General features: G+C 72.7%; 48 protein-coding genes and 1 pseudogene (2 of these 49 only partly in view). 18 read left to right on the forward strand and 31 right to left on the reverse strand.

Annotated elements, in window-relative coordinates:
* A protein-coding gene (locus Actob_RS27620) for a nucleoside hydrolase (protein WP_284914751.1) crosses the window boundary here: on the reverse strand, window positions 1-620 show its 5' portion. Its footprint begins 256 nt before the window's first position; only the first 620 of its 876 coding nucleotides appear in the window; its start codon is at window positions 618-620; its stop codon lies beyond the left edge, outside the window.
* Window positions 621-771: 151 nt separating this feature from the next.
* Between Actob_RS27620 and Actob_RS27625 the strand changes: the two genes are divergently transcribed.
* Both Actob_RS27625 and Actob_RS27630 read left to right on the forward strand, forming a co-directional pair.
* Window positions 772-1,731 carry a pectate lyase family protein gene (locus Actob_RS27625; protein ID WP_284914752.1) on the forward strand — a complete coding sequence of 320 codons (960 nt, stop codon included), beginning with the start codon at window positions 772-774 and terminating at the stop codon, window positions 1,729-1,731.
* 104 nt (window positions 1,732-1,835) lie between these two features.
* Window positions 1,836-2,855 carry a pectinesterase family protein gene (locus Actob_RS27630; protein WP_284914753.1) on the forward strand — a complete coding sequence of 340 codons (1,020 nt, stop codon included), beginning with the start codon at window positions 1,836-1,838 and terminating at the stop codon, window positions 2,853-2,855.
* A gap of 52 nt (window positions 2,856-2,907) precedes the next feature.
* Here Actob_RS27630 and Actob_RS27635 read toward each other — a convergent pair whose 3' ends face one another.
* The 4 genes from Actob_RS27635 to Actob_RS27650 all read right to left on the reverse strand — a co-directional run bounded on the left by Actob_RS27635 (window position 2,908) and on the right by Actob_RS27650 (window position 6,495).
* On the reverse strand, window positions 2,908-3,057 hold the full coding sequence (locus tag Actob_RS27635; protein WP_284914754.1) for a hypothetical protein: 150 nt from the start codon (window positions 3,055-3,057) through the stop codon (window positions 2,908-2,910).
* A 151-nt stretch (window positions 3,058-3,208) separates the two neighbouring features.
* Window positions 3,209-4,597 carry a glutamate decarboxylase gene (locus Actob_RS27640; RefSeq protein WP_284914755.1) on the reverse strand — a complete coding sequence of 463 codons (1,389 nt, stop codon included), beginning with the start codon at window positions 4,595-4,597 and terminating at the stop codon, window positions 3,209-3,211.
* A gap of 9 nt (window positions 4,598-4,606) precedes the next feature.
* Entirely contained in the window at window positions 4,607-4,846 is a 240-nt protein-coding gene (locus tag Actob_RS27645; protein WP_284914756.1) for a trypsin-like peptidase domain-containing protein, read from the reverse strand.
* Window positions 4,847-5,103: 257 nt separating this feature from the next.
* Window positions 5,104-6,495 (reverse strand): aminotransferase-like domain-containing protein, encoded by a 1,392-nt coding sequence (locus Actob_RS27650; RefSeq protein WP_284914757.1) that lies wholly within the window; start codon window positions 6,493-6,495, stop codon window positions 5,104-5,106.
* Here Actob_RS27650 and Actob_RS27655 point away from each other — a divergent pair.
* A complete protein-coding gene (locus Actob_RS27655) occupies window positions 6,494-7,462 on the forward strand; it encodes a DMT family transporter (protein ID WP_284914758.1) in 969 nt (322 codons plus the stop codon). The genes Actob_RS27650 and Actob_RS27655 overlap by 2 nt on opposite strands.
* Here the strand turns inward: Actob_RS27655 and Actob_RS27660 are convergent.
* On the reverse strand, window positions 7,375-9,225 hold the full coding sequence (locus Actob_RS27660) for a D-alanyl-D-alanine carboxypeptidase (RefSeq protein WP_284914759.1): 1,851 nt from the start codon (window positions 9,223-9,225) through the stop codon (window positions 7,375-7,377). The genes Actob_RS27655 and Actob_RS27660 overlap by 88 nt on opposite strands.
* Before the next feature lie 244 nt (window positions 9,226-9,469).
* On the opposite strand from Actob_RS27660, the gene Actob_RS27665 reads away from it, so the two are divergent.
* Both Actob_RS27665 and Actob_RS27670 read left to right on the forward strand, forming a co-directional pair.
* A complete protein-coding gene (locus Actob_RS27665) occupies window positions 9,470-9,646 on the forward strand; it encodes a YcxB family protein (RefSeq protein WP_284914760.1) in 177 nt (58 codons plus the stop codon).
* A gap of 227 nt (window positions 9,647-9,873) precedes the next feature.
* A complete protein-coding gene (locus Actob_RS27670) occupies window positions 9,874-11,226 on the forward strand; it encodes an FAD/NAD(P)-binding protein (protein ID WP_284914761.1) in 1,353 nt (450 codons plus the stop codon).
* Window positions 11,227-11,229: 3 nt separating this feature from the next.
* On the opposite strand, the pseudogene Actob_RS27675 reads toward Actob_RS27670, so the two are convergent.
* Window positions 11,230-11,604 (reverse strand): annotated as a pseudogene (locus tag Actob_RS27675) (lipid II flippase MurJ); the annotation flags it as partial.
* A 271-nt stretch (window positions 11,605-11,875) separates the two neighbouring features.
* On the opposite strand from Actob_RS27675, the gene Actob_RS27680 reads away from it, so the two are divergent.
* A complete protein-coding gene (locus tag Actob_RS27680) occupies window positions 11,876-12,754 on the forward strand; it encodes a phosphotransferase (protein ID WP_284914762.1) in 879 nt (292 codons plus the stop codon).
* 95 nt (window positions 12,755-12,849) lie between these two features.
* On the opposite strand, the gene Actob_RS27685 is transcribed toward Actob_RS27680, so the two are convergent.
* The 4 genes from Actob_RS27685 to Actob_RS27700 all read right to left on the reverse strand — a co-directional run bounded on the left by Actob_RS27685 (window position 12,850) and on the right by Actob_RS27700 (window position 18,699).
* Window positions 12,850-14,562 carry an ABC transporter family substrate-binding protein gene (locus tag Actob_RS27685; RefSeq protein ID WP_284914763.1) on the reverse strand — a complete coding sequence of 571 codons (1,713 nt, stop codon included), beginning with the start codon at window positions 14,560-14,562 and terminating at the stop codon, window positions 12,850-12,852.
* Between the two features lie 78 nt (window positions 14,563-14,640).
* The gene (locus Actob_RS27690) at window positions 14,641-16,788 is read right to left on the reverse strand and encodes an ABC transporter ATP-binding protein (RefSeq protein ID WP_284914764.1); all 2,148 of its coding nucleotides are present in this window, start codon (window positions 16,786-16,788) and stop codon (window positions 14,641-14,643) included.
* Entirely contained in the window at window positions 16,785-17,714 is a 930-nt protein-coding gene (locus Actob_RS27695; RefSeq protein ID WP_284914765.1) for an ABC transporter permease, read from the reverse strand. Before Actob_RS27695 ends, Actob_RS27690 begins: the two co-directional genes overlap by 4 nt.
* 10 nt (window positions 17,715-17,724) lie before the next feature.
* Window positions 17,725-18,699 (reverse strand): ABC transporter permease, encoded by a 975-nt coding sequence (locus Actob_RS27700; protein ID WP_284914766.1) that lies wholly within the window; start codon window positions 18,697-18,699, stop codon window positions 17,725-17,727.
* A gap of 334 nt (window positions 18,700-19,033) precedes the next feature.
* On the opposite strand from Actob_RS27700, the gene Actob_RS27705 reads away from it, so the two are divergent.
* From Actob_RS27705 to Actob_RS27720, 4 genes are read left to right on the forward strand one after another with little or no spacing between them, the layout of a single operon-like run.
* On the forward strand, window positions 19,034-19,543 hold the full coding sequence (locus Actob_RS27705) for a sigma-70 family RNA polymerase sigma factor (protein WP_284914767.1): 510 nt from the start codon (window positions 19,034-19,036) through the stop codon (window positions 19,541-19,543).
* A complete protein-coding gene (locus Actob_RS27710) occupies window positions 19,527-20,600 on the forward strand; it encodes a hypothetical protein (protein WP_284914768.1) in 1,074 nt (357 codons plus the stop codon). Before Actob_RS27705 ends, Actob_RS27710 begins: the two co-directional genes overlap by 17 nt.
* A complete protein-coding gene (locus Actob_RS27715) occupies window positions 20,597-21,532 on the forward strand; it encodes an ABC transporter ATP-binding protein (protein ID WP_284914769.1) in 936 nt (311 codons plus the stop codon). The genes Actob_RS27710 and Actob_RS27715 overlap by 4 nt, the downstream gene beginning before the upstream one ends.
* Before the next feature lie 17 nt (window positions 21,533-21,549).
* The gene (locus Actob_RS27720) at window positions 21,550-22,374 is read left to right on the forward strand and encodes an ABC transporter permease (RefSeq protein ID WP_284914770.1); all 825 of its coding nucleotides are present in this window, start codon (window positions 21,550-21,552) and stop codon (window positions 22,372-22,374) included.
* Window positions 22,375-22,424: 50 nt separating this feature from the next.
* On the opposite strand, the gene Actob_RS27725 is transcribed toward Actob_RS27720, so the two are convergent.
* On the reverse strand, window positions 22,425-22,826 hold the full coding sequence (locus Actob_RS27725; RefSeq protein WP_284914771.1) for a RidA family protein: 402 nt from the start codon (window positions 22,824-22,826) through the stop codon (window positions 22,425-22,427).
* Between the two features lie 93 nt (window positions 22,827-22,919).
* Here Actob_RS27725 and Actob_RS27730 point away from each other — a divergent pair, with 93 nt between their 5' ends.
* Window positions 22,920-24,326 (forward strand): VOC family protein, encoded by a 1,407-nt coding sequence (locus Actob_RS27730; RefSeq protein ID WP_284914772.1) that lies wholly within the window; start codon window positions 22,920-22,922, stop codon window positions 24,324-24,326.
* 56 nt (window positions 24,327-24,382) lie between these two features.
* Here Actob_RS27730 and Actob_RS27735 read toward each other — a convergent pair whose 3' ends face one another.
* The 4 genes from Actob_RS27735 to Actob_RS27750 are packed head-to-tail and all read right to left on the reverse strand — an operon-like array spanning window position 24,383 to window position 34,219.
* Complete coding sequence (locus tag Actob_RS27735; protein ID WP_284914773.1) at window positions 24,383-30,415, reverse strand: COG1361 S-layer family protein; 6,033 nt, start codon at window positions 30,413-30,415, stop codon at window positions 24,383-24,385.
* A gap of 51 nt (window positions 30,416-30,466) precedes the next feature.
* Window positions 30,467-31,672 (reverse strand): vWA domain-containing protein, encoded by a 1,206-nt coding sequence (locus Actob_RS27740; protein WP_284914774.1) that lies wholly within the window; start codon window positions 31,670-31,672, stop codon window positions 30,467-30,469.
* The gene (locus tag Actob_RS27745) at window positions 31,669-32,832 is read right to left on the reverse strand and encodes an AAA family ATPase (protein WP_284914775.1); all 1,164 of its coding nucleotides are present in this window, start codon (window positions 32,830-32,832) and stop codon (window positions 31,669-31,671) included. Before Actob_RS27745 ends, Actob_RS27740 begins: the two co-directional genes overlap by 4 nt.
* A complete protein-coding gene (locus Actob_RS27750; protein ID WP_284914776.1) occupies window positions 32,810-34,219 on the reverse strand; it encodes a hypothetical protein in 1,410 nt (469 codons plus the stop codon). The genes Actob_RS27745 and Actob_RS27750 overlap by 23 nt, the downstream gene beginning before the upstream one ends.
* A gap of 182 nt (window positions 34,220-34,401) precedes the next feature.
* Between Actob_RS27750 and Actob_RS27755 the strand changes: the two genes are divergently transcribed.
* From Actob_RS27755 to Actob_RS27770, 4 genes are all read left to right on the forward strand, one after another.
* Window positions 34,402-36,207, forward strand: a complete 1,806-nt coding sequence (locus Actob_RS27755; RefSeq protein ID WP_284914777.1) for an FtsK/SpoIIIE domain-containing protein — start codon at window positions 34,402-34,404, stop codon at window positions 36,205-36,207.
* 145 nt (window positions 36,208-36,352) lie between these two features.
* Window positions 36,353-36,832 carry a DUF1203 domain-containing protein gene (locus Actob_RS27760; protein WP_284914778.1) on the forward strand — a complete coding sequence of 160 codons (480 nt, stop codon included), beginning with the start codon at window positions 36,353-36,355 and terminating at the stop codon, window positions 36,830-36,832.
* A gap of 59 nt (window positions 36,833-36,891) precedes the next feature.
* Entirely contained in the window at window positions 36,892-37,197 is a 306-nt protein-coding gene (locus Actob_RS43925; protein ID WP_328518391.1) for a hypothetical protein, read from the forward strand.
* A 334-nt stretch (window positions 37,198-37,531) separates the two neighbouring features.
* Entirely contained in the window at window positions 37,532-37,897 is a 366-nt protein-coding gene (locus tag Actob_RS27770; RefSeq protein ID WP_284914779.1) for a DUF2203 domain-containing protein, read from the forward strand.
* A 362-nt stretch (window positions 37,898-38,259) separates the two neighbouring features.
* Here Actob_RS27770 and Actob_RS27775 read toward each other — a convergent pair whose 3' ends face one another.
* The 10 genes from Actob_RS27775 to Actob_RS27820 form a co-directional block, all read right to left on the reverse strand.
* Window positions 38,260-40,140, reverse strand: a complete 1,881-nt coding sequence (locus Actob_RS27775; RefSeq protein ID WP_284914780.1) for a sensor domain-containing diguanylate cyclase — start codon at window positions 40,138-40,140, stop codon at window positions 38,260-38,262.
* Window positions 40,141-40,262: 122 nt separating this feature from the next.
* Window positions 40,263-43,013, reverse strand: a complete 2,751-nt coding sequence (locus Actob_RS27780; protein ID WP_284914781.1) for a DUF5682 family protein — start codon at window positions 43,011-43,013, stop codon at window positions 40,263-40,265.
* The gene (locus Actob_RS27785; protein WP_284914782.1) at window positions 43,010-44,122 is read right to left on the reverse strand and encodes an ATP-binding protein; all 1,113 of its coding nucleotides are present in this window, start codon (window positions 44,120-44,122) and stop codon (window positions 43,010-43,012) included. The genes Actob_RS27780 and Actob_RS27785 overlap by 4 nt, the downstream gene beginning before the upstream one ends.
* A gap of 21 nt (window positions 44,123-44,143) precedes the next feature.
* Window positions 44,144-45,499, reverse strand: coding sequence for a vWA domain-containing protein (locus Actob_RS27790; protein ID WP_284914783.1), 1,356 nt, complete (start codon window positions 45,497-45,499; stop codon window positions 44,144-44,146).
* Window positions 45,496-46,854: a hypothetical protein gene (locus Actob_RS27795; protein WP_284914784.1), complete on the reverse strand. Its 1,359-nt coding sequence runs from the start codon at window positions 46,852-46,854 to the stop codon at window positions 45,496-45,498. Before Actob_RS27795 ends, Actob_RS27790 begins: the two co-directional genes overlap by 4 nt.
* Window positions 46,854-47,354 (reverse strand): hypothetical protein, encoded by a 501-nt coding sequence (locus Actob_RS27800; RefSeq protein WP_284914785.1) that lies wholly within the window; start codon window positions 47,352-47,354, stop codon window positions 46,854-46,856. Before Actob_RS27800 ends, Actob_RS27795 begins: the two co-directional genes overlap by 1 nt.
* Before the next feature lie 30 nt (window positions 47,355-47,384).
* Entirely contained in the window at window positions 47,385-48,728 is a 1,344-nt protein-coding gene (locus tag Actob_RS27805; protein WP_284914786.1) for a bifunctional 3-(3-hydroxy-phenyl)propionate/3-hydroxycinnamic acid hydroxylase, read from the reverse strand.
* The gene (locus tag Actob_RS27810) at window positions 48,728-49,453 is read right to left on the reverse strand and encodes a hypothetical protein (RefSeq protein WP_284914787.1); all 726 of its coding nucleotides are present in this window, start codon (window positions 49,451-49,453) and stop codon (window positions 48,728-48,730) included. Before Actob_RS27810 ends, Actob_RS27805 begins: the two co-directional genes overlap by 1 nt.
* Window positions 49,454-49,491: 38 nt before the next feature.
* Window positions 49,492-49,818, reverse strand: coding sequence for a transcriptional regulator (locus Actob_RS27815; RefSeq protein WP_284914788.1), 327 nt, complete (start codon window positions 49,816-49,818; stop codon window positions 49,492-49,494).
* Window positions 49,815-50,498 (reverse strand): hypothetical protein, encoded by a 684-nt coding sequence (locus Actob_RS27820; protein ID WP_284914789.1) that lies wholly within the window; start codon window positions 50,496-50,498, stop codon window positions 49,815-49,817. Before Actob_RS27820 ends, Actob_RS27815 begins: the two co-directional genes overlap by 4 nt.
* 104 nt (window positions 50,499-50,602) lie before the next feature.
* On the opposite strand from Actob_RS27820, the gene Actob_RS27825 reads away from it, so the two are divergent.
* A complete protein-coding gene (locus Actob_RS27825) occupies window positions 50,603-51,271 on the forward strand; it encodes a DUF6891 domain-containing protein (protein ID WP_284914790.1) in 669 nt (222 codons plus the stop codon).
* Window positions 51,272-51,684: 413 nt separating this feature from the next.
* Here the strand turns inward: Actob_RS27825 and Actob_RS27830 are convergent, their stop codons facing one another.
* The gene (locus tag Actob_RS27830) at window positions 51,685-52,605 is read right to left on the reverse strand and encodes an NAD(P)-dependent oxidoreductase (RefSeq protein WP_284914791.1); all 921 of its coding nucleotides are present in this window, start codon (window positions 52,603-52,605) and stop codon (window positions 51,685-51,687) included.
* A 59-nt stretch (window positions 52,606-52,664) separates the two neighbouring features.
* Here Actob_RS27830 and Actob_RS27835 point away from each other — a divergent pair, with 59 nt between their 5' ends.
* The gene (locus tag Actob_RS27835) at window positions 52,665-53,021 is read left to right on the forward strand and encodes a MerR family transcriptional regulator (RefSeq protein WP_284914792.1); all 357 of its coding nucleotides are present in this window, start codon (window positions 52,665-52,667) and stop codon (window positions 53,019-53,021) included.
* A 229-nt stretch (window positions 53,022-53,250) separates the two neighbouring features.
* Here Actob_RS27835 and Actob_RS27840 read toward each other — a convergent pair whose 3' ends face one another.
* From Actob_RS27840 to Actob_RS27850, 3 genes are read right to left on the reverse strand one after another with little or no spacing between them, the layout of a single operon-like run.
* A complete protein-coding gene (locus Actob_RS27840; protein WP_284914793.1) occupies window positions 53,251-53,643 on the reverse strand; it encodes a type II toxin-antitoxin system VapB family antitoxin in 393 nt (130 codons plus the stop codon).
* Window positions 53,640-54,467 (reverse strand): heavy metal-binding domain-containing protein, encoded by an 828-nt coding sequence (locus Actob_RS27845; RefSeq protein WP_284914794.1) that lies wholly within the window; start codon window positions 54,465-54,467, stop codon window positions 53,640-53,642. Before Actob_RS27845 ends, Actob_RS27840 begins: the two co-directional genes overlap by 4 nt.
* Complete coding sequence (locus tag Actob_RS27850) at window positions 54,464-55,240, reverse strand: heavy metal-binding domain-containing protein (RefSeq protein WP_284914795.1); 777 nt, start codon at window positions 55,238-55,240, stop codon at window positions 54,464-54,466. The genes Actob_RS27845 and Actob_RS27850 overlap by 4 nt, the downstream gene beginning before the upstream one ends.
* Window positions 55,241-55,319: 79 nt before the next feature.
* On the opposite strand from Actob_RS27850, the gene Actob_RS27855 reads away from it, so the two are divergent.
* Window positions 55,320-56,483 carry a TetR/AcrR family transcriptional regulator gene (locus tag Actob_RS27855; protein ID WP_284914796.1) on the forward strand — a complete coding sequence of 388 codons (1,164 nt, stop codon included), beginning with the start codon at window positions 55,320-55,322 and terminating at the stop codon, window positions 56,481-56,483.
* Between the two features lie 396 nt (window positions 56,484-56,879).
* Here the strand turns inward: Actob_RS27855 and Actob_RS27860 are convergent, their stop codons facing one another.
* Window positions 56,880-57,286: the 3' portion of a cellulose binding domain-containing protein gene (locus Actob_RS27860; protein WP_284914797.1), read on the reverse strand. Its footprint extends 1,633 nt past the window's final position; only the last 407 of its 2,040 coding nucleotides appear in the window; its start codon lies beyond the right edge, outside the window — the gene reads right to left on this strand; it ends in the stop codon at window positions 56,880-56,882.

Consider the following 57,286-nt stretch of genomic DNA (forward strand, 5'->3'; position numbering starts at 1 on the left):
ACCCGCAACGGCGACCCACCGGCCCGCAACGTCTCGCTGTCCGCCACCGTCCACCGGTGCCGCATGGTGACGTCGAGCGGCACCAGGGTGACCGGCCACGGCGCCGACAGCACGGTGGCCGCCGCCGCCGGGTCGTGGATGATGTTGGCCTCGGCGTGCGGGGCGCGGTTGCCGGGAACCCGGACGGCTCCGCCCATCACGGTGACCGAGGCGACCATCTCGGGCAGGCGCGGCTCGGTTCGCAGGGCGGCGGCCAGGTTGCCGCACGGCCCGGTGGCCAGCACATGCAGCTCACCGGGGTGGCGACGGGCCAGCTCGACGAGCAGCTCCACCGCCGTACGCGAATCGGGGTCCTTGCCGGCCGGCAGCCGCACCCCGCCGACGCCGTTGCCGCCGTGCACCGAGGCCGGATAGGGGTGTTCGCCGGAGCCGACGGCGACCGGGATGTCGTCGCGACCAGCGAGCGCGAGCAGGCCGAGGGTGTTCGCGGCGGCCTGGGGCGCCGTGGTGTTGCCGTTGACGGTGCCGATCCCGGCGAGTGTCACGTCCGGGTGGGCGAGCAGGTAGGCGATGGCGAGCGCGTCGTCGATGCCGGTGTCGCAGTCCAGATAGGTGTGCATGTTCCCGTTCTACAGATGTTGCACGGCATCGCGCGATCCCGGCCAAATCATTGACAGACATGGATGGCGCGCCTAGCTTCAGCGATCAGGAAAGCGCTTACCTGCTGCCCGAGACATCTATCTTCACCCGTCCCCCAACGGAGGAATCCCCATGTCTCCATCGCGTCGCACCGTCCTCGCCGCGGCGACCGCCGGTGTCCTGGCCGTCACCGGCACACTGACCGCCACTCAGCTCGCCGCGGTCGCCGCCGAGTCCAGCCCGGTCGGGTTCGCCGGCATGAACGGCGGCACCAGCGGCGGCTCGTCGAGCACCGTCGTCACGGTGACCACGGCGTCCGCGCTGAAGTCGGCACTCGGTTCGAGCACCTCGCAGACCGTCAGGGTGTCCGGGCTGATCCCGATCTCCGGCATGTACAGCGTCGCCTCGAACAAGACGATCCTCGGCGTCGGCTCCGGCTCCGGTGTCACCGGCGGCGGCTTCACCCTCTCCGGCGTGCGGAACGTCGTCATCCGGAACCTGGTGTTCAGGAACGCCAGCGACGACTCGATCAACCTGCAGGAGGGCACCACCAACGTCTGGATCGACCACAACGATCTGTCCAACGGGTACGACGGGCTAATCGACATCAAGCGCGGCTCGGACTACATCACGGTCTCCTGGAACCATCTGCACCACCACGACAAGTCCATGCTGCTCGGGCACAGCGACGACAACGGTGCGCAGGACCGCGGGCACCTGCGGGTCACCTACGTGCACAACTGGTTCGACGGGACCAACCAGCGGCACCCGCGGGTCCGGTTCGCGAACCCGGTGCACGTGCTGAACAACTACTACAGCAACATCGGCTCGTACGGCGTGGCGTCCACCGAGAACGCCGGCGTCCTCGTCGAGCGCAACTACTTCGAGAACGTGGCGAAGCCGACCGTCACGCAGACCGGTGACTCGGACGCCGGCAATCTCAAGGTGCTGAACAACTACAAGGTCAACTCGGGCACGGAGGAGGTCCGCAACGGCGCCGGTGTCGCGGCGATCCCCTACGCGTACACGCCCGAGGCGAACAGCTCGGTGAAGGCGACCGTCACGGCGGGTGCCGGTACCGGCCGGATCTGACGTCCCCCAACCGGCGGCGCCCATCCCCGGGGCGCCGCCGGGCAACCTTTCCGGCCCGCCGGCACACCTTCTGGACGACCCCCATCCCTGGAAGGATCTCTCCGATGCCCCTGTCCCTCACCCGCCGCGGCCGCACCGTCGCCGGCGCCGCCGCGATCGCCGCCGCTGCCGCCCTGGTCGGCACCGCGCTGACCGGAACCGGTCAGGCCGCCACGGCGATCACCGTCGCCGCCGACGGCTCCGGCAACTACACGACGATCCAGGCCGCGGTCGCCGCCGCCTCGGCCGGCACGGTGATCACGATCAAGGCCGGCACGTATCACGGCCAGGTGCAGATCCCGGCCAGCAAGCCGGGGATCACCCTGCAGGGCGCCACCGGCAGCTCAGCCGACGTGATCATCACCGGGAACACTCCGGCGTCCACCGCCGGCACGGCCGGCAGCGCGACCGTCTACAACCTGGCCCCGAACAGCACGATCAAGGGGCTGACCATGCAGAACACGTACGGCAAGGGCAGTCAGGCGCTGGCCCTGTACGCCGCCGGCGATCGGCAGGTCTACCGCAACGTGCAGATGAAGGGTTACCAGGACACCTTCCTGTCCTGGGGCGGCACCGGGACGGCCCAGGTCCGGCAGTACGTCTACAAGTCCTACATCTCCGGGGCTGTCGACTTCATCTACGGCAACGGCGCGGTGGTCGTCGACAGCACCACCATCGAGTCGCTGAACATCGGTTCCACCTCGAACAACGGGTACATCACGGCGGCCGCCACCGACGACAGCAATCCGTACGGCATCCTGATCACCCGCTCCACGCTGAAGAGCTCGGCACCCGCCCAGACGGTGGCGCTCGGCCGCTGCTGGCACGCCGGTAACGCCGCCGACGCGATCGGCCAGGTGGTGATCCGCGACTCGACGCTGGGCAGCCACATCCGGCAGGCGGGCGCCTGGCAGGACATGGGCGGCTTCTCGTGGAAGACGTGCCGTTTCAAGGAATACGGCAACAGCGGCGCGGGCGTCACCAACGGCACGTCGGACCGCCCCCAGCTGACCGCTTCCGCGGCGGCCGGCTACACCGCCCAGAAGTATCTGGCCGGCTCGGACGGCTGGAACCCGGTCCAGTGAGCCGAGGGCTGCCATCCGCGGCGATCGCCGACGCAGCGGGGATCCGCACGACTCAGCAGGCCGGCCGGGGGATCAGCGCGGCGAAGGCGGCGATCTCCGGCACCTGCTCCGGGGACAACAGGTACCGCTGGCCCGCTGGCGCGCCGAGGGCGACGCGGGCCTGCACGATCGGCCCCGCCTTGCGCATCGGCGGGGAAGCCACGCGATCAGGCCGATGGCGAGAACAGCGGCAGCCGGATGCCGGCGGCCCCGCAGGACGGCGTGGCCGGCCTCGCGGATCGGGGTGAGCACCAGCATCGAAGCCCGCCGGACCGAGAGCACAGCCATCGCGTTGTGCTCTCGGTCCGACACTCTTAGTGGTGGAAGCCCGCCGCGGTGGTGCTGTCGTGCTGCGGGGCGTGCTGTTTCTCCAGGCGGGGCAGCTGGCGCCGCAGATCCTCGATCAGCAGGTCGGCGAGGTCGTGGGTGAAGCCGCGGCGGACGACGACGCGCAGCGCCGACAGGTCCTGGCGGTTCTTCGGGAACTGGTAGGCGGGCACCTGCCAGCCGCGTTCGCGCAGGGCGCCGGAGACGTCGAAGACGGTGAAGTTACGGATCTCGTCGCGCACCTTGAAGGCGAAGACCGGCAGCTGGTCGCCGTGGGTGAGCAGCTCGAACGGGCCCAGCTCGGCGATCCGGGCGGACAGCCGGGTGGCGACCTCCCGGGAGTACGCGTGCACCCGCCGATAGCCGGCGAACCCCAGCCGCAGGAAGTTGTAGTACTGGGCGACCACCTGCGCGCCCGGCCGGGAGAAGTTCAGTGCGAAGGTCGGCATGTTGTCGCCGAGGTAGTTGACCCAGAAGATCAGCTCCTCGGGCAGGGCCTCGGCGTCGCGCCACACCACCCAGCCGACTCCGGGGTAGACCAGGCCGTACTTGTGGCCGGAGGCGTTGATCGAGGCGACCCGGGGCAGCCGGAAGTCCCAGATCAGCTCCGGGTCGACGAACGGGGCCAGCAACGCGCCGGACGCGCCGTCCACGTGCACCGGCACGTCGATGCCGGTCCGCTGCTGGTACTCGTCGAGCGCCCGGCAGATCTCCGCCACCGGTTCGTACGAGCCGTCGTAGGTGGAGCCGAGGATCGCCACCACCCCGATGGTGTTCTCGTCGCAGTGCCGGACCGCCTCCTCGGCGGAGAGGGTCAGCCGGTCACCCTCCATCGGGACCAGCCGCATCTCCACGTCCCAGTACGCGGCGAACTTCTCCCAGCACACCTGCACGTTGATGCCCATCACCAGGTTCGGCCGGTCCACCGGCGCGCCGGCCGCCCGGCGCCGGTGCTGCCAGCGGCGTTTGAGCGCGAGCCCGGCCAGCATGGCGGCCTCACTGGAGCCGGTCGTCGAGCAGCCGGTCGCCTGCACCGCGTCCGGCGCGTGCCACAGCCGGCCGAGGATGCTCACGCACCGCTTCTCCAGCTCGGCGGTCTGCGGGTACTCGTCCTTGTCGATCATGTTCTTGTCGGCGCACTCGGCCATCAACCGCTCCGCCTGCGGCTCCATCCAGGTGGTGACGAAGGTCGCCACGTTGAGCCGGGCGTTGCCGTCGAGCATCAGCTCGTCGTGGATGATCTGGTACGCGGCGTCCGGCGGCAGCTCGTCAGGTGCCAGCTCGTTCCGGGGGATGACCAGGTTCTCGATGCCGAACCGGGGGTCCAGCGTCATGGTCGCACGCCCGGGCTGCTCGTTGCTCGGATGCTTCAGCATGTCCGCTCCTCACTTCTCCGCGCCGAGGGTCGCGGCGTCGGTCTGCACGGCGGAGACGAGCAGTGCCGTTTCCCCGTTGTCGCCGGGCACCTGGATGGTGCGGTCCAGCGCGCTGACGATGCCCGAGGTGACGGTGCCGGACAGGTCCAGCGGCGCGCCGAGCGCGACGACCGGCTGTCCCACCCGCACGTCCGAGGACTTGCCGAGCGGAATGACCGGCAGGTCCTGCTGCCCGTCGACCTTGATCACCGCGAGGTCCGCCCCTCCGCCCCTTCTGCTGTGCTGACTCGCGCTGTCCGTCATCAGTCCAGCAAAGGACATGGGCCATCAGTCCAGCAAAGGACATGGGCGCTGACGTTGGCATCATCCTCAATGAACGAGGTGTGCCCGGCCGGGCGGGCGATGTCGCGGTATGGCGGTCGCGGCGACGGCGACCAGGACCCCGCCGACCACATGGGACCGTGCGGCCGGCTGTTCCCTCGGCCTCGCCTCGGCTGGCGGACCGCTCAGCGGCGGAAGGCTCGGGCCAGGCGCCGCACCGCCTCGTCCATCAGGTCCGGTGGGGCGGCGGCGTAGGTGAGCCGCAGGTGCGCGGCGGGCGGCTCGGCCGCGAACCACGGGCCGCCCGGGAAGACGATGACGCCCTCGGCCGCCGCCGCGGTGGCCAGAGCGGCCTCGTCGGTGCCGTCCGGCAGGCGCACCCACAGGTGCAGGCCGCCACGCGGGATCACCGGCGGGACCAGGCCGGGCAGGTGCCGGTGCAGGGCGGTGAGCAGCGCCTCGCGACGCTGCCGCAGGTCACGCCGCAGGCCGCGCAGGTGCCGTCCCCACGCCGGGCCGGTGACGAACTCCAGCGCGGCCTGCTGCAGCGGCCCGGCCACGAAGAAGTCGTCGAGGAGCCGGGCGGCCCGCAGCCGGGCGCCGGCCGGTCCACGCGCCCCGATCGCGGCGATCCGCAGGCCGGGCGCCGCCGACTTGGTCAGCGACCGCAGGTAGACGACGTGCCCGTCCGGGTCGTCGGCGGCCAGCGGCGGCGGGGCCTCGCCCTCGATCACCAGGTCGCGGGCGTAGTCGTCCTCGATCAGGAACGCACCGTTGTCCCGGAGCGCTGCCATCACCGCGGCCCGCCGGTGCTCGGCGAGGCTCGCGCCGGTCGGGTTGGCGAACAGCGGCTGGCAGTAGAACAGTCGCGCCCCGGTCCGGGCGAACGCGGCGGCCAACTGGTCGGGCAGCACCCCGTCCCGGTCGGCCGGCACCGGGACCACGTGCAGGCCGCTGGCCCGGGCCGCGGCGAGCGCGCCCAGGTAGGTCGGCGACTCGACGAGCAGGGTGTCACCGGGTCCGGCGAGCGCGCGCAGCGCGGACCCGAGTGCGGCCTGTCCGCCCGGGCAGATCACCAGGTCACGGGCGCGCAGCCCGGCACCGGCCCGACGGGCGAACCAGTCCCGCAGGTCCTCCCGGCCCTCGGCCGGGCCGCGCTGCCAGGCGGCCGGCTGCCGGGCGACCCGGGCCAGCGCGGTGCCGAGGGCGGCGGCCGGCTGCAGCTCGGCGTCGAGGTAGCCGCCGGAGAGCGGGATGGCCCCGGCCGGCGGTAACGCCAGTAACGCCTGCATCTCCTCCTCGCCGAACCGGCGCGGGCCCAGCGCGACCGTCTGCCAGGACAGGTCGGGCGGCTGCGCCGGCTCGGCCCGCTCGGCCACGAACGTGCCCCGTCCCGGACGCGCCTCGACCAGGCCCTGTGCCACCAGGACGCGGATCGCCTCGCTGACCGTGACCGGTGAGGCCTGGTGCGCGACGGTCAGCTCACGGATCGAGGGCAGCCGGGCGCCGGGCGCCGATCCGCGCACCCGAGTGCGCAGATCTTGGATAACGCGCTGCGCTGCGTTACTGTCATTCATGAGAGAACAGAGTAGCGCTACTGCCCGCAGCACGGTAACGGCGGGCCTCACCCTCGGGGCACTGGGCGTGCTGGCGTTCAGCATGACGTTGCCGATGACCCGGGTGGCCGTGCGCGATCTCGATCCGTGGTTCGTGGCGTTCGGCCGGGCGGCCGGCGCGGCACTGCTCGCCGTGGTCTATCTGCGCGCCACCGGAGCCCGGCGGCCCTCGCCGGCGCAATGGCGGCGGCTCGCGGTGGTCGCGCTCGGCGTGGTGGTGGGCTTTCCGCTGTTCACGTCGCTGGCGCTGACCAGCCAGACCTCCTCGCACGGCGCGGTGGTGGTCGCGGTGCTGCCGGCGATGACGGCGGCGTTCGCGGCGCTGCGCGCCCACGAACGGCCACCGCTGACGTTCTGGCTGGCCAGTGGCGGCGGCCTGGTCGCGGTGCTGGGCTTCCTGGTGACCAGCGGTGCGGTGCACGGCGGGCCGGGCCGGGCCGATCTGTACCTGCTGGCCGCGGTGGCGCTGTGCGCGCTGGGCTACGCCGAGGGCGGGATGCTCGCCCGGGAGCTGGGCGGGGCCCGGACGATCTGCTGGGCGCTGGTGCTCGCGCTGCCGGTCACCCTGCCGGCCGCCCTGCTGGCCGGTCCGTCCCCGGCCCCCGCGACCGGCTGGGCCGCGTTCGGCTACCTGACCGCGGTGTCGATGTTCCTCGGCTTCTTCGCCTGGTACGCGGGACTCGCCAAGGGCGGGATCGCCCGGGTCGGACAGATCCAGCTCGCCCAGCCGGTGCTGACCCTGCTCTGGTCAGCCCTGCTGCTGAGCGAGCCGGTGACGCCCGCGTCGCTCGGGGCCGCGGTCGTGGTGCTGGGCTGCGTGGTGCTGACCCAGCGGGCACGTCAGGATCGGCGGGTGAGTTTCCACCACAACGACGGCTCGCTGGTGGCGGTGTCGGCGCGCAGCGGTACGCGTACGCCGGCCGCCTGAACCTCGCCCACCTGCTGCCCGGCGGTGATCAGCGGTCCGGGCTGCGTGGTGGTGGTCTTGACCGGGACCGCGAGGCCGGGCCAGCCGACCACCTTCAGCGCGGACGCCGGGGTGACCGACGCCGAGGCGCCCCAGGCGGTCCGCACCGTTCCGACCGGCTTCGCGGCCACCAGCGTGTACTCCTTGACCGTCTTGCGCACCGCGGCCAACAGCTTGCGGACCACCCGGTTGGCGGCGGCGAGTTGCTCCGGCGTGTGCGCGCCGGGCTGGTTGAAGACCGCGCCGACGATCACCAGGTCCCGGGAGGCGACCTTGAGCCGCGCGGCGAACAGCAGGTTGCCGCCGGCCTGGGTGGTCGAGCCGGTCTTGATCCCGAAGACACCGTCCACGCCGAGCAGGTCGTTGTAGTTCTTCACGGTGCCCTCGACCGGAATCTCGGCGCTGGGCAGCTCGACGATCTCGGCGAACACGTCGATCTTCAGCGCCGCCCGGGCCAGCTTCACCTGGTCCGCGGCGGTACTGGTGGTGGTGGGCAGGAAGCCGCTCGGGTCGGTGTACTCGGTTGCGGTCATCCCGAGCTCGTCGGCGGTCTGGTTCATTTTCGCCAGGAAGCCGTCGACGTCCCCCGCGTCCCACTCGGCGAGCATGTGCGCGACGTTGTTCGCCGACGGCAGCATCAGCGCCTCGAGCGCGTCCCGCTCCGTCAGCTCCTCCCCCACGGCCACCCTGACCTGCGACTGCCCGGTCAGCGTCCGCTGGTTGTAGTCGGCGACGTCGGCAGCGTCCACTGTCATCGACGGGCCTTCCTCGTCACCCGTCAGCGGATGGCTCTTGAGGATGACATAAGCGGTCATCACCTTGGCGACGCTGCCGATCGGCTCGGCCGCCTTGCCGCCCGAGCCGCCGATCCGCCCCATCCCCTCGATCATTAGCTCGGCGGACCCGGTGCTCGGCCACGGGATCTTCGGGGTGCCACCGGGGATCTTGATGGTGGCGGCGATGTCGGTGGCCAGCGTGGCGTCCGGCAGGTCGCGGGTGAGCTGCGCCGCGGCGCCCGCGCCGACCAGCGCGATCAGGAAGAACACCACGACCAGGAGGACCGCCGCGCGGCGTTTGCCGGCTGCTCGCGGTCCGCCGCTTCTTTCCGGTACGGCGGGCGCGCTCTGGTACGTCTTCGGCGTCGGAGCGCCCTGGTACGCCTGTGCACCGGGAGCGCTCTGATACCTCTGTGGACCGGGAGCACTCTGGTACGCCTGCGGGTGGCGATCGTCCTGATGCGGCTGCGGGCCCGGCGCGCTCTGGTACGTCGAGCCGCCGGGTGGCGCGGGCACCGCGGCACGGCCCGGCTGCGATGCGGCGGGCGGCTGCTGGCTGGGGCGCTGGGGCTGCTCGGGCACGGTGAAGGGCACTGTCTGCGGGTGGCGTGCCGATGCATCGTATGGCGGCGCGGGCGGCTGGGGTGCCGGAACGGACGCCCTGCCCGGAGCGGCCGAGGCCGGCGGGACCGGAACCGACGCCCGGCCGGGTGCCGCCGCGGACGGCTGCGTCTGCGGCTGGTGGTGTTGCTGCGGTTGCCGTTGCGGTTGCGGTTGCGGCTCCGGCTGGTCCGGTGCCGCCTGCTGGCCGGGACTGAAGTTGACGGTGATGCCGGCCGGTCGCGGCGCCGGAACCCGCGCCGAACCGGCTGCCGGGCGGTCGCCGCCCTCCGGCGGCACCGGCGTCTCCTGCCCGGCACCGTCGTTCGGCTCTGCCGCCTGCGTCATCAGCCCGCTCCCCCTCCGGCCCGGCCCACCCGAGCGCCGGGCCAAGTATTCCCGGCGGACACAAATGCCCCGGCACCCGCACCCTGGCCTGTCGTCGGCACCCTGCTGATGGTCGCCGGCGCGGCCTGGATGGTGCTCACCCACCGCGCCACCACGCAGCCGCACCCGTTCCGGCACCAGCCCGGGATGTCCAACCCCCGCCGTTGGCTGATCACCGACGAGGGGGCTGGCGTCCGACACCGCGGTGTCCTCGGCGCGCTTCCGCTGGGCCGACTTCCACCGGCTGACCGTCTGGCCCCAGGCGTACCTGCTGCACCTCGGGAACGGCGTGCTGATCGACATCCCGCGCGAGCCGCTCTCCGACGAGGACGCCTCGGCCCTCCGCGACCACCTCACCGGCCTGGGCCTGCTCACCGCGTGAACGCGGCGGTCGTCACCTCGACCCGTCCGGGCGCGCCGCGGCCACCTCGGTGATCTCGTCGACCGCGTGGTCGAGCACCGCCGCGAACATCGCCCTCGCGCCTCGTCCGGTCACGCCGGACACGGTAGCGATCGGCGACACGGTGGCCGGGAACTCCTCGACTAAACCTATAAAACCGGTGGGGTATATGGTTTGATTGGCGGGCTGTCGAACTGCGGGAGAGCCACATGTCGAGCGTCGTCGAAGTTCTGGAGCCCGCCAGTCGGGACGCCGCCGCCGATCGCACGGTGGCGGTCGTCGGTGGGGGCGCCACCGGGGCGTTGCTCGCCCGGGCGCTGATCCGGCGTACCGAAAAGAATGTCGTCCTGGTGGCACCGGACCGCGAACCCGGGCGCGGGATCGCCTACGGCGCGGCGCAGCCGTGGCACATCCTGAACGCCCGCGCCGGAGCGATGAGCATCTGCCCGGACGATCCGATGCACCTGGTCCGCTGGTGCCGTGACCGGGGCGACGCGGTCGAGGGCACCGACTTCCTGCCGCGCGCGCTCTACGGCGACTATCTCGCGGCGCAGTTCACCGACACGGTCGCGATCTCCGCCGGACGGCTGCGGCACCACGTCGCGACGGCGACCGGCCTGTACGCCGGCGACGACGGTTACCTGGTCCGCACCGACGCCGGATCGGTACGCGCCGGTCAGGTGATCCTCGCGGTCGGCAATCCGCGGGCGGCCCGGCTGCCCGGGATCAGCGACGCGGCCTACGCGAGCCCGCACCTGACCACCGACCCGTGGGCCGGTTACCCGCGGCCGGAGGCGGATCAGCCGGTGCTGCTGCTCGGGACCGGGCTGACCGCTGTCGACGTCGCGCTGAGCCTGACCGCGGCCGGGCATCGCGGGCCGATCGAGGCGCTCTCCCGGCGCGGGCTGCCGCCACTGGCCCACCCGGAGCTGCCGCCGTCGAGCGCCCACCCCGACCTGATCCTGAACAGCGACCTCACGCTGCGGCAGCTGCTGCGCCGGGTCCGCGCCGCGATCGACGGCGGCGCCGACTGGGTCGCCGTGGTCGACACGCTGCGGCACCAGGCCGACCGGCTCTGGGCCGGCTTCGCGGACGGCGACCGGGAGCGTTTCCTGCGGCACGTGGTGCGGTTCTGGGACGTGCACCGGCACCGGATGGCGCCGCCGGTCGCGGCCCGGATCGCCGGCCTGCGCGAGCAAGGCACGCTGCGGTTCTCGGCGGGCCGGCTGCGCTCGGTCGAGCCGGACCCCCGCGGCGGCCTGCTGGTGGCGATCGACGGGCGGCCGGTACGCCGGTACGCCGCGGTCATCTGCTGCACCGGGCCGGGCACCCTGCCCGGCTCCGCCGACCCGTTCCTGAGCAGCCTGTTCCGTGACGGGCTGGTCCGCCCCGGCCCGTACGGCCTGGGCGTCGACACCGATCGGGACGGCCGCATCCGTCCCGGCCTGTGGCTGGCCGGCCCGCTGCGCCGCGGCCACCTGTGGGAGGCCACCGCCGTCCCGGAGATCCGCGCCCAGGTGGACCGTCTGGTGAACGCTCTGGCCCGGCAGTATCACAGGTGACCGCAAGAAGTAGCGGCTGAACGCGACGGCGAGCTCGCGCCGCCCGGCGCTGAACCCGGGCGCGTAGAGATCGACCAGCCACGGCGCGATCAGCAACGCGAGCGGGGTGCTCACGGTCAGGCCGTGGACCAGCAGTGACAGCAGCCGCTGGGTGCAGCGCACTCCCTGATCAGAATCGGTCAAGCCCGCCCGGGGCAGCAGCGGCACGACGACGCTCGCCATTGCCCCGCCGACGAGCAGCTCGTAGACCGCGTTGGGCAGCGTGTTGGCCACGTTGTAGGCGTCCAGCAGCCGGGTGCCGAGCCCGAGCGCCGCGGTAAGCACCAGCACCCGGACGAAACCCGCCAGCCGCCGCCCCGCCGGTCCGATCGTCGTCATGTCGCCTTCTCAGCTCAGCGGCGCCACCGTGGAAACCCACCGGCCCACACCCGTCATACCGCCCCGGAGGCCTGCCGGAAACGCCTTAGCGAACGTTTACCTTTGTTTCTCAAAAGACGTCGCGGGAAGATTCCCGGCGGGAGAATCGCCCGAAATGAGATGGCTATTCACGAACCGCCGGGGCCACCATCAGGTCCCCGACGGGCCGTCCTTTCACGAACCGCGTCAGGCGTAAGGTTGCGGGTTCGCGGTCAGCGGGAGGAGTTCGCCGGTGAGGGACGACACAGCGGTACGGGCCGAGGTGCCCGAGGACCTGCTGGAGATGGTCGAGGCGCTCCTGCCCGGCGTTTCCCTCGACTCGGCGCGGCTCGCCGGGCACGGCAACGTCCACCACGTCGTTCTGCTTCCCGGCGTGGCCGCGGTGCGGATCAGCCGGCGACGGTTGGCGGCCGAGGATCTGCCGCGCCGGATGGACGTGCTCCGGGCGATAGCGGGCGCCGGGTTGCCGTTCGCGGTGCCGGAGCCGTTGACCCCGGTCATGCGGTTCGGGGATCGGGCGGCCGCGGCCGTCTCCTGGATCGGTGGCGCCGGCTGGCCACCGGGCACGGGGGATCCGAAGCGAATCGGCGAGTTGCTCGGCGCCCTGCGCGAGCTGCCGCTCACCCCGGAGCTCACGTCGGTGCTCACGGTCCCGGACCGGCTCGGCTGGGCCGAGATCCTGGAGCACGAGGTCCTGCCGCGCCTGCCGCGCGGCTGGCGCGATGACGGCCGGCGGCGGCTGGACCGGGCGCTGGCTCTCGAACCGGTCCCGGCCACACTGGTGCACGCCGACCTCGGCGCCGAGAACGTCCACTGGCACGAGGACGGCACGCTGGCCGGTGTCCTGGACTGGGATCTCGCCACCACGTTCGACCCGGCGATCGATGCCGCCTGCATGGCCTGGCACGGCTGGGAGAACGTCCGCCGGGCGGTGGACGGCACCACCTACCGGCGGGCCCGGGTCTGGGACGGCCTGTTCGGGGTGGAGCACCTGGTCGCGGTGCTCGCCGGCAAGCCCCTGGCCCACCACGTCGACAGCTATGTGAAGCACGTGGTCGGGTGGCTGGAGCGCAACGGCGCCGGCACCCGGGGCGGGTCCGGGGAGGGCTGAGGCCGGCGGCGCGGTCCTCGATCGGCTCCTCTACGCGACGCGCCGCGCGGAGAGGACCTCCGCGCGGCGCGAGTGGTGGTGCGTGGAACAGCGACTTACTTGACGAAACCGATGTTCTCGTAGATGACGTTGGCGAAGCCCTTGGCGCCGAAGTTCGCCAGCTCCTTCTTGGTGGCGATCAGCTCCGGACGCTGGTAGAGGGTCAGCGAGTGGACCTCCTGCCAGATCAGGGTGTCGGCCTGGTTGGCCAGCGCGGTCGCCTTGGTCTTGTCGAGCTCGGCGGCCCCGTCGACCAGCGCCTTGTCCAGCTCGGGCGAGCCGATCCGGGCGTAGTTCTGCTGGACGTCCAGTTCACCCTTGGCGTTCTTGGTCGGGTTGGCGTAGATCGACTTGACCGAGCTGATCGGGAACTGGGTGCCGATCCAGGCGAAGACCGTCATGTCGAAGTTGCCCGGGGTGACGTACTTGTCGAAGAAGTCGTCCACCGGGACCGCGTTGATCTTCACCTTCGCGCCGACCTGGGCCAGCATGTTCTGCACCAGCTGGGACTCCTGCTCGGAGGACTTGACGCCGGTCGGGATCACGAAGTTGATCTCGAGCTTCTTGCCGTCCTTCTCCCGGACGTCACCGTTGAGCTTCCAGCCGGCCGCGTCCAGGCCCGCCTTCGCCTTCTCCAGGTCGTACTTGCCGACGTCGCCGGAGTTGTCCTGGTAACCCGCCTGGTTGGACATGTAGATGTGGTTGTTGAGCGCGTCCGGCGTGATGCCGAGCGGGCCCAGCAGCGCCTTGGCGATGGCCTTACGGTCGATCGCCTCGGCGAGCGCGGTGCGCACCTTGACGTCCGAGAGGTTGGCACTGGTGCCGTTGATGGTCAGGTGCCGGAAGTTCGGGCCGGCCGCCTGCCGGATCTCGGCCGTCGCGATCTTCTGCGCCCGCTGGTAGGCGTCGACGTTGGAGCCGATGTCGACGAAGTCGATCTCGCCGTTGGCCAGCGCGTCGACCTGCGCGTCCGGCTCGATCGCCCGGTAGACGATCTTGTCGAGCTTGGCCGGGTCGCCCCACCACTTCTCGTTACGGACCAGCGTGATGGTCTTCGCCGTCGCGTCCAGGGACTCGAACTTGAACGGGCCGGCCGTGGTCTTCAGCGGCTGCTTCGCCCAGCCCTCGTTGAAGGTCTTCGGGTTCTTGTTCGTCGACGCCGGGTAGAACGGCGTGAACAGCGACTGCCAGTCGGCGAACTTGGTCTTGAAGGTGACGATCGCCTCCTGGTCGTTCTTGCCCTTCGCGACGCTCTCGATGTTCTCGTAGCCGTTGGACGCCGAGATGTTGTACGCCTTGTCGGCGCCGCTGGTCGCCTTCCACTGCCAGTAGAGGTCCTCCCAGGTGATGGGAGTGCCGTCGTCCCACTTCGCCTTCGGGTTCAGCTCGAAGGTGACGACCTGCTTCGGGTCGGTCTTGAGCACCGGCTCGGAGGCGAGGTAGTTCTTGTTCCACACCGGGCTGGCGTCAGCCTCGAAGTTGTACAGCTGCGGCAACAGGGCCAAGTCGACGTTGGAGCCGTCGACGTCGGTGCCGTCCAGCTCGTAGTAGTTGAAGTTCGCCGGGACGCCACCCAGCGCCCAGGTGAGGGTGCCGCCGTCCTTGACCTGATCACGCGGCTTCGTGTTGATCTGGTTCTCGGTCGCCTTGGGGGGCGGCGCGGCCTGCTTGGTACCACTGTCGCTCGCCCCACTGCACGCGGCGGTCCCGATCAGGGTCGCCGCGACGATCGGCGCGAGGATTGCCCGCGCACCCCAGTGTGTCCTCATCAAATCCTCCACATTGAGCGCCTGGAACAGGCGCTGATCTTTCTTTCGGTCGATCCGCGTGGACGGCCACGCGGACCGTTAGATCGCCTTGATGGGTGCCGCGTAGTGGCAGGCCACCTCGTGATCCGTGGCCGGGGCGTCCCGGACGGTCAGCGCCGGTGACTCGTCGAGACAGCGCTGCCGCTGGTCGTCGCCGAGCTCGTTGGCGAACTTGGGGCACCGGGTGCGGAACCGGCAACCGGAGGGCGGGTTCGCCGGGCTCGGCAGGTCGCCGGTGAGCAGGATCCGCCGGCGCTGCCGCTCCTTGACCGGGTCCGGCAGCGGGATCGCGGACAGCAGCGCCTGGGTGTAGGGATGCTCCGGCGCCTCGAAGACCTGATCGGAAGTGCCGATCTCGACGATCCGCCCGAGGTACATCACCGCCACCCGGTCGGCGATGTGCCGGACCACCGACAGGTCGTGCGCCACGAACAGGTAGGAGAGCCCCAGCTCGGACTTGAGCTTCTCGAGCAGGTTGATCACGCCGGCCTGGATGGAGACGTCGAGCGCCGAGACCGGCTCGTCGAGCACCAGCAACTTCGGCTCCAACGCCAGCGCCCGGGCGATGCCGATGCGCTGCCGCTGCCCGCCGGAGAACTTGGCGGGGTACCGGTCGGCGTGCTCGGGGCGCAGCCCCACCAGCTGCAGCAGCTCCCGTACCCGCCGCTCGCGCTCCGCGGCGGGCACGCCGTGAGCCGCCATCGGCTCGGCGAGGATGTCGCTGATCGGCAGCCGGGGGTCCAGCGAGGCCATCGGGTCCTGGAACACCACCTGCAGGTCGCGCCGGATCGCGAACCGCTCCTTGTTCGTCATCCCGGCGGTCTCCTTGCCGAGCACCGCGATGGTGCCCGACGTCGGCTTGGCCAGCTCGAGAATCTCCATGATGGTGGTGGTCTTGCCGCAGCCGGACTCGCCGACCAGGCCCAGCGTCTCACCCTCGCGGATGTCGAAGCTGATCCCGGCGACGGCCTGCAGCGTGCCCACCTTGCGCCGCAGCACGCTGCCCTTGGTCAGCGGGTACTCCTTGACCAGGTCGCGTACCTCCAGCACGACGGGACGCTCCGCGCGGGGCAGCCGCGCCGCCTCGGTCGCCGCCGGCGGCGCGGTGGTGACGAAGACATCGGTGCCGGCCAGCCCCTTGCGGGCGATCTCCTCGCTGCGGTGGCAGGCGGCCAGGTGCCCGGCGCCGTCGGTGACCACGCCGAGCAGGTCCGGCTCGGCCTGCTCGCAGATGTCGATGCGCATCGGACAGCGGGGAGCGAACGGGCAGCCCACCGGAAGGCTCACCATCGACGGCGGGGTGCCCTCGATCGGCGTCAGCCGCTGCCGCTCGCCCATGTCGAGACGGGGGATCGACCCGAGCAGGCCCATCGTGTACGGCATGCGCGGGCGCTGGTAGATGGTCTCGACGACGCCGGTCTCGACGACCTTGCCGGCGTACATCACCATCATCCGGTCGGCGAAGCCGGCGATCACCCCCAGGTCGTGGGTGATCATGACGATGGCCGCGCCGGTCGCCTCCCGGGCGGTCTGCAGCACCTCCAGGATCTGCGCCTGGATGGTCACGTCGAGCGCGGTCGTCGGCTCGTCCGCGATGATCAGCGCCGGATCGTTGGCGATGGCCATCGCGATCATGACGCGCTGCCGCATGCCGCCGGAGAACTCGTGCGGGAACCCCTTCGCCCGCTGCCGCGGGTTCGGGATGCCGACCAGGTCGAGCAGCTCGACAGCCCGCTCGCGGGCGGCCTCGCGCCCGAGGTTCTGGTGGATGCGGATCGTCTCGGCGATCTGGTCGCCGACGGTGTAGACCGGGGTCAGCGCGGAGAGCGGGTCCTGGAACACCATGGCCAGCCGGCTGCCGCGGATCCGGGAGATCTGCTTGTCGCCGAGGCCGAGCAGCTGCTGGCCCTGGAAGGACGCCGAGCCGGTGATCGTGGCGGTGTCCGGCAGCAGGCCCATCACGGCCAGTGACGAGACCGACTTGCCGGAACCGGACTCACCGACGATGCCGAGCACCTCACCCGGGCGCACGTCGTAGCTGATCCCCCGGACGGCGGTCACCGGCCCGGCCGGGCTGCGGAACGTCACCGACAGGTTCTCCACCCGCAGCAACGGCTCGGCACCGCCCGATCCGCTGCCGCCGGCGGATCCCGCCCCGGCAGCCGGGGTCACCCTCACGTCGGTCACTTCGCCCCCTCGATCTCGGAGTTCGGGTCCAGGGCGTCACGCAGGCCGTCGCCGACCAGGTTGACAGCGAGCACGAGCAACACCAGGACTCCCGAGACGAAGTAGAACTGCCACCAGTTGGTCAGCGCCGCACCGGCGCCCTCGGCGATCAGGGTGCCGAGCGAGACGTCCGGCGGCTGCACGCCGAAGCCGAAGAAGGAGAGCCCGACCTCGGCCAGGATGATGCTGCTGACGCCGACCGTCGCGTCGATGATCAGCAGCGACGCCATGTTCGGCAGGATGTGCCGCACGATGATCTTCCAGCCGGGCACCCCCATGAACCGGGCCGCCTGGACGAACTCCCGCTCCCGCAGCGACTGCGTCATCCCGCGGACCACCCGTGCGGTGATCATCCACTGGAAGCCGGCCAGCAGCACGATGAACAGCAGCCAGCTCCCGTCCCGCAGGGCGGTCGAGAAGATCGCGATGATCAGGAAGCTGGGCAGCACCAGCATCAGGTCGGTGACCAGCCGGACGACGATGTCGGTGGCGCCGCGGAAGTAGCCGGCGAACGCGCCGGCCACGGCGGCCAGCGCGGTCGACAGCAGCGCGCCGAGCAGGCCGATGACCAGCGACTTCTGCAGGCCACGCAGGGTACGGGCGAAGACGTCGCCACCGGTCTGGTAGGTGCCGAACCAGTGCTCGGGGCTCGGCGGCGCCTGGAACGACTGGAAGTCCAGCTGGTCGTACTTCCAGGGGTAGAACAGCGGGCCGAGATAGGCCACCGCGATCAGCAGGACGACCACCACGAGGCCCAGGACGGCCAGCCGCTGGCGCAGGAAGCGCCGCAGCACCATGCGGTTGCGGGAAGCGGAGCGGCCCGGGCCACTGTCCGCGGGATCGGTGCTTACCGATCCGACGACGACGGAGTCGGTGTTGACAGTCATATCGGTCTCCTCAGCTCGCCCGGACCCGCGGGTCCAGCGCCGCGTAGACCACATCGGAGAGCAACCCTGCGATCAGGACCAGCACCGCGACGAAGAGCGTCACGCCGGCCGTCGAGTTGATGTCGTTCTTGGTGATGGAGTCGACGAAGTACTCACCCATCCCGTGCCAGCCGAAGATCTTCTCCGTGAAGGTGGCGCCCACGAAGAGCAGCGCGAACTGGTACGAGAAGAACGTCGCCATCGGGATCAGCGCGGTCCGCAGCCCGTGTTTGGTCAGCGCCGACCAGCGCCGCATGCCCTTCGCCTGAGCGGTACGCAAGAAGTCGCTGCCCAGCACGTCGAGCATCGAGTTGCGCTGGTACCGGCTGTAGAAGGCGAACCCGTTGACGCCGATCGCCAGCACGATGGTCGGCAGGATCAGGTGCCCGACGCGGTCGCCGATGCCGGCCCAGGACCAGGTGTCCAGCCCGGGAGTGATCTCACCGGTGGTGAACAGGAGCGGGGTCGCCTCGTTGCCCGTCGCCTGGTTGAACCAGATGCCGGTGCTCTTCACCAGGACGGCCAGCACCACAGTGGGCACCGACAGCAGGACGAACGAGATGACCGTCAGCGTCTGATCGGACCATCGATGCTGCTTGATCGCGCCGTACGCCCCGGCCACCACGCCGAGCAGCGTGCCGAGGATCGAGCCGATCAGCATCAGCCGCAGGCTGACCCACATCCGCCGGCTCATCTCCGAGTTGACCGATTCGCCGTCGACGGTCTTGCCCAGATCGCCGTGCGCGACGCCCTCCGCCCAGGTGGTGAATCGCTCGATCACCGGGGTCTTGTCGTTCATGTTGAGCTCGGTGAGCCGCTGATCGACGACAGCCTCCGCCGGGGCCGGGTTGCGCCCCTCGTACCTGCTCCGCGGGTGGAGCTGCGTAGCGGCCAGAAGGTACGCGACGACGGTCGCGACCATCGCGAGCAGTACTAAGTAGCCCACCCTACGCAGGAGGAATGTTCCCATTACGCAATTGCCTCCGTGCCGGGCGCCAATATCTCGGGCCGGACGCTAGCAGAGGCTTCAAGGGCCGCCAAGATCGCAACCTAATTTCGTTGCCACAGTGATGCACTTCGTAGCCTGGCGGCCCCGGCCGAGCCGAATTTTCGTATGCGCCACGACCATTAAGTATTCAGACGCGAGCGCGCCGGCGATCTTTTACCCCGCGGAGACCCGCCGGCCGGTGTCACATTCGCCGCCCCGGCGGTGCTATCCGGATGTGAACCTGAGCGGAAGAGCGCCGGCCGTCAGCCTGCCGGTCGGACGGAAGGTAGCGGTGGCGAACAGACAGCCGGCGGTGCGGGCCGACCTCGAGGAGATCTTCCGCGCCGCCTACCCCCGGGTGGTCGCGGTCGCCGCCCGCGTCCTGGGCGGCAGGAACGAGGCCGACGACGTGGCGCAGGAGGTGTTCCTCGCCTTCGGCCGTTCCGATGTGCCGGCAGCGGAGGCGATCGGCTGGCTGTCGGTGGCGGCCGCGCACACCGCGCTGAACCAGCTTCGCTCCGGCCGCCGGCGCGTCTCCCGCGAGGAGGCAGCGCGATCAGAATCGGTCAGTCCCGATGTCGCGGACGCCGTGGTCGTCAACGACGAACGCCGCCGGGTCCGGGCCGCCCTCGCCCGGCTTCCCCGCAAACAGGCGATCGCCCTGGTCCTGCGGCACAGCGGCCTGAGCTACGCCGAAGTCGCCGCCGCTCTCGATCTCTCCCCGGCCAGCGTCGGCACCACGGTGCGACGCGCCGAATCCGCCCTCCGGAAGGAGTTGAACCGCCATGCGTCACCCGAGTGACGGCACGCTGCGCCGGCTCCTGGACGAGCCCGCCGGCGTCCCGGACACCGCTCGCGACCACGTCGCGACCTGCGCGACCTGCCGGTCCGCCCTGCTCACCGCCCGGCACGACGCCGAGTTCGCGGCCGCCGCGCTCGCCTTCGACACCGATCCCGACACCGAGGCCGCGTGGCGCGAGCTGTCCGCCGCGCTCCCGGTCACCCCGTCACCGCCAGTCAAACCCTCCTTCCGTACGACGATCAGCCGCCCGCTCGTCGCCGCGCTGGCCGCCGTCGCCCTCCTGGCCGGCGCCAGCGCGGCCGCCGCCACCGACTGGTTCCAGGTGTTCCGCGCCGACCGGGTCGCCCCGATCACCGTCAACCCGGCCGAGCTGGTCCAGCTCCCCGACCTGTCCTCCTACGGCACCCTGGTCATCGAGCGCGAACCGCACGTCCGCGAGGTCACCGGCGCCGCGGCGGCCCGGCTGGTCACCGGACTGGACGCGCCGGTGGTGGCCGAGCTGCCGCACGGCGTCACCGGCACACCCACGTACTACGCCGGCGATCAGGCCGCCGCGGTCTTCACCTTCTCCGCCGCCAAGGCGGGGCAGACCGCCGCGGCCGCCGGCAAGCCGCTGCCCGCACCGCCGGCCGGGCTGGACGGCGCGAGGTTCCGGCTGACCGCCGGACCCGGCGTCGCCGAGGTGTGGCGCGAGTCCCGCGGCGCCCCCGCGATGATCGTCGGCCGGGCGGCCGCGCCGAAGGCCTACTCGGCGGGCATCCCGTTCGCGACCGCCCGCGACTATCTGCTCACCCTGCCCGGCATCCCGCGGGCCGTCGCGGACCAGCTGCGCCGGTTCTCCGCCGACGGCGCCACGCTGCCGCTGATCGTCAGGTCCGCCGAGCAGACCAGTTCGACAGCCGACGTCAACGGCGTCCCGGCGCTGGTGCTCAGCTCCCGCGACGGCGCGTTCACCGGGGTCTTCTGGGTCCGCGACGGCATGGTCGACGCGGTCGCCGGCTCGCTCGGGTCCGACGAGGTCCTCCGGGTCGCCCGCGAGCTCAGGTGGGGCCGGTGACCGGCCGGCCGTCCGCCGCCGTCTGGGCCTCCGGACTGCGCAAACGGTACCGGCGACAGGTGGCTGTCGCGGACGTGTCGCTCACCGTGGCCCGCGGCGAGGTGCTCGCCCTGCTCGGCCCGAACGGCGCCGGCAAGACCACTGTCATCAAGATGCTGCTCGGGCTGGTCCGCCCGGACGCCGGCGAGGTCATGCTGCTCGGCCGGCCCGGGCGCGACCGGCGATCCCGGGCCCGGGTCGGCTACCTGCCCGAGCTCTTCCGGTACCAGCCGTGGCTGACCGCCACCGAGGTGCTGGCCCTGCACGTCCGGCTGGCCGGGCTCGCCGTCCCGGCCGCCGATCGGCACGACTGCCTGGCACTCGTCGGGCTCGCCGACCGGGCCGGCGACCGGGTGGGCGGGTTCTCCAAGGGCATGCAGCAGCGGCTCGGCCTGGCCGTCGCCCTGGTCGCCCGCCCCGAGCTGGTGATCCTCGACGAGCCGACCAGCGCGCTCGACCCGCTCGGCCGGGCCGACGTGCGCGACCTGGTCCTGTCGCTGAAGGACCGCGGGGTGGCGGTGCTGCTCAACTCGCACCTGATCGGCGAGGTGGAACGGGTCTGCGACCGGGTGGTGATCCTCGACCGGGGGCGGGTCGCGGCCGCCGGCACCCTCGCCGAACTGCTCGGGCAGAGCGAGCTGCGGTTGCGTCTGGAGGACGTGGGCCCGCTCGCCCGCGACCGCCTGGCGGCCGCCGGGCCGGTGACCCACGAGGGCGATCGGTACGTCCTGGCACTACCCACCGACCCCAAGCCGGAGACCGTCCCCGACCTGGTGCGCGACCTGGTCGAGCTGGGCGTGCGGGTGCACGCCGTGGAACCCGGCCGGATCACCCTGGAGGAACGGTTGCTCGGCATCCTGCGTACCGGAAATGAGGACGGTGACCACCGGTGACCCGCACCGTTCTCGCGATGGCGGCCTTGACCCTGCGGGAAGCCGCGAGGCGGCGGGTCCTGCGGTCGCTCGCCCTGCTGACGCTGGTCCTGCTGGCGCTCAGCGCCTGGGGCTTCTCCCGGATCGAGGCCGAGTTCGGCGACCTGACCAGCGGCGAGTCGAAGGTCATCGCCTCGATCATCCTGAACCTGGTGATGTTCGGGCTGAGCCTGATCGCCGCGCTGGGCACCGCGTTCCTGGCCGGTCCGACGCTGGCCGGCGAGACCGAGTCCGGGATCGCGCTGGCGATGCTGGCCCGGCCGGTGCACCGGTTCGCGGTGCTGCTCGGCAAGTGGCTGGGCCTGGCCGTCTTCGGCAGCGGCTTCGTCGCGATCGCCGGCCTGGCGCAACTGCTGATCGTGTACGCCACCGTCGGCTACTGGCCACCCGACCCGGTCACCGGCCTGCTGTTCCTCGCCGCGCAGGCGATCACCCTGCTCACCCTGGGTCTGCTGCTGTCCACGGCGATCTCCCCGATGGCGTCCGGGATCACCGCCGTCGGCCTGTTCGGCGCCACCTGGATCGCCGGGGTGGTCGGCATGGTCGGGCACGCGCTCGGCAACGCGAGCGTGGCCCGGGTCGGCACCGTCTCCCGGGTGCTGCTGCCCACCGACGGCCTGTGGCACGGCGCCATGTACGCGTTGCAGGACGCCACCGTCCCGGCGCAGCTGGGACCGCGGTTCGACGCACCGCCGTTCCTCAGCCAGACCGGCCTCACCACGCTCTACGTCGTCTGGGCAGCGCTCTGGGTGGCGGTGGTGCTGGGGCTCGCGGCCGTCGTCTTCCAGCGCCGCGACCTGTGAGACCCGGTCCGGCGGTGCCGTTCGGCGCCGCCGGACCGGGTCACCCCGGGCTAGCCGACAGCGGTCCCCTCCAGCTCGACCAGCTGGCCCGGGATCGCCAGCCGGGTCACCCCGAGCATCGTCGTCGCCGGCGCCACCCCGGCCGCGCCCAGCCGCGCCGCCAGCAGACCGTAGTGCGGGAACAGCTGGTCGACGTCGGTGGTGTAGACGGTCAGCCGGACCAGGTTGGCCAGCGTCATGCCGGCCCCGGCGAGGACCGCCTCCAGGTTGTCGAGGCTCAGGGTCAGCTGGGCGGCCGGGTCGCCGTCGTGCCGCGGCTTGCCGTCGGCGTCCATCGCGGTCTGTCCGGAGCAGTACAGGGTCCGGTTCTGGCCGGTGACCAGCTCACCCTGGTTGAAGCCCAGCTCCGCCGACCATGCCCACGGGTTGATCGCCGTACGTTCCAATGCCATGTGCGCGCTCCACCTTCTCGTCTCGCAATGCCTGCCGGGGAGCCTGCCGCCGAATCACGACATCCTGTGTCGGGTATTCGGTAGGGTTCGCGGATGCGCGCCGATCGGCTGGTCTCGCTGGTGTTGCTGCTCCGGCAGCGCGGCCGGTTGACGGCGGACACCCTGGCCCGCGAGCTGGAGGTGTCCACCCGGACCGTGCTGCGTGACATCGAGGCGCTGTCCGCGGCCGGCGTCCCGGTCTACGCCGAGCGCGGCCGGCACGGCGGGTTCGCGCTGCTACCCGGCTTCCGGACCGAGCTGACCGGGCTGAACCACGACGAGGCCCTGGCGTTGCTGACCGCCGGATCGGGGTTCGGCCTCGGTGCCGCGCTCGCGTCGGCCCGGCGCAAGGTGGCCGACGCGCTGCCGGCGAGCCATCGGGCCACCGATCGCCTGCTGGTCGAGCCGGAGACGGACCTGCTCTCCCGCCGGCAGGTCACCGAGGAGGTGCCGGCCGCGCCGATGGCCGAGGTGCGGCGGGCGGTGCTCGCCGGGCGGCGGCTGCGCGTCCACTACGCGGCCGCCGGCCAGGAGCCGCGGTGGCGCACCGTCGACCCGATCGGCCTGGTCACCGTGCGCGGCCGGGGATATCTGCTGGCCACCCGGGGCGGCGAGGACCGCACCTACCGGCTGTCGCGGGTGCTGGCGGCCGAGGCGCTCGCCGTGCCCGCGCAACGCCCCGACCGGGTCGACCTGGACCGGATCTGGGCGGAGCGCCGCGCCCGGTTCCTCGCCGACGGCCACCTCACCGTGCTGGTCCGGGTGCACCCGGACCGGCGGGAGGATCTGCTGGCCAGCGCGGTGGCGGTCCGCGCCGAGGAGCCGGACCCGGACGGCTGGCTGCGGCTGGAGGTGACCTTCCAGGACTCCTGGCATGCGGAGTGGGCACTGTGGCAGCTCGCCACGCAGGCGGAGGCGCTGTCCCCGCCGTCGTTGCGTACCGCCCTGGCCGGTCGGGCGGCGGTGCTCGCCGCCCGCTACGCGGGGTTTTCTGTCGGACCCTCGGAGCAGGATGACGGGGTCGGCGAGAGGCGGGAGGTCGGTGCCGTGGCGTTGCGGGTGGATCTGACGTTCGACTGCGTACGAGCGGCCGAGCTGGCGGCGTTCTGGAAGGTCGCGCTGGGCTACGTGGACGAGCCGCCCCCGGCGCCGTTCCGGACCCGGGACGAGTGGGTGGCGTCGTTCGGGGAGCCGGCGGACGACGAGGGCGGGGGCGCCTGGTTGCACGATCCGGACGGCGCCGGGCCGCGGCTGGTGTTCCTCGAGGTCCCGGAGCCCAAGGTGGCAAAAAATCGGCTGCACATCGACGTCCGGGTGGGCAGGCACGGGGAGCCGTGGCCGCGCATCCTCGCCAAGGTCGCGGAGCTGCGGGCGATCGGCGGGCGGGTGGTGGCCACCTTCGACGGGCATCACGTGGTGATGGCCGACCCGGAGGGCAACGAGTTCTGCGTGGCGGCGTGAGCGGTCGGCGGCATGCGGCGGCGGTGGCTCCGGCGGCGACGGCGTGGTGCCCGACGTCAGTGGCGCCGCCGGGTGCCGGGCGCGGGTGCCGGGCGGCGACTCAGGTAGAGCAGCCCACCGCCGGCCACCACCAACCCCAGGCCGATCAGCACGGCGAGCGCCGCCGACCGCCCGGTGACCGGTGCCGTCCCGCCCGGCGCGGCGCCGGGCCGGCCCGGTTCGGCGGGCTCGGCCGGCTTCCCGGGCTTGTGCGACGTGGACGGCGTCGGCGTCGATGTCGGCGTCGGCGTCGGACCGGGAGCCGGCTTCTTGGCCGGCACCGCCACCGTCGACGGCGCCTCCGCCGTCACATCACCGGCGTCCGGATCGACCAGGTCCCCCGCGATTCTCGCCTCGAACGTCTGCTTCCCCGCCGCGATCTGCTTGGTGGTCAGGTGGTACGGCGCGGACTCGCAGGTCACCGACGCGCCCGGGGCGATCCGGACGGCTTCGCAGGTGACCGCCGCCGGCAGCCCGGTCACCCGGACGTTGAGCAGGGTGACGTTGCCGGCGTTCGTGACCCGGACCGTGGAGATCACGGTGTCCTCGGGTCCGAGCTGCCCGTCGCGGTCGCTGTCGGTCCAGACCGCGGTCTGCGTCCCGGTCAGCTTCGGGGCGGCCGCCACCAGCGGCACCGTCGTGTTGGACACCGCGGAGGCCACCGCCAGCTTCGAGCCCGGCACCGTCCCGCGCGCGACCGCCTCGTCCACCAGCGGCGTGCCGGCGTCCATGTCCGCCTGGGTGACCCGGTACCCGGTGCTCGCCGCGCAGGTCGTCCCCTCGCCGGGCGCCAGCCGGGTGCTCTGGCAGGTCACCGTGCCGCCCCGGGCATGCTCGACGCTGAGGTCGCCGACCGTCACGTTGCCCCGGTTGTACACCGCGTACGCGTACCGCAGCAGCGCCCCGGTGGTGATCCCCGGGCCCTCGGCCGCCACCGACGCCCGCGCCGCCGACGCCACCCGGGTGGTCAGCTTGATCTCCAGCGCCGGATCGCCCGCCGCCACCGCGACGCTGCCGCGGAACGGCCCGAAGCTCCGCACCCCGCCCGGCGACCGGGCGGTCACCGACATCTCGGTGGTGATCGGCCGCCCGCTGTCCACCTCCTCCTGGGTGACCGGGTGCGCCGGCCCCGCCGTACAGGTCATCGCCTCCCGCACGGCCAGCCCGGCCTTCGGGCAGTCGACACCGCCGGGCCCGCCGGCGTCCACCCCGGTCATCGTCTGGTTGCCGTTGTTGACCACCCGGTACGTCCAGCTGACCGTGTCCCCGGCGATCGGCCCGTCCTGCCGCTGGACCGGGGACACCTTGCCGACCGCCAGCACGTCGATCGACGGCGCGCCGGCCACGACCGGTATCCAGGTGGTGGCCGCCCCGAAGCTCCGCAGCGGCCCGCTGCCGACCTGCCCGGTGATGGTGGCCGTGCTGGTCAGCGCGTCACCGGCGTCGATGTCCGCCTGGGTCACCGGGTATCCGGCCGAGACACAGGTCATGCTCGCGCCCGGGCGCAGGCTGACCGCCGGGCAGCTGCCCGTGCCGGTCCGGCTGTCGGTCAGGGTCAGGCCGCGCATGCTGAGCGTTCCGGTGTTGGCGACGGCGAACTCGAACGCGACGACGTCGCCGGCCGCGACCGCGCTGCCGTGCTCGGCCGGGGTCACCCGGGTGGCGCCGGTGGTGACGGTCAGCCCGGCGGCGCCGCTGCCGACCGGAACGCTCGCGGTGGTGGTGGCGTAGGTGACGGGGGCCGGCTGGCCGGGGGCGCGGGCGGTGACCCGGGTGGTGGCGGTGAGCGGCACCGCGGCGTCGTAGTCGTCCTGGGTGACCTGGTACGACGGCCCGCCGATGCAGTTGGCCGTCCCGCCGGGCGGCAGCGCGAGCAGATCGCAGGTGGCGGTCCCGGTGAGCGAGTCACTGACCGTGTCCAACAGCATGCTGACGTTGCCGCCGTTGTCGATCCGGTGGGTGACCGAGATCCGGTCCCCGGGCTGCACCGCCGTGGTATGCCCGGCCGGCGAGACGTTCGGGAGGCTGGTCACCGTCAGCAGCGGCGCGGCCGCCACCACCGGGACCGGCACCGAGCCCTCCGCGCCGACCGGCACGGCGCCGGGCGCGACGCTCCGGGCATCCACGATCACGTCGTTGCGGACCGGCGCGCCGGCGTCGATGTCGCTCTGCAGGACCGTGTACGGCGCGGCCGACGTGCAGGTGAGCGTGCCACCCTTCGGGATCACGGCGGCCGGGCAGGTGACCGACGCGACGTTCGAGTCGGTCACGCTGACCGTGTCGAGCCCGACGTTGCCGGAGTTGCTGATCGCGTACGCGTAATCGATCGTGTCGCCGACCCGCACCGGTGCCGTCGGGCCGGTCCGGGTGACGGTGATGTCCAGCGCGGGCGCGGCCGCGGCCACCTGCACCTCGTTGACCGTCGACGGGAAGCTGGCGCTCGGGGTGGTCGAGGTGGCGGTGGCGGTGTTGGTGACCGGGCCGCCGCTGTCGATGTCCGACTGCCGTACCTGATAGCCCGGGCCGGGCAGGTGGTCGCAGGTCATCGTCGCGCCGATGGCCAGGTCGGCCTGCGGGCAGGTGATGGTGTTGCCCCTGGTGTCGGTGACCGTGATGCCGTTCATCTGCACGTTGCCGTTGTTGGTCACCGCGTAGGTGTACGCGATCCGGTCGTTCACGGCGGCCCCGTGCTGCCGGCTGGGCTCGTCGACCGTCGACGTGATCACCGTGGACAGCGACGCGTGCGCGACGGCGACCGGCACCCCCGAGCTGAGCTGGCCGTACGTCGTGGGCAGCACGGTGTCCGTGTTGAGCGCCTGCACGGTCACCGTGTCGGTGACCGGGGTGTTGCGCAGGACGTCGTTCGAGTCCACGGTGTAGGTGGCGCCGGTGCAGGTGGCGGTGCCGCCGACCGCCACGCTGGTCGGCGCGCAGGTGGTGGTCCCGCTCAGGCTTCCGGTCAGGGTCAGCGAGGTCATCGGCAGGTTCCCGGTGTTGCGCACCTCGTAGCTGTAGGCGATCGTGGCGTTCACCCCGGCCGGCGTGGCCGAGGCGACGCTGGTGGAGCGGATGCTGAGGGCGGGCGCGGCCGGCGCGGCGGTGACCCCGGCAGTGGCAGTGTTGTTGCCGGCCACCGGGTCGGTGCCGTCGGCCGCGACGATCCCGGTGCCGTCGTTGAGCGTGCCGCTGCCCACGGCGGTGCCGTGCAGGGTGAGCACCCCGGCCGGCCCGGGGCCCGGCGTCATCCGCTGGATCGTCCAGCTCCGGGTGCCCGCGTCGTAGGAGCCGTTGGTGGCCGTCCCGGAGGAGATGCTGAGGCCGGGGTCTGGGCTCTCGCGCAGCACCACGTTGGTGGCGTCGGACGGGCCGTGGTTGATCACCCGGACCTCGAACTCCACCTCCTCGGACTGCACGATCGCCGGGCTGCTGGTGGTGACCTTGACGACCTCCAGGTCGGCGTGCTGCTCGACGCTCCTGGTGGAGGTGACGCTGTCGTTGCCGCTGTCCGGGTCCGGGGTACTCGACGACACGGTCGCGGTACGGCTGTAGACCGGACTGCCGTACCCGGTGGAGAGCAGCACCCCGGCGAAGGTGATCTGCCAACTCGCCGACGCGGCGAGCGTCGCCAGGTTGCAGACGTATGTCCCGCCGTCCGGGGTGAAGCCGTTGACCACGGTGCCCTGGAAGGTGCAACTGCCGCCGCTGGTGGTGACCGTCGGGACCGGCCGGCTCGCCGGGACGGCCTGGCGCAGCACGACACCCTCGGCCCGGGTCTGCCCGTTGTTGGTCACCTGCACCACGCCGGTCACGGTCTCCCCGGCGACCAGCGCGGACGGGTCCCCCGGGTTGCTCAGGGTTTGACTGACCGCCAGGTCGGCGCGGAGCAGCACGGTGAAGTTGATCGTGTCGGTGTCGTTCGCCGCGTTGGTGTCGGTGGTCGGCGAGATCACGGTGGTGCTGGCGAACCCGGGCCCGGCGTGCGCGTTCGCGCCGAGCGTGGCGGTGCCGCGGAGCGGGACGCTGGCGCCGGCCGGCAGGGTGCCGACCGTGCAGGCGTTGGCGGTGCAGTACGGGCTGTTCCGGACGATCGTGACACCGGGCGGGGTGACGGTGTTGAAGGTGACGTTGGTGGCGTCCGACGGCCCGTAGTTGGTGACCGTCAGCGTGTATTCGACGGTGTCCCCGGCGTACGCGCTGAGCTGGCTCAAGCCGAGCCGCACGCCGACGTCGGCGACCTCGGTGCCGGCCGACTGGACGGAGAAGTTGTTGTTCGCCGCCGACGGGTCCGGGGTGCTGGAGGTGACCGAGACCGCGTTGTTCACCGCCCCGCCGCCGGACGACTTGAGCGTCATGTTGACGGTGACAGTGGTGCTGGTCGACGGCATCATGTCGGCCAGCTGGCATTCCAGCGTGCCGATCGCGGTGACCGCGCAGGTGCCGCCGCCGGCGCTGGTGTATGTCGCGGTGGCCAGCGGGATGACGTCGGAGAGCACCAGGCCGCGGGCCACCGACGGGCCGGCGTTGGTGATCGTGGCGGTGTAGGTGATCGGTGAACCGGCCACGCCCGGTGTGTTGGTCATGGTCACGCCCACGTCGGCGAGGGTGGCCACCGCCGCGCTCACCGACGCCGCGTTGTCCGCCTGGCTCACCTCGTACGTCGCACTCGTCACCGACGCGGTCAGCGTGGCCTGCGCCCCGGGTGTCGCCTGCGGTATGACGTCGCCGCTGACCGTCATGATCCCGGTCGCCCCGGGCGCGAGACCCGCCAGGTCGCAGCGGGCGTTCTGCCCACTGATCACGCAGCCGGCCCCGGCCATGCTCGCCGCGATGTTCCCGATGCCGAACGGCACGTCCGCGCTGACCTGCACACCCGTGGCGGTGCTCGGCCCGTTGTTGGTGACCGTCAGGTTGGTGGTGGCGTTACGCCCGGCCACCACCCCGCCGGCCCCGACCACCGCGCTGATCCGCAGGTCCGCCGCGGCGCTGACGCCGGTGCCGACGGTGTTGCCGGTCGAGGTGAGCCGGTTCCCGGAGATCGGCTCGGTGTAGGCGGCGGCGCCCTCGGTGCTGAGCGTGGTCTCCGCCGCCGAGGTGTTCACCCGCACCTGGTAGCTGAACGATCGCGCCTCGCCCACCGGGATCGTGCCGCCCGCGCCGCTCGTGGCGCCCGTCCCGGCCCGCACCCGGACCGTCCGGGTGGACGCGTCGTACTCGCCGGTGTCGGTGTCCGCGGCGTCGCTGACCGAGCTGCTGCTGGAGCCGGTGATCGTCCGGATCGAGCCGGGCACGAACGTGGTGCCGGCCGGCAGGGCGTCGCTGAGCACGGTGAGCTTGGCCGGGTTGCCGCCCCGGTTCTCCGCGTTGACCGTGTAGGTGAGCACGTCCCCGGCGTTCGCCGACGCCGCGCTCACCGCCGTGGTGGTGAACAGGCAGGCCGCCGTACCGAAGGCGATGCCGTCCAGGAAGTTGCCGTACGTCGGCTTGTTCTGCGCCGACGAGATCGACTCGAACGCGAACCGGGTGGTGGTCTGTCCGGGCGGCACCGTGTAGGTGTTGGCCCAGGTGCCCCAGCTGGTGGGCTGGTCGGCGATCGGGCCGCCGCTCTGCACCAGCGTGCCGCCGGCCGGGCCGATCTTGACGGCCATGGTGTCCAGCCCGAGCCGGCCGCGGTGCTTGAGTTCCCAGCGCAGCGTCTGCCCCGGGGTGGTCGGCAGGTCCTGGTAGAGCGTGGAGACGAAGTTCGCGTTCAGCTCGACGAACTGCACCCCGGAGCCGGCGTTGAAGGTCTGCCGGACCTCGTGCCACAGCTCGAACACGCGGTCCGGCGCCGTCGTCTTCCAGCCCGGCATGTCTGGGCCCTCGTTGATCAGCGACATCGAGTTCGCCGCGATCGCCGGTGACTCGAAGTCACCGTTGCTGAGGTTGACCGGGGCCGCGCAGACGCTCTGGGCGGCCGTCGCCGTCTTCACCGGCGCGACGGGTACCAGCAGGCAGCAGAGGACCAGCAGAAACAGGACCAGCAACCGGTGCGCGCAGTGACGGAGGACCACGAAAAGTCAAACTAATGCCGGAAAGCGGGTGGTTTTCGTGTTTCGCGGAGATCATCCGATCCGAACCACGCGCGCCCAATCCGGCGGCACCGCCACCCGGTGATCGTGGTCCTCGTCGGTCGGCCGGCGGAACAGGCCGACCACGGTCCGGCACGGCGGCGGCGAGCCGGGCCACGGCGTCCAGCCGTCGGTGAGCACGACGATCACGTCCGGCCGGGTCCGCAGCGCGCTGGCGAACCCCTCGCGCAGGTCGGTGCCGCCCCCGCCGATCAGCGGGATCCCCTCACCCCGGCAGATCGGCAGCGCCACCCCGGCCGCCGCGTCACACGAGACCACCCCGAGCAGCTCACGACTGCCACCCACGGCCCGCCCGATCGCCGCCACCTCCAGCAGCGCCATGCCCAGTTCCTCGTCGCTGACCGACCCCGAGGTGTCGATCACGACGCAGACGCGAGGCGGGTTGCGGCGCAGGGCCGGCAGCACGACGCGCGGCAGCGCCGCGGCCCTCCGGGCCGGTCTACCGTACGTGTAGTCGTCGCCCGCCCCGGCCGAAGCCGTCGCCGCCCGCACCGCCGCACCGAGCAACTCCTGCCACGGCTGCGGTGGGTGGAACGCCTCCTCGGCCCACCGCCGCCAGCCGCGCGACGCCCGGCCGGGTTGTCCGTTGATCGCCTCGGCCACCCGGAACCGGACCGCGTCGCGTTCCTGCTCGGTCAGCCCGTGCGCGCCGTCCGGCCCCCGATCCCACGGCCGGTCGCCGCCGTCGGCGCCGCTGCCGCAGTCCAGCCAGGCGTACCCGTCGGTGAACGGCCCGAGCCGGAACATCGGCAGGTAGTCCTCCATCAGCCCGGCCTCGGGCAGCCGCAGATCCGCCGGATGCACCGCGCCGGCCGGGCACGGCAGCCCGTCGCCGTACACGTCGTCGTTGATCTCGCAGTCCGCCGCGATGTTGAGCCGCAGCCGCACCCCAGGGCCGGTCAGCTCATGCGCCTTGACGTAGCGGTCGCCGCGCCCGTGGTGGTCGCGCAGCAGGTGCGACACCTCATGCACCCAGACCGCGGCCAGGTCCGCCAGCGGCATCCGGGCCACGAAGGCCGGGGACACGTAGCACCGCCAGTACCGGTCCACCGCCATCGTCGGGACCTCCGGCGACTCGACCACGTGCAGCGCGAACAGCGCCGAGGCCAGGTAGGGCCGGGCCCGGACGGCGAAGAGCCGGGCCGCGTACAGCTTCTCGGTGTCCAGCGGCGCGCTCATGCCGCCCGCCGCGCCACGTTCATCGCCCCGGCCAGCCGTTCGATGCCGGCCGGCAGCGGCCAGTCGTCGCGGCGCAGCCCGGCCAGGTTCCCGGCGGGCACCACCAGCAGGTCCGGCGCGCCGTCCGCGAGCGCCCGGACCAGGATCGCCCAGGCCGCCTCCCACCGGTCACGGTCCGCGTGGCGCCGGACCGCTTCGACGACCCCTTCCAGTACGACCTGGCGCAGGTCCCCGCGCTCGGGCAGCACCGCCGCCGACGGGTCGGCGAGCAGTTCCTCCGGATCGGGCAGGTCCAGCCGGTCCAGCCCGGCCAGCAGCTCCAGCCCCGGACCGTCCCCCACCACGCCCCGGACCAGCATCGACAACACCTCGCGCGAGGTGCCGGCAGCGGTACCGAACGCGATCAGCCGGACCGCCATGTCCCAGGTCCGCGGCGACGGCCAGGCCCCGCCCCGCTTGGTCTCCGACGACGGCAGCTGGTGCACCAGCTTGGGCCGGGCGGTCAGCAGCTCACACACCGCCCGCCGGGCGTACGCCACCGAGGCCGCGAGCCGCTCCGGGTCGAGCCGGGGCAGCGTGGTCCGCGGCCAGGTCCCGCCCAGCCCGCGCACCACCACCTCGTGGTCGTAGGTCCACTGCAGGTGCACGAACCGGTTGGCCAGCGGCGCGCTGAGCTCCCAGCCGTTGGCCGCCGAGCCGCGCGGATTGGCGGCCGCGACGATCCGCACGCCGGGCGGCAGGGTCAGCGCGCCGACCCGGCGCTCCAGCACCAGCCGCAGCAGGGCGGCCTGCACGGCCGGCGGGGCGGTCGACAGCTCGTCCAGGAAGAGCAGGCCACGGCCGCTGGCGGCGAGGCGTACCGCCCAGTCCGGCGGGGCCATCGGGACGCCCTGCACTGCCGGGTCGGCACCGAGCACCGGCAGGCCGGAGAAGTCGGTCGGCTCGTGCACGCTGGCGATCACCGTGGTGAGCGGCAGGTCGAGGGAGTCGGCGAGCTGGTTGAGGGCGGCGGTCTTGCCGATCCCCGGGTCACCCCAGAGCAGCACCGGGAGGTCGGCCGCGACGGCCAGGGTGAGCGCCTCCAGCTGCGTGCTGGGGCGCGGCTCGGTGGTCGTGTCGGCGAGCAGGCCGAGCAGGTCAGCGGCGATGTCCAGAGTCATTCTTCACCTTTGTGATACGGCGGCGGGGCAGCGGGACGTTCTTGGGCGGGCAGTGGCCGGCCAGGCCGGCGCGGTACAACCCGTAGGTGAGGTGGCGCTCGGCGGTCCGGGCGAGTTCGTCGCGCAGCGGCCCGTCGCGCAGCGTCGCCCCCGGTCCGAGCAGGGCTTCGACGGCGGCGAGCGCGCCCGGAAGGTCACCGTGGTCGAGCCGGGCGCGGATGTCGGCGAGGGTGTCCGGGCGGCGGATCGCCCGGTCGATCACCCGGAGGCAGGGCAGCGGAGTGCCGCCGAAGGCCACCAGGATCTCCTCCCGCAGCAGCTCGTCCGGCTCGTGGTCGAGGGCGGACAGCACGCCGTCGACCAGGCCGACGCGATGCCGCTCCCCGCGGCAGTCGACGAGCCGCATGCCGCTTCCGGCTCCGGCCGGCTCACGGCTTGCCGGAGCGTGGCCGGGCGCCGCCGCCGCACCGGCAGCGGGAGCAGGACCGGACACCGCCGCCGCACCTGCAGCGGGAGCAGGACCGGGCGCCGCCGCGCCGGCAGCGGGGGCGAGGGCGGGTATCAGGGACTCGGCGACCAGGGGGTGCAGCTGTCCGGCTTCGATCAGGCCGGCGCGCAGCAGCTCCAGGTCCGGCAGCAGCCAGGTGGCCGCGTCCGGCAGGACCAGCGCGGACGGCTCCAGGGCGCGGCGCGGGCCGCCTCCGGGTTCCTTGCCAGCGGGCAGCTCACGATGATCACGAGCGGTCAGGCGTACGAAAACCGGGTCGTCCTCCCGGCCCTCAGCGGACCGCAAGATCTCCGCCTCGGCCGCCCACCGGTGCACGGCGCAGCCGTCGAGGCCGGCCGGCGACACCGCCGCGTCGCCGGGCCAGGTGGCCGCACCGGCCCGATCGGGCAGCTCGGCGGTGTGCCTGTCGTCCCAGAGGTGGCGGTGCAGGTCGAGGCGGAACCGGCGGTGCGGGCGCGCGTGCGGGTGCCGCCCGTCGGCGGCCCCGTCCCAGAGCGCGAGCGCGATCCGCTGATCGGCGTCGGCCCAGGCGGGCGGGGTACGCGCGACCAGGTGCAGCCGCGGCGCATAGCGGGCCAGCGACACGGTGACGCCGGGTCGCAACAGGCCGGACTCCACCCGCGGGAAGTGCCAGCGCAGCAGGTCGGGAACGAGATGCCGGAGGTCGGAGCGGACCTCGGCGGCCAGTTCCGGGCCGTGCCGACGACCGATGGCCCGCGGATCCAGCTCGGGATCGACCCGGGAGGCGGCACACGCGCCGGCCCAGTCACCGGCCAGTCGCCGGGCGGCAGTCGACTCGATCATGGTGGGCGGCACGGCGAACTCGCGCACGCGCTGCCAGGCGAGGAGACGGGGATGACCGTCCAGGAGGGAGCGCATCAGCACTCACTTCTGGTGGGCATGTCCCCCTTCCAGAAACTCGAGGTAAGCATCGCGGGGCAGCATAGCCGACCTCCGTGATGCCGTCACCCCGATATTCCGCGCCGCCAGCCCCTCGGCGCGGTCGCCGGTCCAGGCGCTGCCGGCTCCCGGCGCCGCCGCTGGTGCACTACCGTGCCCGTGTGTCACCCGATGACCGCGCCCCGGCCGACCTTCCCCGCCCGCCCCGCGACCGGACGGACACCGCGCCGCCCGCTGACCGCGTCCCGGCCGGCCCGCCCCGCGACCGGACGGACACCGCGCCGCCGCCCGGTGACCGGCTTCGGGTCGCCATCGGTCAGGCGGCGGACGGCACACCCGTCCGTCTCGACCTCAAGGAATCCGCGGACGGCGGGATGGGCCCGCACGGGCTGGTCGCCGGTGCCGGCACGCCGGAGCTGCTGCGGGCCGTCGTACTCGGCCTGGCCGCCACGCACGTCCCGGACGAGGTCACGTTCGTGCTGCTGGACGCGGCGACCGGCGCGTTCGACGGCCTGGACCGCCTGCCGCACACAGCGGTACTCCTCGACGCGTCCCGGCCCGATCTCGTGCCGCGTCTGATCGAGGCCCTCGAGGGCGAATCGGCCCGCCGCAAGCGCCTGCTGGTCGCGGCCGGTTGCGCCAGCCACGGTGCCTACCTGCGGAAGACCGCCAACCACCCGCCGATGCCCGCGCTGGTCCTGGTCGGCCAGCAGGTCTCGGCGTTGCTGGGCGCCCACCCCGAACTCGCGGACGTCCTCCGCCGGCTCGGCTGGCTGGGCCGGGCCCGGGGCATCCACCTGTTGCTGTCCGCCGCCACCGATCCGGAGGTCCACGGGCTGGCCGGTTACCTCTCCTACCGGATCGCCCTGCCCGGCGCGCCCGCGTTCATCCTGGACTCCCCCGCCGCCGGGCCTGTCCTGCCGGGCCACGCCGTCCTGCGCACCGGCACCAACCGGACCGTTCCTTTCACCCCGGTCGGCCCTACTCCCCCGGGCGCTACTCCCGTCGGTGCCACCCCGGTCCGCCCTACCCGGTCCGGCAGCGCCCCCGCCGGCCCCGCTCCGGTCGGCACCACTCCGGCCGGCGCCACTCCGGTCAGCGCCACTCCGGTGGGCAGCGCCCTCGACCGGCTTTTCACCGGGCCGCCGCCCACGCACCGGATCTGGCTGCCGCCGCTCGACATCTCGCCCACCCTGGACGAACTCGCCGGCCCGGCAGTGTCCGATCCCGATCACGGCCTCGCCTTCGCCGACCGCTCCCTGCACGGCGCGTTGCAGGTCCCGCTCGCGGCGCTGGACAAACCCCGCGACCACCGCCGCGACACCATCTGGCTCCCGGTAGCCGGCAACGTCGCGGTGGTCGGCGCCGCCGGCAGCGGCAAAACCACCATCTTGCGTACGATCATCGCCGCGCTCTCGCTGTCACCCGGCACACCCGCCGCCCGCATCGTCGCACCCGACTCCGTCGCGGCCGGCTACCAGCGACTTCCGCTCGTGCACGGAGTCCTCGGCACCTCCTCGGCGACCGACGATCTGAAGCGCGACCTCTACACCCGCCTCGACGACCCGCACGGCGACACCATCGTCATGATCGACGGCTGGGCCGAGTTCCGGGCCGCACACCCGCACTGGCACGAACTCCTCCTGGAGATCGCCCAACGCGGCACCGCCCGCGGTGTGCACCTGATCGCCACCGCCACCCACTGGTCAGATTTCGATCAGGGTTTCACAGACTACTTCGGATCCCGTCTGGAACTTCGCCTCGCCGACCCGGCCGAGTCCGCGATCAACCCCGCGACCGCCGCCACGATCCCACCCGGCCGCCCGGGCCGCGGCATCGTCGCCGCGCCCAAGGGCGCCCTGCACTTCCTGGCCGCCCGCCCCGAACTCACCGCGACCCCGGAAGCCGACCTGCTCCGCGTCCTCACCACCACCCCGAGCCCGGCGCGCCCGGACAGGCAGCCCTGATCGCCTCTCCACCACGGCCGCACCCCACCACGCCGTCTCGCCACCCCACGTCAGTACCACCGGCAGCCGCATCCCGCGCCGGGACAGCAGCCACGGGTCTGATTTCCGCCAGACCCGGTGTGGGCGGCAGACGCACGATGGCGGCATGACCTTCGAGATACATGCCATTTCGCCGGCGGTGCTGGAGAGAGCGCGGGCGGACGCCGCGCGCTCCGGCGGGCCGGGCTTCGCACGGATGGTGGCGACCGGCGGGGAACCGCTGCGCTGTTGCCTGCGGGACGCCGAGGCCGGTGAGGAGCTGCTGCTCTTCACCTACGAGCCGCCGCTGCCGGCCAGCCCGTACCGGGAAGTCGGCGCCGTCTTCGCGCACGCCGCGACGTGCGCCGGGCCTGATCCTTCCGGCGCCGCGAGCGGCGAGCATCCGGCCGGGTGGCGCGGACGGCCGCAGGTGCTGCGCGCCTACGACGAGCGCGGCTGGATCCATCCGAACACCCGGGTGCACGACGGGTCCGACCCGGACGGAGCGCTCGCCGCGGTCTTCGACGATCCGGCCGTCGTCCAGGTGCACAGCCGGAATGTCGCCTACGGCTGCTTCATGTTCGTGGCAACGCGTAGCTCACGATGAGGTATCAAACGAACGACTAGTTATTATCCGACTAGATGACGCATGACTATAGTTCGAGTGTGTCCCGATATCTCATGGGAGCCGGCGAGATCGCCAGACGACTCGGGCTCAGCCGCCAACGTGTCCAGCAGCTCTCCGAGCGCGACGACTGGCCGGACCCCTACGACGAGCTGGCCATGGGACGCGTCTGGCTGATCGCCGACATCGAGGCGTGGATCACCCGGCAGCGCTCCGAGATCGCCGCCCCGGACGCCGACTTCATCCGCGATCCGCCGGCGGGACCACCCGCCTCGCGCACCGATGGCTCCGCCCCGCCGGCCGCTGTCCCCCCTCGACCGGCCAACGTCCGCAAGCCGCCGACCTGACGATCCGTCCGGGCAACGGCCTCCCGCCAGCCGGCAGGGCTCGCCACCCGTCGCGCACGCCCACCGCCTACGCCTGCCGCCCACCGCCAGCCGCGAGCCGCCAACGCCTGTCGCCCACCGCCAACGCCCGCCGCCCCACCGCCAACGCCCACCGCCAGCCGCCTACGCCCGCCGCCCCACCGCCACCGCCTGCCGCCCACCGCCCGCCGCCCACCGCCAGCCGCTCGCCGCCGTCATGACAGCCGGACATCCTTCGGGTCGCGCTGTCAGCCGGCATGACGTGCTCCGTGGGCGTGGCAGCCGGCTCGGGAAGGTGCTCTGGTTAACTGTGGCCATGGGGCTGTTCACGCTGCGGGAGGCACGGTCGGAGCTGGAGCGGCTGCGCCCCGTCCTGGAGGAGATTGTCACGGTGCGGGCCGACATGGTGGAGTTGTCGGCCGCGCTGGTTCCGGGTGGGGAGCCGACGCCGCTGGGTGGCCTGCCGGAGCGCAAGGCCGCGGAGGCCCGGCTCAACGAACTGATGACGGTGATCCAGGAGTCCGGGGCCGAGCTGAAGGGCGTGGCGCCGCTGCTCATCGACTTCCCGGCCGACCTGGACGGGATACCGGTGCTGCTCTGCTGGCTCGAGGGCGAAGCCGAGCTGGGCTGGTACCACCGCCCTGACCTGGGCATCGCCGGCCGTCGCCGCCTCCCCGGCTGACCACCCTGCACCGGCTTCCTCAGCCGGCCACCCACCGCCCTGACCGGTCCTGGTCAGCCGCTCTCTCCCGGACGTGTCCTGGCCGCTTTCACCCTGACCTGTCCTGGCCGCTCTCACCCTGACCTGCCCTGGCCGCTCTCACCCTGACCTGCCCTGGCCGCTCTCACCCTGACCTGCCCTGGCCGCTCTCACCCTGACCTGCCCTGGCCGCTCTCACCCTGACCTGCCCTGGCCGGTCGAGGCGGATTCACACGCGCCTCGGGGTGTGCCCGCTGCGGCAGGGCACCTGGCCGGAGGACGGCGAGCACGGCCGGTGGGTGGCACGGAGCGACTCGCGGTGTGGCGGGTGACCCCCGTCGCGATCAGGAAGCGACGGCGACCGGAACCGCGCCGCGGACCATGTCGCGACCGGCGGACTTCGCGGCATAGAGGGCGTTGTCGGCGCGCTCCAGCAACCGCTCGCTCGGCTCGGCCCCGTCCCACACCGCATACCCCACGCTGCACGTTTCCGCAGCCGGGGTAGCGGCCCGCAACCGGTCCAGGATCTCGGCCGCCGCCGCGTCACCGCAGCCGGGCAGGGCGATCACGAACTCCTCGCCGCCCCACCGCGCGATCAGGTCGCCGTCGCGCAACTGGGAGCGGAACGCCGCCGCGGCGGTGATCAGCAGGTCGTCGCCGGCCGGGTGGCCGTACGTGTCGTTGTACCGCTTGAAGTGATCCAGGTCGGCGATCGCCACGGCCAGCGGCTGCCCGTCCGCCCGGGCCGCGGCGAGCAGCTCGGCGAACCGGGACTGCCAGGCCCGCCGGTTCGACAGTCCGGTCAGCGTGTCGGTGTACGCCATCTGCTCCAGCCGCGACAGCAACCGCTCGTGCTCCAGGGCGAGCGCCGTCTCGTCGGCGAGCAGCGCGACCGCCCGGGCGCGCAGGTCGCTGACCGAGGTGACCCGGGTCCGCCAGCTCACCACCAGGATGGCGACCACCCGGCCGTCGGCGATCACCGGCTGCCACATCATCGAGCGGGCGCTGACCAGCCGCAGCAGGGCCGCCGACACTCGCGGGTCGTGGTCCGGGTCGGCGAGGAAGACCGGCTGCCCGTCGCGGTACACGCTCGCGATCATCGAGGTGCCGTTCATCGGGACCCGGGTGCCGGCCACCTCGACGCCGACGTCGCCGGTGACCACGAGGTCGGTGCCGTCCGGTTCGAGCAGGCTGACCGAATCGGCCTCGGCCAGCTCGCGGACCGCCTCGATGATGGTGCCACGGGCGTCCTCGCCGGTGCGGATCCGCCGGGCGGCGGCGGAGACCGCGGCCAGCAGCCGGTCCGACTCGCGGACGGTGCGTTCGGCGACGTGCCGGTCGGTGACGTCGTGCAGGTGGATCAGCATCCAGTGCCGGGTGTCCGTGCGGTCCAGCACGCCGGTCCGGCCCACTGTCAGCCACGCCCAGCGCACCGATCCGTCCGGGCGCACGTACCGCATCTCCCGCCCGGCCGGGTCGATCGGCACGCCCGGCTCGACGTAGGCGTGACTGCTCGCCCCGACCAGTTCGTCGGCAGGCATCCCGACCAGGTCGCAGAAGGCCGGGTTGACAGCGACGAAGACACCGTGCTCGTCGGCGATCCCGACCCCGGCCGGGGACGCCTGGAACAGGTTCTCGAAGCGTTCCAGCACCACCGCCAGTTCGTCCCGGGCCGCGCGCAGGTCACGCTGCCGGCGCCGCAGCGCCTCGTGCAGGATGACGCCGAGCATCGCGGCCATGCCCAGCTGCGCGGCGTAGTAGCCGAGTTCCGGGGTGCGCAACCGCTGCTCGGTGGCGACCGCGGCCGCCCAGCCGGCGCAGCCGAGCAGGCCGGCGAGGACCGCGGTACGCCGGGCCGGGACCGCCCCGCCGACACCGACCAGGGTCAGCAGCAACGTGGTGGTGTAGTGCAGCTGCGCGGTGATCGCGACCTGGGCCACGGCGACCAGCACCGGGAGGTAGACCAGGTTTTGCCAGGCCCGGCGGAAACCGGCTCCGCGAGTGGCCGCCACCAGCAGGACCGCCGCGGTGACGGCGGCCAGCGAAGTGAGCACGATTCGGGCTGCCCCGGTGAGCATGAGGCAGTCGGCCAGCATCAACGCGACGTAGTACGCGGCCAGCGCCGCACGCCGCCACCGCGCCGCCGGCCCGTCGTCCGGGCACCGCGCGCCTGCGGCCGTGCGGACGGTACCGCCCGGGCCGTCGTGCCGGTCAGCGCTCAACATTCCTCCCCCTGCCGACCAGGCCAGTCGACCGCCGCCGCCGCGAACTGAGGAAATAGGGACGACGGCAGTCGCCCTCGACCACCGCCGCCCCGAGCTGAGGGAACAGGGCGGCGGCGATCGCCTCAGGCGCCGATCAGCGCGGCGACGGCCGCCGCGGTGTCCGGGAAGCCGGTCAGCAGGACCGCCGGCCCGGCGCTCCCCGCCGCGTCGGCGGCCACGGTCCACTCCCCCGGGCAGCCCAGCAGCCCGGCCACCGCGTCGGTGGTCGCCGGCTGCGCCGCGAGAAACGCGCCGACCGGCCCCGCCGACGCCGTGCGCGCGGGGACCGCGGGCGCGGACTGGCGGGCGACCCACGGCGCGGTCCACGAGTCGATCGCCGGCAGCGCCCCCGGAAACGTCCGCCCGGCCTCCCGGGTGAGCACCGGCACCAACTCCGCGGCCTGCTGTTTCAACGTGGTGATCAGGTTGGGCAGCCAGGGCAGCAGCACCGGGTCGGGCAGCTGTCCGAACGCCTTCGACAGCGTCTCCACCACGAACGGCGCCAGCCGCGGCACCGGGTCGAGCGCCTGCACGAACCCGCTCACATACTGCGGGAACGCCGGCACCACCAGCGGGTTGCCGAGCAGTCCGTCGACCCGCTCCCGCAGCTCCGCCAGGGACAGGTCGCCGAGCTGGTTGCGCGCCGCCCAGAGCAGGGCGATCTTGGCCGGCACCTCCGGGTGCGACTGCCGGACGGCGATCTCCAGCTGGGTCCGGTCGCAGCCCAGGGACAGCGCCAGGCTCTCCATGCTGAACAGGAAGCCGAGCATCGCGCCGACCTGCCGCACCCCGGTCTCCTCGTCGACGAAGGCGGTCGGCAGCAGGGTGCAGTAGTGCGCGTACCCCTCCCGCACGAACCGCTCGCACCAGGACGGCAGCACCGGCGTGGTGGAACGGTAGTGCCCGAGCAGCCGCCGGATGCGCCGCAGCACGTGCGGTGCGTCGTCGACGGTCCGCTCGGCGGAGAGCAGCTCGACGGCGCGGACCCCCAGCTCGTCGGTGAGCCGTGGGCTCCGCAGGAACAGCATCGAGTTCTCCACCGCCTTGAGCGCGGTGGCAGCCGTCGCCTTCGGATCCCAGGCGTCACGGCGCAGCCGCTGCTCCAGGACCTGTTCGACGGTGACACCCTCGTAGCCGAGCTCGATGAGGGTCCGCTGGTGGCGGCCCAGGTCGAGGTCCCAGCTCTCCTGGATGTGTTTCTCACCGAGCCGGCGGCTGCCCATGATCGGCCGGACCGCCTGGTCGGGCAGCAGGTAGCGGAGCATCCAGAGCAGCTGCGAGCAGGCGGCCAGCTCGGGCCGGGCGGCCAGGTCGAGCAGCGCGCGCTGGATGCTGCGCTGCTGCAGGTTCAGCTCGAGCGGGGCGAGCCGGTCGTAGACGTCGCGGGCCAGCGGCGGCATCGCGGCGTAGCCGACCTGGCCGATCCGGTCGCCGCCGAGCAGGATCTCGCAGAGCCGCTGGACGTCCCGGCGGCCCGGCACGCTGTCCTTCTCGATGCAGGTGACAGCGGCGTCCTGGAAGTCGTACGGCGTCGGCCGCGCCCGCCCCCGCATCCCGGCCAGCAGGATCGACGTCTCGAACACCGCGATGGCGTCGGCGGTGCTGGCGAGGTACCCGTTGGAGCGGGCGAGCCGGACGATGTCGACGCACCAGCCGCGCAGCTCCTCCTCGTCCAGCCCGTCGAGCGCGGGCGGCCCGGCGAGGTAGCCGGTGAGGTGGTCGGTGATCGGCCCGGTCCCGGCGACCGGCGCCGGCAGGCGGCCGCCTTTCTGCCCGTCGAGCCGGAACGGTTTCAGCCGGAACCGCGTCAGCTGTTTGCGCCAGGTGGCGGCGGCTATCGACACCGAGCCGGGCGCCAGCCCGAACTGCGCCTCGATCGCCGAGTGGCTGGACGGGATCAGCCCGTAGAGCCAGGTCGTCGCGGTCCGCGGGGTGATCGCGAAGTCCGGCGTGCCGGGCGCCGAGCCCACCTCGGGCAGGCGGCTGGCGGCGTGGAAGGCGCCGCAGACGTAGAGGCAGTCGGCCGGGTCGGCGCCGGTGGCGGCGAGGTGCTCGCGGATCCGGGTCCACATGTAGCGTTCCCGGTCCTCGTCGCTCGCGTAGCGCCTGGTGTCGTGCGGGGCCAGCCGCCGGAACAGGCTGCCGACCAGCGTCATCACCTGCCGGTACGTCTCGTGGTCCGCCCCGGCGAGGGGCTGCTCCACGTACTGGTCCCACCACTCGGACCAGTGCCGCACCCGGCCGTGGTGCAGCAGGTGCTCCTCCAGCTCGGCGAAGCGTGGCCGCAGGTCGCCGATCTCCACGCCGACCGCGTCGCCGTGCAGGTCCTCCTCCGGCTCGGTGGCCTCGGCGTGTCCCCCGAGGTCGGGCTGCCACTGGAAGACGTGGTCGGTGGACCGGTCCACCAGCACCAGCTCGACGCCCGGTGTGTCCAGCGCGTACGCGATCGCCTGGTACTCCGCGGACGCCTCGGTGATCGGCGCGATCACCGACAGCGGTGCCGACTCCGCCGGAAAGCCGTCCAGCTCGGCGGCGAAGGCCTGCAGGGCCACCGGCAGCCGGCAGTTGCGCAACTCGGTCAGCAGCGGCTGCAGGTCCTCGCAGAGCTCCAGGTAGATCACCCGGGGCTGTTTCTCGCGCAGCCGCCGCAGCATGGCCAGCGCGGAGGACGGCGAATGGTGACAGACCGGGAAGATCTCCAACGGTTCCCGCAACGCGTGGTCGACATCGTCGACGATTCCGGCGAGGATCTCGGGCAGCGCCGCCGGGCCGTCCGCCAGCGACTCGGCGGCGCCTAACAGTTGCGCGCGCAGCGGATCGAAGGGGTTGCTCACGACAGGGTCGCGATCGCCTTGCGGCCGCCGTCGAGGAAGCCGTCCCACTCGCCGCTCTGCTCCTTGGCCCGCGGCTCGATCACGCCGTGCCAGTACTTGTTGAGGATCGCCAGGTCCTCGGGGCTGCGCCGGGCCAGCGAGCCGACCAGCGACCCGGCCAGGGTCGCCGAGGTGAGTGTGCTGGCGCCGAAGAAGTTGCTGTGCAGGATGGCGTCCTCCAGGACACCGATCTGCTCGGCTGTCGACAGCGCCGACTCCAGGCGCTCGTCGTCGCTGCTCGCCGACGCGGACGCGGCGCGCAGGTCGGCGAAGCTCTGCAGCAGCACGTCGAGCAGGGTGGGCGGCACCTCCAGCTCGATGTTGTGCCGGCGCAGCAGTTCCTCGGTGCGGAACCGGACGATCTCCGCCTCGCTCTTCTTGTTCGTCACCACCGGGATGCGGACGAAGTTGAAGCGCCGTTTCAGCGCCGAGGACAGGTCGTTGACGCCCCGGTCGCGGCTGTTCGCGGTGGCGATGATGCTGAAGCCGGGCTTGGCGAAGACGATGTTGTCGTCGTCGAGCTCGGGGATCGACACGTATTTCTCGGAGAGGATCGAGATCAGTGCGTCCTGCACGTCGCTGGTGGACCGGGTCAGCTCCTCGAAGCGGCCGATCACGCCGCCCTCCATCGCCGTCATGATCGGCGACGGGATCATCGAGGCACGGGACTGGCCCTTGGCGATCACCATCGACACGTTCCACGAGTACTTGATGTGGTCCTCGGTGGTGCCGGCGGTGCCCTGCACGACCAGCGTCGAGTTACGGCTGATCGCGGCGGCGAGCAACTCGGCGAGCCAGCTCTTGCCGGTGCCCGGATCGCCGATCAGCAGCAGGCCGCGGTCGGAGGCGAGGGTGACGATCGAACGCTCGACGAAGCTCCGGTCGCCGTACCACTTCTGCCCGATCTCGCGGTCCAGGCCGTCGGCGCGCTCGGAGCCGAGGATGAACAGCCGCACCATCTTGGGGCTCAGCCGCCAGGAGAACGGTTTCGGGCCGTCGTCGATCGACTCCAGCCAGTCCAGCTCCTCGGCGTACTTGATCTCGGCGGGGGCGCGCAGCATGTCGGACATGGGGGAAGCTCCTAACAGGGTTCAGACGAGGAAGTTCTTGAGCTCGGTGACGAGCTTCTTGATGTGGCCGGACAGGACCGGGGTGCCCTGGTCCTTGAAGCGCTGCCGGAACCACGGGTTGACGCTCTGGTGGCCGCCGCTGCTGACCGAGCCGACCGGGATGAACTTGACGCCGGCCCGGTGGATGGCCTGCATGCCGGTGAAGACGGCCTGCTCCTGCCACTCGTAGAAGTCGGAGATCCAGACGACAACGGTGTTGCGCGGGTCGGTGATCTTCGGCCGGGCCAGGTCGAGCGCGACGGTGCCGTCGGTGCCGCCGCCGAGGTGGGTGTGCAGCAGCACCTCGAACGGGTCGTGCACCCACGGGGTCAGGTCGAGCGCCCGGGTGTCGTAGGCGATCAGGTGCACGTCGACCTTGGGCAGGCCGGCGAAGATCGAGGCGAGGATGGTGCAGTTGACCATCGCGTCGACCATCGACCCGGACTGGTCGACGACGACGATCAGCCGGGCCGGCTCGATCCGTTTCGCGGTCTGCTTGTAGTAGAGCCGGTCCACGTAGAGCCGCTCGTCCTCCGGGCTCCAGTTCGGCAGGTTCTTCCAGATGGTGCGGTCCAGGTCGAGGTTCCGGAAGATCCGTTTCGGGGGCACGGACCGGTCGACGGTGCCGGTGCTGGCCTGGGCGACCTGGGTTCGCAGTACCTCGGCGACCTCGTCGACGAACTTGCGGATCAGCGCCTTCGCGTTGGCCAGGGCCACCCCGTCGAGGTTGTCCTTGTCGCGCAGCAGCTGCTCGATCAGCGACATGCTGGGGGTGAGCTGCCTGGCCAGCCGGTTGTCGGCCAGCACCTCGCGCAGCCGCATCCGGCTGACCAGGTCGCCCTCGATCCCGGCCAGCACGCCGCCGAGCCCGGAGGCGTCCGCGGGGCTCAGCCCGGCCCCGCCCGCACCACCGATCCCGGCCGAGCCGTTGCCGGCCCCCCGGCCGCGCAGCTGCCCGGGCTGGCAGCCCATCGCCCGCTCGAACCAGCCGGCGTCCGCCTGCCAGCGCTGCAACTGCTCGGCGGTGACGTTCCCCGAGCCGGTGGCGAAGACGTTGAGCAGCAGTTTCGACACCAGGGCGGCGCGCCGGACCTCGCCGTCGCGGTCGTCGCCGGGCGCGGCCACCAGGCTGTCGAACTCGGCCTCCAGGCCGGGGAACCGCTGCACCACCGTGTCGACCGAGACCGACGGGTCGAGCAGCGCCGCGGGCAGCCCGAGGTCGCCGACGATCGCCATGCTGCCGGACTCGAGCGCCGCCTGCTCCTCCGGGTCGAAGAGCCGGGCGATCAGCCGCCAGTAGAGGACCTGCCTGCGGGTCTGGTCCGAGGAGGTGGTCATTTGCGCAGCAACCTTCCCGCGCGCTCGCGCAGCACGTCGACCGCCGTGCCCGCGGCCGCCTCGGCTTTCGCCGCCTTGGCGTCGGTCGGGCCCAGCGCCCAGTCACCGACGTGCACGGCGACCGGCTTCTTTTTGACCAGCGCCTGCACGGCGAGCGGCTGCAGCAGCCACCGCCCGTCCCACCGCAGCAGCCCGAGGCAGGCCGTCGAGGCCGCCACCAGCGCCGGCGTGAGCGGCCCGGCGGCCGGCAGCCGGTCCAGGTCGAGCGCCACGCTCACCCCGCCACCGAGGTCGAACGCCTCGCCGGCATGCCGGTAGCCCTCCAGCAGCACCGGCTCGGCGAGCACGCCGGGGTGCCTGTCGAGCGGCGCGACCGGCGGCGCGCAGGCCGCCCCGAGGCGCACCCGGGCCGCCGCGAACGGGTCGACCGGCTCCCCGGCCGCCGCCCGCGACTCGTCCCAGATCAGATCGCCGCCCGGCGTGAGCGCCATCCCGGACACCTCGACGGCCCGGTGCTCGGCGAGCACCGCCCGGAAGATCGGGAACGCGGTCAGCATCCGCCACGCCGACGGCCCGCTGATGGTGTCCACCTTGGCCGCCGCGACGCTGGTGCGGACCAGCCGGACCGCGCCGTCGGCGGTCTCCAGCAGGCCGTGCGCCTGGGCCCGGAAGACGGTCGGATGCTCGTGCAGGTCGACCCCGAGGATGACCAGCCGCCCGTCGGCCGGGGTGGTCGCGAAGGCCGGGTAGTCGTCCTGGGACAGCAGCAGGGCCCGGGACCACAGGTCGGCCCACCGGCGCACCGGCACCCGCGGCAGCGTGGCCACCGGGGCGGCCGCGCGCAGCTCGGCCGAGAACCCGTCGAGCAGCACCGCGAGGCGGCGGCCGCCGGGCGCGGCGAGCAGCGACTGCACCGCCGTCGCGGCGCCGCCGGCCAGCTCGTGGTCGACGCCGTGCCAGCCGGCGATGGCCAGCTCGCGCAGCCAGGACCGGCTCCCGGCCAGCAGCTGCTCGGGACCCGGCACCGGAACCGCGGACAGCGGAGAGCGGGTCCGCCCGAGCGCGGTGTCCAGGACCGCCCGCAGGGCGTCGTGCGCGGCGCCCAGCAGGGCGACCCGGGCACCGGCCAGGGTGACCAGGTGCTCGTCGGTCACCGTACCGGCGATGATCTTGCCGACCGCGTCGCCGACCCGATCCGCCAGCGGCGACCCGGCGAAGGCGGCGGCCAGCGCCCGCAGGGCGGCGGCACGCTCCTCGTCGATCCGGGCCAGGCCCGGCACCAGGGTGTCGTCGAGACCGTCGACCAGGGTGAGCGCGTCGGCGAGGCCGTCCGGAAGCTCCCGGAGAGCGAGCATCAGCGCACCGCCCCGGCGGCCGGGAACCAGTGCAGCTCGGCGAGCGGGTCGGTGGCCGGCTCGACCTCCAGATAGGTCAGATGGCGCAGGAAGCTGGCGAAGACCTCGGCGGCCCGGTTCGGCGCGGTGGTGGTGTGCAGGCCGGACCAGAGGTTGTCGCTGTCGTCGGCGAGCTCCGCCCTCAGATAGCGGGCGACCCGGGACAACCCGTACTGCGCGACGGCGGCGTCGGCCAGCGCGCGCAGGTGGTTGCACGGGTGGCTGCCGCCGGCGAGGCCACCGCACGGACGGTTGTTGTTGGTGTTGCAGCTCAGTCCGTGGTCACCCGCCGTGATCGACGAGACGTAGACCCGCTCGACATCGGAGCCGCTCGACACCACCCCCTGCAGGCGTCCGTCGGCCAGCTCCACGAACGGCACCTTCGCCAGCTTGCGCGCACCCACCGGCGCGATGACGAGTGCTGAGCTGCGCCGCTCGTAGGCGACGCCGTCACTTGTCACAACCAGTCCCTCCCTCGGGCTCGAGTGCGCCTAGTTGTAGCGGAGGGGTCTGACAAAAACTCCGGCGGCCGCCAGCATCCGGGGATCGACGCCACGGCCGGCCGCCGCGACGATCCGATCCGGACGGACGAGCAGCGCGTCCGGCGTACCGGAAGCCACCAGGGCGAACCCGTCGCCGAGCCGCGGATCGAGCGTCGCCGGGCACAGCCGGCCGCCGCCGCGACCGACCAGCGGGCCGCGGCCGAACGCGGGCCAGACGATCGTCGTGGCCCGGCGCTCCACGCCGGGCAGCCGGGCCGCGGCGCGCACCAGCAGACGGGGCAGCGCGCCGCCGGTCATCACCCGGCCGATCAGGATCGCCATCCGGATCATGGTTTTCGCGTACGGCCGCCGCTCCCGTTCATAGGTGGCCAGCAGCCGATCGTCGGCGCTCCCGGCCAGCACCATCGCGAGTTTCCAGCTCAGGTTGGCCGCGTCCCGGATCCCGGCGCACATCCCCTGCCCGATGAACGGCGGCGTCAGGTGCGCCGCGTCGCCGAGCAGGAACACCCGCCGGTCCTGCCACCGATCCGCTACCGCACCGCGGAACGTGTACTCGGCCTGCCGGAGCATGGTCAGCGACGCCGGGTCCACCGCGCCGAGCCACGGGCGGATCCGCTCCGGCACGTCGATCGGCTCGCGGGCCAGGAACTCCCAGCGGTACCGGCCGGGCGTGACCATCATGAAGGTGGCCGCCCGGACCGGGTCGCACACCTGCTGCACCCCGTCGTAGGTGTCCAGGGGCTCCGCCGACACGGCGTCCACGACCAGCCACGTCTGCTCGAAACCGAGATCCTCCCAACCGGCGCCCAGCGCGTCGCGGACGACGCTGTTGGCACCGTCGCAGCCGAGCACGGCGTCCGCCGAGACGGTGTGCTCGGTGCCGTCCTCGACTGATCGGTAACGGACACGCACCGGGCCGGATGGGGGCTGCTCCACCCCGTACACCAGACTGCCGCCGCGGATCGTGACCCGCGGCAGCGACCGCAGGCGGGCGCGGAGCAGGCGTTCCAGATCGGGCTGGTCGAACATGTTGGCCTGCGGGAAACCGTGCGGGCCGACCGGGTCGCGGGTGAACTCGGCGAGCACCCGCAGCCGCCGGTCGACGAGCCGCATCCCGGGCGCCGGCCGGGAGATCCGCCGCAGGTCGCCGGCGAGGCCGAGCCCGGCGAGGATGCGGAACACCTCGTCGTCGAGGTGGACCGCGCGCGGCAGCGGGTAGGGCTCCGGGAACCGGTCCAGGAGCAGGCACGCCACGCCGCGCTCGGCCAGCATGAGGGCGGCGGTCAGCCCGGTCGGCCCGGCCCCGACGATCACCACAGGCACGTGTTCCATCAGGACAGATTGCGCAGAATCACCACCGCGCCGCCAGCCAGCAGCAGTCCGGCGAGACCGCACCCGGCGATCAGGCGGCGGGCCGGGCCGAGGTCGTCGATCCGGGCGGCGAGCGCCTCGGCCCTGGTCCGGGTGGTGAAGTAGGCCGGGACCAGCCCGTCGGCGGTGGCCCGGCCGAGCGCGAACACGTCGATGCCGCTCGGCAGCCGCACCTCGGTCAGTTCGAGGCGCTCGTTCCGGCCGAGGCTGTCGACGATGTCGGGCGGGACGACGGCCGGCAGCCGGATCGGTGCCGACTTGCGGTAGCTGATCCGGGTCGTCTCGACCGCCGGCGGATCGGTGCGCACCGGGCCGTCCAGGGCGCGCGGGTCGACCGGGATCCGCCCGCTGGCGTCGGTGATCGCCGGCCAGCCGGGCGCGGTGATGTCGAGCAGGATGTCGTGGCTGTCGTCGGCGGAGCGGCGGCTGGGCTCGCGCAGCAGCCGGACGTGGTACCAGGCGCAGTCGGCGCCGCTGACCGGGCCGACCTGCCGGCCGGCGTGGCCGTACGCGGTGCGCGCCTCGGCCGCGACCCGGCCACCGTTCCACGAGGCGATCGGGGCCGGGTGCACCCGGCGCAGCGTGCGCACCTCGCGATGGTCGCCGAGATGCCGGAGCAGGAAGATGCCGGCGGCACCGAGCAGCAGCGCGCCGGCAGCGAAGCCGATCGTTACGACCGTGACCACCCGGTCAACATAGAGCGACCGGGCAACCACGTCACTCGTCAGTCCAGTCGCACCCGGGCGATGAGGGCCTTCAGCCGGCCGATCTCGTCGGCCAGCGCGGCGTCACCGGCCGCCGTCAGGGTGATCCAGGTACGGCCCCGCTTGCCCTCGTAGCCCTTCTCCACCCCGATCAGCCCGGCCACCTCCAGCACGCTGAGATGCTTGGACAGGTTCCCGGCGGTCAGGTCGAGCTGGGTGCGCAGGTAACCGAACTCGGCCCGGCGCGCCTCGTGCACGATCGCCAGGATCCCCAGCCGCACCCGCTGGTGGACCACCTCGTCCAGCCCGGTGACCGGGTGGGCGACGTCCGGCTCCGGGGTGGTCATCGCCGCCGCCGGGCGGCCAGGCCGAAACCGATCGCGCCGAGCAGCAGCACGGTGCCGTCGATGATCTGCTGCGGCAGGAACATGGTGCGCTCCTGTCCGCTCCAGTGCCAGCCGAAGTCCACCGGCACCAGGGCCACCACCAGGTACGCGGCGGTGAACAGCAGCAGGCCCAGGTTGCGCTCGAGGCGGGCCAGCACGAGCAGCGCCACGCCGATGACGCCCCACGGCGCGACCAGGCGGTCCAGGACCATCACCCAGGACGGGAACGGGTGGTCGACGACGTAGTGGACCAGGTAGACCCGCCAGGCGATCCAGACGGCGAGGAACAGGCCGGTCAGGGCGGCGCCGGTGTACGCGTACGGCAGCACCCGGGCGCCCAGCCCCCGGGCCCGGACGATCCGGGTGTAGCCGTAGGCGATCACCGCGTACGCCAGCAGCAGCGCGGCCGGCCAGTAGAACAGCACGCCCTGCCTGTCGAACTTGCACGGCCCGCCGGCGGCCACGCAGTCGAGGTGGAGGAAGAAGTAGTCGAACGGGATGCCGAGGAACGTCACCGCGGCCAGCACGGACAGCGCGAGCCAGGTCGCCCGCTGGTCGGCCCGCACCCGCCGGGTCAGACCGCGCACCTCCGTCAACAGCCGCCGGGCGTCGCCACCGGCGGGCACCGATTCAGTGGTCATGCCAATAGGTTTCCACAGCAAACCTGTTTCCGCCAGTAGCGTCCGATCGTCGACGGCATGACCTGCGGGCACCGCTCCCGGCCGGGGCGTGCCATGATCCACCGATGAACGCATGGCCCTACAACGACCGTCCCGACGGCGCCCGGTTCCTTCCCGGGCACATCGCCGAGCCGGGCCGCACCGAGATCGAGGACGAGATCTGGGCCTGGATCGTCCGCGGCGAGACCGACCCCGCCGAATACGTGCGGTACCTCGACGAGGAGCGGCACGGCGCCACCGACGAGGACCTGACCGCCGGTTACACGCGGGCGCTCGACATCCGCCGCGCCCAGCAGCGCGCCTGGGGCGAGGTGCGCAGCAACCTCACGCTCGCCTTCATCGAGCTGAACCGGCTGGGCGTGCTGGCCCGGGAGAACTTCGCCTGCTGCGGCACCTGCGCCGCCGCCGAGATCCACGACGAACGCGACGACTCCCGGCACTGGCGCGGCTACCTCTGGTACCACCAGCAGGACACCGAGTCCCTGGCCGAGAGCGAGACCGGCTCGGTCTACCTCGGCTACGGCGCCTACCCGCCCGCCGACCTGGACCGGGAGACCTTCGACGCCCTCCCGGACGCCGAGAAACAGGCCCGCTACCAGGCCGAAGTCGAACACCTGATGGACGAGGTGGTCTTCCCGGTCCTGCACGACCACGGCATGCGGGTCACCTGGAACCGCTCCCTGTCCACCCGCATCCTGCTGACCGGCGCGCACTGGTACGCCCCGATCCCCTGAAATCCGCCCGCTCGCCGCCGGGCCGCTTCCGACCGCCATTTTCCGGTACGCGCAACGCCCGCCCGCCGGACAGCCTGGCCCCACGTCCACGCACGCGACCACTCGGACGCTTCGGGTCGCGGCCGCGCCGACCGGCCGTCCGGAGGCCCGGGAGACCACGCCGCGATCAGGGCGGGTATCCGCTGACGCGGGGCGCCGCCGGTCGCGATGCCGGGCTACTCGGCCTGCGGATCCTCGAAACCCGCGGCGCCACCGTCACCGGCTGCGGCGAAGAGCGCGGGGGCCGCGTCTTCGCCGGTCCGCGGCGAAAGCGGCAAGGTCGGTCCCGTAATCCTCGCCGCCTTCACCGCCTCCGGCACGTAGCCGAGGACAACCGCACGGTCTTACCGGCCGAGGGTGTCGAGCACCGGCGGCTACGCGGGGTTTTCGATCGGCGTAACCGTGCGGCCAACGGAGCTGAGCGACTGGGCGAGCCGGGCATAGCTGTCGTCCCCGTAGCCTGCCGCGACGGCACGGTCGATGATCGACTGCACGGCCCGCAACGGTGCGGTGTCCAGGTCACGGGCGCTGGCGGCGGCACGGACGTGGGCGATCGCGGATCCCGCCGAGGCGATGCTCGACACGTCGGCGGAGAAGCTCCCAGTACTGAGTTGATCGGCGAACCGGTCGCTCATGTCGGGCAGAAGGTGGCCGATTCCCCGGGCGAATCGGGCAAACGCCTCCGGCGAAATACCCTCGGCGGCGGCCAGGGCGAAAGCATGCGCGAGCCCGCCGACACACATCGTGAACAGGTCGAGCAACGCCATCTCGTACGCTGCCGCTGTGCCGGCATCCGCACCGAGATAGACGCCGGCACCCAAGCTTTCCCGCACGATCGCGCTGCGGTCGTACAGCGCGCGCGGGCCGCTGTAGAGAATCGACGCGGCCGGTGTCCCGATAGTCGGCGCGGGCGTCACGATGGCGCCGTCCAGATAGTCGATGCCCTGCCCCGCGGCCCAGCTCGCCATGTCCCGGGCCTGCGCGGCATGGCCGCTACTGAGATTGACCACCATCGCGGTCGAGCCGCTCGCGAGTCCCGCCACGACGGCGCGCGCAGCCTCGTAGTCGACTACGCAGGTGAGGACGACCGATGCCCGGCGCGCCGCCTCGGCCGGCGTCGCGGCGACGCTCGCGCCCCGAGCCACGAGTGGGGCCGCCTTGTCGGGTGAGCGATTCCAGAGCACCGTGGGGTGGCCCGCGGCGAGTGACGCGGCAGCCAGCGCCCGGCCCATCGGGCCAAGCCCCAGGACGGCGACGGCGGGGATTCGACTGTTCGCATTCTTGTGGTGAGTCACGGCAGGGACGCTAAACCTTCACGTTGACGTGAAGGTCAAGTCCTGTTGTGATCTCCGGTATGCGGATCAGCGAACTGGCCCGGCAGACGGGTGTCACCCCGCGGGCGTTGCGCTACTACGAGGAGCAGGGCTTGTTGAGGCCGTCCCGGTCCGCAAGCGGCTATCGCCGATACGACTCGCAGGCCGTGATCACCGTGCGGCACATCCAACTGTTGATCTCAGCCGGCTTGAACACCATGGCGATAGCCGAGATCCTGCCCTGCGTCCCCGACGACGTGACGGTGTTGGCGCCGACCTGCCCGGAACTTCTCGACGCCCTTGCCCAGGAACGAATCCGTATCACCGGCTCCATCGAACGACTCGCCGCCGCCCGGGACATCCTGGACCGGCTCATCGAGGCCGGCGACCGTTCTTGAACGCCTCGACGGCTGACCACGCGGCCGCCGCGGAGTCGCCGTCGACCGGGGCGCCGCCCTCGAACGCCCTCGCGCCGGGCGGGTCGCTCCCGGCGTACCGGAAAGCGGCGACCGCAAGGCGAAGCGGACCCGGTGCGGGCCGGCGGCGGGAGACGAAGCGGACCTGGTGAAGGCCGGCGGCCGGAAGGTGAGGCGAACCCGGTGCGGGCCGGGGCCGGGCGGTGAGCGGTCAGCCGAGCAGGCGGGTGAGGGCCTCGCGGGCGGCGGCGGAGCGGGTGGCCAGACCGGACAGGACGGCGGCCAGGGCGAGCAGCCAGTCGTCGAGGTCGACAGTGGTGCGTTTGATGGTGACGCCGTGCACGACGCGGCGGATCTCGGCGTGCACCCCGTGCCCGGTCTGGCGCAGCACGAGCTGCTCGTCCGGGGTGGTCACGGTGAGCGCCACCGGGAGGCCCGGCCGGCCGCGCATCCGGTCGGCGAGTGTCCGCCGGTGATCCACGCCGACCAGGCCGGGCGGCAGGGCGTCGCGGAGGACCGTGGTGAGCACGCGGGTGCAGGACGCGACGTCCGCGCTGTCGGCGCGCAGCGCGGCGGCGAGCAGGTGCAGGTCGGCGGCCGTCATCGGTCGTCGGTCAGCGGAAGCACCAGCTGCGGCTTGGGGACGACGTGGCCGGGCCGGAGCGACCGGACCGCGGTGCCGATCGCGAAGAACTCGGTGGTGTGCCCGCCCCAGCGGTGCGAGTCGGCGAGCATCCGGACGCCGACCACGCCCTCCGCCCCGAGCTCCTCCGCCTCCGCCCGCATCCGGCTCATCGCCAGCTCCCGGGCGTCGTAGAGCGCCTCGGTGTACTGCGGGATCTCCACGTTCTGCCCGATCGCGCCGACCGCCTGCCAGAACCTCCGATGGCCGATGTGGTAGACGCAGCAGCCCATGGTCATGCCGAGCGGGGCGTACCCGGCCTGGATCAGCGTCCAGAAATCCTGTCCCGACAGGTCGCTGGTGAACGGTTCGCCGTGCCGGTTGCGCCAGCCGTCCCCGGTCTCCGGTGGAGTGTCGGCCCGGATCGCCGTGCCGATCGCGACGAACTCGGCCAGCTCGGTGCCGAACTCCTTGACCTCGATGTCCAGCCGTACCCCGACGACGCCGTCGGCGCCGAGCGCGTCGGCCTCCGCCGTCATCCGGGCCATCGCCAGCTCGCGGGCGTGGTACATCGCCTGGGAGAGCCGGTCGAGCTCGCCGTTGCGGCTCCACCGGCCGAGTTGGACACCGACGTGGTAGACGCTCGACCCGAGCACCAGTCCGAGCGGCCGGAACCCGGCCTCCCGGACGAGCAGGAACTCGTTGACGCTCAGGTCGGAGGTGAACAGGCCGGCCGGCTGGCCGGGGCGCGGCCGGGCGAGCCGGCGCATGGCGTCGTCGGGCACGCCGGGCACGGTGACGGTCATCGGGTACTCCGCAACGGCAGGACGGTCGGACTGCTCGATGGAGGGTGCCCGGGGTGGAACCGGGCGACAGCGGTGCCGGTGACCACGCACTCGGCGACCTGATCAGTATGGTCCTCGCCGGCCCCGGTCGCCCACATCGCCGACCGGAGGCCGGACGTCAGCACCGCGTCGGCGCCGAGCGCCGCCGCCCGGGCCGCGACGTCCCTCCTGGCCTCGGCCCGGACGTGGGTGATCAGCTCGGTGTGCCCGGCCAGCTCGGTGTTCGGGACCAGGAAGCCGAGCGACGAGGCGGTACGCCAGTCCTCGTGCCGGACCGCGACCGCGAGTCCCCGGACGATCCCGGCCGGCACCCAGCCCGCGGCGAGCAGCGTGACGAATTCCGGCGCGGCCAGCTCGGTGCTGAACACGGCGCCGGGCCGCTGCCGCCCGCGCGAGCGGACCGCGACGCCGAGCGCCCGGAACTCCCGGGTCCGCCCGGCCAGCCGCTGCTCGGTGAACCGCACCGCGACCACGCCGTCGGCACCGAGCGCGCCGGCCGCCCGGCACATCCGGTCCAGTGCGGTGTCCCGGCCGCCGCGCAGCGCTCGGGCGTACGCCGTGTGGCCGGCCGGACGCGGCGGCAGGGCGACGGCCGGCCCCCGGCGGCTCGGGTAGGTGGGCCGCCAGCCGCAACTCGCCCCGCCGGTCCAGCCGACATCCATCACCGTGGTGCCGAACACCGGCCCGACCGGGTCGAATCCGGCCGCGGACAGCACCGAGGTGTGAACCGTCACGCCACAGTCATACGCGCCGGCGCTGTGCTTGACTAGCGCGTATGGTCTTTCGTCCGCCCGCCGCCACCCGGGTGACCCGGTGACGGCTGGGCCGGCCGCGGCCACCCGGCCGCGTAACCGCAGGCAGCTCATCGTCGAGGCGGCCGGGACGGTCTTCAGCGAGCGCGGCTACCACGCGGCGGCCATGGAGGAGATCGCCGCCGGGGTGGGGATCAGCGCGGCGGCGCTCTACCGGCACTTCCCGAACAAGTACGCGCTGTTCGCCGAGTGCGCGAACGTCATGGTGGACCGGCTCGTCGCGACGGTCGACGAGGCGCCGGCCGAGGCGAGCCTGGCCGAGGTGCTCGCCGCGCTCACCCGGGTCACCGTCGCGCACCGCACCTCGGGCGGCCTCTACCGGTGGGAGGCCCGCTACCTGGAGCCGGCCGACCGCCAGCGGTTGCGCGCCAAGTTCGGGCACATGGTCGGCCGGGTGACCGGCCTGGTCCGGCAGGAGTTCGCGCTGCCCGGCGAGCGGCTGCGGGCGGTGGCCGCGCTCGGCGCGATCGGGTCGATCACCAGGCACCACACCGCTGTCGCCACGCGCCGCACCGAGGAGCTGCTGCTCGCCTCCGCGATGCGGGTGGCCGGCACCGATCCGGCGGCCGCCGCGGGCAGCGCCCGCCTGGCCGAGGTGCCCGCCCCGCCGGTGCCGCGCACCCGGCGCGCGGAGATCCTGGCCGCGGCCGTCCCGCTGTTCGCCCGCGACGGGTTCGCCACCGTGACGAACGGGCAGATCGCGCAGGCGGTCGGGCTCGCCCCGTCGGCGATCTACCGGCACTACCCCGGCAAGGTCGACATCCTGGTGGCCGCGTGCCTGCAGGCGGCCGGGCTGCTGGCCCAGGCGGTGGACCGGAGCCTGCACCAGGCGACCGACCCGCGACGGGCGGTGCTCGCGCTGACCGCGGCGTACGTCTCCTACAGCTTCGAGCACAACGCGCTGACCAGCGTCGCCGAGGCCGAGCTCGCCGGGCTGCCGGAGGACGTCCGCCGGCCACTGATCATCGCGCAGCGCGAGCACCTCGCGGTCTGGGAGCAGCAGTTGCGGCTGGCCCGCCCGGAGCTGGACGGCCGGCAGGCCCGGTTGCTGGTGCACGCCGGGTTCGGGGTGGTGGTCGAGGCCGGGCGCGCGCTGCACTGGCAGGACACCCCCGGCCACCGGGACGCCGTCACCGCCTTGGTGCTCGGCGCGCTGACCGTCTGATCGGGGACGGTTGCCGGTCGAGATGGTGATCGGGGGGTAACTGGGCGAGGTGCCCCGGCGCAGGAAGAGCATGGCCAGGCCCCTGACGAACCGGTCGAAGATCGAGAACCCGGTCGGCGTGATCGGTGACAGCCCCTCCGGAACGCGACGCAGGCCGGCCAGCCGACCTCGATCAGACCGCGGGAGACGTAGTCGCGCGGCAACCGCAGCCAGTCGCCGATCTTGTCGCTGCGCACGTAGCGGGCGAACTCGCGCTGGAACCCCTTGGCGACGCCCACGCCGGGGACTGCGGCAGCAGGTGGCGTACCGCGGCGTGGGTCAGCCGGGTCTTGGTCGAGGTGACGATGAAGTGGCCGGCCCGGACCCACGAGGGGTCCGGGCCGGGCGCGGGGCCGGTCAGACGGTGGTGCAGACGGTGCCGTTGAGGGTGAAGGACGCCGGCAGGACGTTCGGTCCGCTGTAGTTGCCGACGAAGCCGACGCTCGTCGAGGCGCCCACGGCCAGGCTCGCGTCGCTGGTCACCCGGACGGTGCGGCCGTCCGGCGTCCAGGTGGCGTTCCAGCCGCTGCCCAGGCTCTGCCAGGCGGTGGGCCAGGCGAAGGTGAGCGTCCAGCCGTTGAGCGCGGCCGGGCCGTTGTTGGTGATGTCGATCGAGCCGACGTACCCGTTGCCCCAGTCGTTCGTGTCGCGGAACTTCACGGTGCACGCCGAGGTGGCCGGGCTGCCGGTGGTGAAGGTCAGCGGCGGCGAGGCCGGGGACAGCCGCCCGGCGCCGTCCCGGGCCAGGACGTTGACCGTGTACC

Origin of the sequence: Actinoplanes oblitus (genome assembly GCF_030252345.1) — a bacterium.
In the GTDB taxonomy this organism is placed as follows: domain Bacteria; phylum Actinomycetota; class Actinomycetes; order Mycobacteriales; family Micromonosporaceae; genus Actinoplanes; species Actinoplanes oblitus.

Excerpts from the sequence above, each read along its gene's own strand:
- Actob_RS27740 (WP_284914774.1), bottom strand. The coding sequence starts at position 31,672 with ATGAGCGCGCCGCTGGACACCGAGAAGCTGTACGCGGCCCGGCTCTTC.
- Actob_RS27655 (WP_284914758.1), top strand. The coding sequence starts at position 6,494 with ATGAGAGAACAGAGTAGCGCTACTGCCCGCAGCACGGTAACGGCGGGC.
- Actob_RS27790 (WP_284914783.1), bottom strand. The coding sequence starts at position 45,499 with ATGACCACCTCCTCGGACCAGACCCGCAGGCAGGTCCTCTACTGGCGG.
- Actob_RS27640 (WP_284914755.1), bottom strand. The coding sequence starts at position 4,597 with ATGCTGAAGCATCCGAGCAACGAGCAGCCCGGGCGTGCGACCATGACG.
- Actob_RS27760 (WP_284914778.1), top strand. The coding sequence starts at position 36,353 with ATGACCTTCGAGATACATGCCATTTCGCCGGCGGTGCTGGAGAGAGCG.
- Actob_RS27630 (WP_284914753.1), top strand. The coding sequence starts at position 1,836 with ATGCCCCTGTCCCTCACCCGCCGCGGCCGCACCGTCGCCGGCGCCGCC.
- Actob_RS27805 (WP_284914786.1), bottom strand. The coding sequence starts at position 48,728 with ATGGAACACGTGCCTGTGGTGATCGTCGGGGCCGGGCCGACCGGGCTG.
- Actob_RS27745 (WP_284914775.1), bottom strand. The coding sequence starts at position 32,832 with ATGACTCTGGACATCGCCGCTGACCTGCTCGGCCTGCTCGCCGACACG.
- Actob_RS27795 (WP_284914784.1), bottom strand. The coding sequence starts at position 46,854 with ATGCTCGCTCTCCGGGAGCTTCCGGACGGCCTCGCCGACGCGCTCACC.
- Actob_RS27845 (WP_284914794.1), bottom strand. The coding sequence starts at position 54,467 with ATGACCGTCACCGTGCCCGGCGTGCCCGACGACGCCATGCGCCGGCTC.
- Actob_RS27710 (WP_284914768.1), top strand. The coding sequence starts at position 19,527 with ATGCGTCACCCGAGTGACGGCACGCTGCGCCGGCTCCTGGACGAGCCC.
- Actob_RS27785 (WP_284914782.1), bottom strand. The coding sequence starts at position 44,122 with ATGTCCGACATGCTGCGCGCCCCCGCCGAGATCAAGTACGCCGAGGAG.
- Actob_RS27815 (WP_284914788.1), bottom strand. The coding sequence starts at position 49,818 with ATGACCACCCCGGAGCCGGACGTCGCCCACCCGGTCACCGGGCTGGAC.
- Actob_RS27670 (WP_284914761.1), top strand. The coding sequence starts at position 9,874 with ATGTCGAGCGTCGTCGAAGTTCTGGAGCCCGCCAGTCGGGACGCCGCC.
- Actob_RS27825 (WP_284914790.1), top strand. The coding sequence starts at position 50,603 with ATGAACGCATGGCCCTACAACGACCGTCCCGACGGCGCCCGGTTCCTT.
- Actob_RS27820 (WP_284914789.1), bottom strand. The coding sequence starts at position 50,498 with ATGACCACTGAATCGGTGCCCGCCGGTGGCGACGCCCGGCGGCTGTTG.
- Actob_RS27775 (WP_284914780.1), bottom strand. The coding sequence starts at position 40,140 with ATGTTGAGCGCTGACCGGCACGACGGCCCGGGCGGTACCGTCCGCACG.
- Actob_RS27685 (WP_284914763.1), bottom strand. The coding sequence starts at position 14,562 with ATGAGGACACACTGGGGTGCGCGGGCAATCCTCGCGCCGATCGTCGCG.
- Actob_RS27725 (WP_284914771.1), bottom strand. The coding sequence starts at position 22,826 with ATGGCATTGGAACGTACGGCGATCAACCCGTGGGCATGGTCGGCGGAG.
- Actob_RS27835 (WP_284914792.1), top strand. The coding sequence starts at position 52,665 with ATGCGGATCAGCGAACTGGCCCGGCAGACGGGTGTCACCCCGCGGGCG.
- Actob_RS27660 (WP_284914759.1), bottom strand. The coding sequence starts at position 9,225 with ATGACGCAGGCGGCAGAGCCGAACGACGGTGCCGGGCAGGAGACGCCG.
- Actob_RS27730 (WP_284914772.1), top strand. The coding sequence starts at position 22,920 with ATGCGCGCCGATCGGCTGGTCTCGCTGGTGTTGCTGCTCCGGCAGCGC.
- Actob_RS27695 (WP_284914765.1), bottom strand. The coding sequence starts at position 17,714 with ATGACTGTCAACACCGACTCCGTCGTCGTCGGATCGGTAAGCACCGAT.
- Actob_RS27840 (WP_284914793.1), bottom strand. The coding sequence starts at position 53,643 with ATGACGGCCGCCGACCTGCACCTGCTCGCCGCCGCGCTGCGCGCCGAC.
- Actob_RS27770 (WP_284914779.1), top strand. The coding sequence starts at position 37,532 with ATGGGGCTGTTCACGCTGCGGGAGGCACGGTCGGAGCTGGAGCGGCTG.
- Actob_RS27650 (WP_284914757.1), bottom strand. The coding sequence starts at position 6,495 with ATGAATGACAGTAACGCAGCGCAGCGCGTTATCCAAGATCTGCGCACT.
- Actob_RS27720 (WP_284914770.1), top strand. The coding sequence starts at position 21,550 with ATGGCGGCCTTGACCCTGCGGGAAGCCGCGAGGCGGCGGGTCCTGCGG.
- Actob_RS27750 (WP_284914776.1), bottom strand. The coding sequence starts at position 34,219 with ATGCGCTCCCTCCTGGACGGTCATCCCCGTCTCCTCGCCTGGCAGCGC.
- Actob_RS27625 (WP_284914752.1), top strand. The coding sequence starts at position 772 with ATGTCTCCATCGCGTCGCACCGTCCTCGCCGCGGCGACCGCCGGTGTC.